Genomic DNA, 56,247 nt, shown 5'->3' with positions numbered 1-56,247 from the left:
GAAGGCCGGGGCGTTGGCGTCGATGCGCACCTCGCCGCTGAAATTCACCGCAATCGGTTGGTAAGGCAGCTCGCGCAGCGAGGCGCAGCAGGAGGGGGCGGCGGCCAGGGCTTGCTCGGCGCTGTCGGCGGAAGTCTGCAAGGGCGCCGGGCTGGCGCTCAGCGCGTCGATGCGGCGCAGCGGTTCGCTGGCGCAGCCGGTCAGCAGCAGGGCGAGCAGCGCGAGGCTGGCGATCTTGAACGGTGGCATGGGTTATTCCTCTTTTTATGTCACGCCTGGTAAAAGGCCCCGGCCTATTGCAGAACCGGGGCAAGGACCACAGGAGCAGCGTTGGTGCGGTTGGCCGTTACCACCAGGCCTCGGCCTGGACGCCGAAGGTGAGGCCGTCGTCGTCGCCGGCGTCGATGGATTCGCTGGCGGCGTTGTACTTGTCGCCGTCCCACATGGCGTAGGTGGCGAACACGCGTATCTGCGGGCGCGCCCAGAAGCTGCGGCCGGCCGACCACTGCTGGGCCAGGGTGATCTTCTTCAGGTCGCGCGACTGCTCGCCGTCGGCCTGCGGGTCGATATGGTCGTAGCCGAACTCCAGCGCGGTGCTCATGGTGTCGGTCCACTTGTACACCGGGCGCACGCCGAACGATGCCCAGGTCTGCCCGGAGTCATTGTCGAAGTCCTTATCCTCGTAGATCTGCACGTACATCATCTCGATGTCGTCGGTCAGACCGACCACGCCCTGGTTGACCAGGCGGAACATCTTGCCGTCGCTGTTGCCGGTGCTGTTGCGCCCGGTGCTGCCGACGATGCCGTCGGTGCCGTACTGCAGGGCGAGCTTGTTGAAGCCGCCGAACCAGTTGCCCTGGATGTGCTGCACGGTGAGCAGATGGCCCTTCTGGTCGGTGTAGCCCGGGTCCTTCTCCTGCAGATCGGTGAGGTTGGCCTTGCCGTAGTCGTAGCCGAACTCCAGCTTGGCGTCGGTGTTGAAGTCGATATCGGTCAGGCGCAGATCGAGGGTGTCGTTGGCCACGTTGGTGCCGGTGCCGGTGCCCTCGTAGACGTAGTCGCCATCGTTGTTGCGCATCCAGGCCACGTGCGCCTTGGCGAAGCCCAGGTCGATGTCCTCGACGCCGGCGCCGGGGCCGGAAACGTCCCAGTAGTAGTAATCGTTGATGTGCACGTCGTTGCGCTTGTAGTAGCGCTTGCCCGCCCACAGGGTTGCGCCAGGCAGGGCGGGCAGGAAGTTCTTGGCCTGCACGTTGAACTGGCGGATCGAGCTGGTGCCGTTGTTGAAGGCGCTGCCGCTGTCGCTGTCGGTGGCCTCCCAGTCGTTCGCCTGGTCCGACTTGTAGGCGATCATGCTGTCGATATAGAAGCTCTGCTCGCCTTCCTTCCACACCTCGTGGCCGAGACCGATCTCGGCGTAGGTCTCGCATTCGTTGCCGAGGCGGTACTTGGCCGGCGCGCCGGCGGCCTGGAAGCAGGCCTGGTCGCCGCCGCCGGCAGTGGCGCCGATGCCGGAACGCATGTAGCCATGGAAGTCCAGGGCCAGGGCCGGGGTGGCCAGCAGCATGGCGGCGAACAGGGCGCTGGGACGCAGCAGCTGGGCGGGTTGCATGGTGTTCATCGTGGGGTCCTTTGTTCTTGTTGGATTCGGAGTCGGACTTACGGGGCGAGACCGGAGCAGGCAGTCGGCCGGCGGCGCTGTGGGCAAGAGTCGGGGAAGGCGACGCCGGCAACATCCTCCCCGGGGCGCTTTTTTCCAGGCGGAGCTGCGGGGCGTAGCGCGGCGCTAGGGGGGGATGGCGCAGGCGTGGCTGTCCTACGCCTGCGCCCTACGCCGGGAGAAAGTGCGCGGGGGAGGTTGGGGGTATGCGCACGGGGCGGCAGGCTGCCCTGATCGGGTCGCCCGCGCGCGGCCCGATCAGTCCATCCGGGGGCTGGCCCCCGTAGTCGGATGCTCACGACAATGACAAGAACGGAGCTTCAAGATGAACCGATACCTGCGACTGGCCGCCCTGACCCTGGCCCTGGTACCGCTGGCCTACCCCTGGGGCAATCTGCTGCGTGCCGCCGACGCGCCGGGCAAGAGCGCCAGCGGCGTGCGCTATCACGGCGGCGACGAAATCATCCTCCAGGGCTTTCACTGGAACACCGTGCGCACCACCTCGAGCGACTGGTACGCGACCCTGGCCAGCCTGGCGCCGACCCTGGCCGCCGACGGTTTCAGCGCGATCTGGATGCCGGTGCCCTGGCGCGACTTCTCCAGCTGGAGCGACCCCGGCAACGGCACCTCGGGCGGCGGCGAAGGCTACTTCTGGCACGACTTCGACAAGAACGGCCGCTACGGCAGCGACAGCCAGCTCAGGCAGGCCGCCACTGCGCTCAACGCCGCCGGGGTCAAACCCATCTACGACGTGGTGCCCAACCACATGAACCGCGGCTATCCGGACAAGCAGATCAACCTGCCGGCCGGCCAGGGCCTGTGGCGCCACGACTGCAATGATCCCGGCAATTACGCCAACGACTGCGACGACGGCGACCGCTTCATGGGCGGCGACGCCGACCTCAACACCGGCCACCCGCAGAACCAGGCGATGTTCCGCGACGAGTTCGCCAACCTGCGTAGCCAGTATGGCGCCGGCGGCTTTCGCTTCGACTTCGTCCGCGGCTACGCCGGCGAGCGGGTCGCCGGCTGGATGAGCGATGCCCACGACAACGGCTTCTGCCTCGGCGAGCTGTGGAAGGCGCCAGGCGAATACCCGAGCTGGGACTGGCGCCACGGTGCCAGCTGGCAGCAGATCCTCAAGGACTGGTCCGATCGCGCCAAGTGCACGGTGTTCGACTTCGCCCTCAAGGAGCGCATGCAGAACGGCGGCATCGCCGACTGGCGCCACGGCCTCAACGGCAACCCCGATGCGCGCTGGCGTGAGGTAGCGGTGACTTTCGTCGACAACCACGACACCGGCTATTCGCCCGGCCCGCACGGTGGCCAGCACCACTGGCCGCTGCCGGACGCGCGCCTCAAGCAGGCCTACGCCTACATCCTCAGCAGCCCGGGCACGCCGGTGGTGTACTGGCCGCACATGTACGACTGGGGCCATGGCGACTTCATCCGCCAGCTGATCCAGATCCGCCGTGCGGCCGGGGTCAAGGCCGCCTCGGCGATCCAGTTCCACTCGGGGTTCTCCGGCCTGGTGGCGACAATCAGCGGCAGCCAGCAGCAACTGCTGATCGCCCTGGACTCCAACCTGTCCTCGCCCGGCCAGGTGGCCAGCGGCGATTTTAGCCAGGCGCTCAACATCGATAACGGCGCGATCCGTATCTGGCGCAGCGGTCAGGGCGGCGGCGAAGAGCAGGGCGAGCTGGTCAGCGTCGACTTCCGCTGCGACAACGGCGTGACCCAGTGGGGCGACAGCGTCTACGCGGTGGGCAATGTCGCCCAGCTGGGCAATTGGAGCCCGGCCGGCGCCGTGCGCCTGAGCGACACCAGCGCCTACCCGAGCTGGAAGGGCAGCATCGCCCTGCCGGCCGGCCAGCAGGTGCAGTGGAAGTGCATCATCCGCAGCGAAAGCAACCCGGCGCAGGTCAAGACCTGGCAGCCGGGCGGCAACAACGCCGTGATGGTGACGGCCGGGGTCAGCACGGCGGGGAGTTTCTAGCCCACTTGTTGGTGCGCGCGGCCGAGGAAGACGCCGATGGCGCGAACCCTAGGGATGCACCCTGTGTTCACTCTACGGGCCAGCCGACGCCGCCGGGACCCCGGCTCAGACCTGGTTGACCAGTTGCCCATCGGCCATGCGCAGGCGTTTCGACATGCCCACGGCAATGGCGCGGATGACCTGGGCGGCGGCTCTCGGCGCTTCCTGCAGCATCTTGTCCAGGGCGTCCTTGCCCAGGGTCAGCAGCACGCTGTCGCTGGCCGCGACGCAGGTGGCCGAGCGCCGTTCGCCGTCGAGCACGGCCATTTCGCCGAAGGCGCGGCCCTTGCGCAGGCAGGTGATCTCCACCTCCTCGCCGCTGACGTTGGTCTTGCGCACCGAGACGGCGCCCTGCTGGAGGATGCACATGAAGGTGCCGGCATCGCCCTCGCGGAAGATCAGCGTGCCTTCGTCGATCTTGCTCAGGCTGAAATAGCCGGCGGCGGTGAGTACGTCGCCGGCCGGCAGTTGGTCGAACAGGCCGCAGTCCAGCAGCATGTCGCGGATGGCGTCGATCAGGTGGGAAGTGTCGGGCATGGTCGGGCGGTATGGCGAGAGCGGGGAGGCGACCTTAGCCGCAACGGCAGGCGTTGCCAATCGCTGTTGGTCGCCTGCCGCGGCGTTTCTCGAGGCCGTTCACGCTCTCGCCTGCACGGGCGCTCAGAAGCTGAAGCGGCGCATTACCCCCTGCAGGCGCTCCGACATGCCCTGCAGCGCGCGGATGGCCTGGACGATGCCGCCCTGCGCCGCGGAGTTCTCCTCGACTATCTGCGCCACCTGTTCGACGTTCTGCGCCACCTGCTCGCTGGCGGCGCGCTGCTGCTGCAGGGCGGTGGCGATGCTGCCGACCGACTGCAGCGATTCGTCCAGCGCCTGGCGGATCTCACCCATCGCCGCGGCGCTGCGTTCGACCAGCTGCAGGCCGTTGTCGACGCCCGCGCAGGTCGCCGCCATGCTGCCGTGCGCCTGACGCACACCGCCGTGGATGGCCTCGACCAGGGCGACGATCTCGGTGGTGGATTGCGCGGTGCGTCCGGCCAGGCTGCGCACCTCATCGGCGACCACGGCGAAACCGCGGCCCTGCTCGCCGGCGCGCGCGGCCTCGATGGCGGCGTTCAGCGCGAGCAGGTTGGTCTGCTCGGCAATACCGCGAATCACCTCGACTATGGCGCCGATATTGCCCGATTGTGCTGCCAATCGTTGGATGTCCGCCGAGCACTGCGCCACTAGGGCGGCGACCCGGCGGATTTCTTCGATGGCCTGGCCGGTCACCGCCAGGCCGCTGTCGGTCAGCTCGCCGGCCTGCTGCGCGCGGTCGTGGGTGTGCTGGGCGTTTTCGGCGATATGGTTGATGCTCACCGCCAGCTGCTCCATGGTCGCGGCCATCGCCGCGGCGGTGTCGCTCTGGATATTGGCGCTGTTGAGCACCTGTTCGGAGGAGGCGGCCAGCTGCAGGGTGGCGCACTCGATCTGCTCGGAGGCCTCGCCGATATTGCCGATCACGTCGTGCAGGCCGTGGCGCATGGCCTGCACCGACTTCATCACCCCGCTGCTGGCGCGGCCGTCCGCCGGCGCGCCATCCAGGCGACCGGCGGCGATGCGCGCGCTGATCGCCTCCAGCTCGCCGGGTTCGGCGCCCAGCTGGCGGCCGAGGCGGCGGCTGAAATACAGCGCATGGGCGCAGCCCAGCAGCAGGGCGAGCAACAGCAGGGCCAGGCTCAGGCGCAGATTGGCGGCGTACTCCGCCTCGCCCAGCTGGAACTGGTGCTTGGCCTCCACCAGTTGCACCTCGATCAGCTCGGCGAACTTGGCCGACAGCGGGTCGATCAGCGGGTACAGCTCGCTGCCGGCGAAGCGCTCCAGTGCCGCCTGGTCGCCGCGGGCGAGCAGGCTCTGCAACTGCTCCAGCGGCGGCCCGGCGCGCTCCATCAGCGGGGCGATCTGCTCGATCAGGCGGCGTTCCTCGGCGATCAGCTCGGTGGCCAGGTAGGCCTGCCAGGTCTGCGCGATGCGCTGCTGGGCCTGTTCGATCAGTTGCTGCGCGGCGTGGCTGGTCAGTTCGCCGCTGCGCGCCTTGTGCGTGGCGTCGACTATGTTCACCGCGTAGAGGTCGGCGATCAGCTTGAGGTCGCGCAGCGGCACCACGCGATCCAGGTAGACGGTCTGCAGCCCGCCGACGGTGGCTTTCAGCCCGTGCAGGCCGAGCAGGCCGACGGCCAGCAGGGCGCTGAGCAGGGCGCCGGCGAGCAGCAACAGGTGGGTGCGAATCTTCCAACTCTTCATGGCGGATCTTCCTTGGCGGCAGGCAGGAAAAGGACGCTTATGGCCTTTCGCCATAAGCGTGCCTTCAGCCTAGATCAGATTCCGCAGTTGGCGAACGAAAGCTGATTGCTCGGTCAGCCTTCGGCGAGGCCCAGCACCTTGAACAGGAACGCGTATTCCAGGGCCACGTCGCGGATGCCCTGGTAGCGCCCGCTCATGCCGCCGTGGCCGGCCTCCAGATCGGTCTTGAGCAGCAGCAGGTTGGCGTCGGTCTTGCGCTCGCGCAGCCGCGCCACCCACTTGGCCGCTTCCCAGTACTGCACGCGGCTGTCGTTGTAGCCGGCCACCGCGAGGATCGCCGGGTAGGCCTGCGCGCGCACGTTCTCGTAGGGTGCGTAGGCCTGGATCCGCGCGAACACCTCGGGCTGGTTGGGGTCGCCCCATTCGTCGTACTCGGTCACCGTCAGCGGCAGCTCCGGGTTGAGCATGGTGTTGAGCACGTCGACGAAGGGCACCTCGGCGATGGCCGCGGCGAACAGCTGCGGGCGCTGGTTGAGCACCGCGCCGATCAGCAGGCCGCCGGCGCTGCCGCCGCTGATGGCGAGCTGCACCGGGGTGGTCAGGCCGGCGTCGATCAGGTGTCCGGCGCAGGCGATGAAGTCGCCGAAGGTGTTGGGCTTGTGCTCCAGCTTGCCGGCGCGGTACCAGGCCTCGCCCATCTCGCCGCCGCCGCGCACGTGGGCGATGGCGAAGACGAAACCGCGATCGAGCAGGCTCAGGCGGGCATGGGAGAACCAGGGATCGAGGCTCTCGCCGTAGGCACCGTAGCCGTAGAGGTAGAGCGGCGCCGGCGTGCCGGCGGCGAGCACCTCGCGGCGTGCTACCAGGCTGATCGGCACCTGCGTGCCGTCGGCCGCGGTGGCCCACAGCCGGCGGCTCTCGTAGGCCTCGGCATCGAAGGGGCCTTCCACTGGGGTCTGCTTGAGCACCTGCTGGGCGCCCGTGGCCAGCTCCAGCTGGCGGATCTGCGCCGGGCGGCCGAGGGCCTCGTAGCGCAGGCGGATCACCGTGCTGTGGAACTCCAGGCCGTCCTGCACGTGCAGGCTGTAGGCGGCGTCCGGCAGTTGCACCCGGTAGGCGGCCGCGCCCTGCGGCTGCACTTCCAGCACCGGCAGGCCGCCCTCGCGCAGGCTCAGCACCAGGGCGTCGCGGTTGAGGGTGACGCCTTCGAGCATCACCGCCGGGTCGTGAGCGCGGATTTCACGCCAGTGCGGGCGCTGCGGCGCGGCTTCGTCGGCGGCGTAGAGGGCGAAGTTGATGCCGCTCTGGTTGCTGCGGATCAGCCAGCTCCAGGCGCCGTCCTGCAGACCGTGGTCGACGTCGTACTCGTGGCCTTCCTCGCGCGGCGCCAGGCAGACGAAGGCGTCCTGCGGCCGTTCGGCATCCAGTACCCAGACTTCGCTGGTGGTCTTGCTGCCGAGCTGGAGGATCAGCTGGCGTTCGGAGCTGGAGCGGTAGCAGTGCAGGAAGAAGCGCCCGTCGCCCTCCTCGAACACCGCTTCGGCGCCATCCGTACCGAGGTGGTGGCGGTACAGCTTGTAGGGGCGGTGGGTGTCGTCCAGTTCGGTGAAGAACAGCGTCTGGCTGTCGTTCGCCCAGGTCATGCTGCCGTCGCAGTCGTCGAAGGGCAGCTCCTGGATCTGGCCGCTGTCCAGCTCCTTGACGAACAGGCGGTAGATCTCGTCGCCGCTGCGATCCAGGCTGTAGGCCAGGCGGCGTTGGTCCGGGCTGATGCTGAAGGCGCCGAGCGCCAGGTAGCCGCCGCCGGCCAGGGCGTTGGGGTCGAGCAACAGCTGCTCGCTGGCGGCGTCGAGGGTCAGCGAGCCGTCCGCCGGTTTGCGGCAGCGATAGTGGCGCGGGTACTCGTCGCCGGCGGTGGTGCGCTGGAAGTAGAGGTAGTCGCCCCAGGGCACCGGCAGCGACAGGTCGGTTTCGCGGATGCGCCCCTTGATCTCTTCGAACAGCCGCTCGCGCAGCGCCTGCTGCGGCGCCAGCTTGGCCTCCAGGTAGGCATTCTCGGCGCGCAGGTGGTCGAGCACCTCGTCGCTATCGCGATTCTCCAGCCAGCGATAGGGGTCGGCGCCGGATTCTTGGCGGGCGATGGGGGCAGCGATCATGCGACGACTCCAGGGCGGCGCAGCCGACGGCAGGGGCGCCGGGCCGGGGAAAAGCCGTTATCATAAGCGCCCCTCCGTCAGCCCCGCCAACTTCGAGGCCAGGATCGCCGCTTTATGATGAACGAGAACGACTATCTGCTCGCCTGGGCCGCCTATGGCGTCGCCGCCCTCGGCTGCCTGCTGGTGTGGCTGCGCATGACCAGCTGGATGTGGCGCTACCTGCGCGAGCCGCTGCGGGTGCTGGTGGCGGTGCTGTTATTCAGCCCGACCATAGTCGACCCGGCGCGCGAGTTGTTCGCCCCGGCCATCGCGGTGACCGCCATGGACCTGCTGCTCAAGGTGGGCAACAACGCCTGGCGGGCGGTGGCCGACCTGGCCCTCTACAGTCTGATCGCCTTCGCCCTGTACCTGGTCTTCGTCGCCGTGCGCTGGCCCATCGAGCGCTGGTGGCAGGGGCGCCGCGAGGAGACTGTGGTGGAAGACGAAGACCCGCGCACCCTGCGCGAGCTGATGGAACAGGACGACGAGCGCCTGGCACAGCGCTACGAGCGCGGCGGCCGGCTGGAACCGCGCCTCTGACCCTTGCACCTGGCCGGTTAGCCGGTCAGCATGATGGCCATCGTGGATGGGAGGCCTCATGGACTGCGTATTCTGCGGCATCGCCGCCGGCCGTTTGCCGGCGCACCAACTGTACCGGGACGAGGATTTCATCGTCCTGCTGGATATCTTTCCCATGCGCCCGGCGCACGTGCTGATCGTCAGCCGCGCCCATGCCCCCTTCCTCGAGGATCTGCCGGCGGCAGTGCGCGACCGTCTGCTGGCCCTGGCTGACAAGATGGCGGCGGCGTTGCGCGCGGCGGGCTACGGCCGCGAGGGGATCAACCTGCTGATCAACGACGGCCCCGATTCCAACCAGCACGTGCCGCACCTGCATCTGCACCTGATCCCGCGGCGCCGCGGCGATCTGCCGGCGCTGCTCTGGCGCCTGCTGGTGCGTTTCCTGCCCCTGGGCCGTCGGCGTTTGCAGGCACGCCTGCAATCCGAGGCCGAGCAACTGCGCCGTGCCCTCGGCGAGGAGAACTGACTCGATGTGCGAATTGCTCGGCATGAGCGCCAACGTCCCCACCGATATCGTCTTCAGCTTCACCGGGCTGATGCAGCGCGGCGGGCGCACCGGGCCGCACCGCGATGGCTGGGGCATCGGCTTCTACGAAGGCCGGGGCCTGCGCCTGTTCCAGGATCCGCGGGCGAGCAGCGAGTCGGAGGTGGCGCAGCTGGTGCAGCGCTACCCGATCAAGAGCGAGGTAGTGATCGGCCATATCCGCCAGGCCAACGTCGGCCAGGTGTGCCTGGCCAATACCCATCCCTTCGTGCGCGAGTTGTGGGGGCGCAACTGGTGTTTCGCCCACAACGGCCAGCTGACCGGCCTGGTCGGTGCCACCAGTTTCTACCGGCCGGTGGGCGACACCGACAGCGAGGCGGCCTTCTGCGACCTGCTCAACCGGGTGCGCCGCGCCTTTCCCGAGCCGGTGTCGGTGGAGATGCTGCTGCCGGTGCTGGTGGCGGCCTGCGCCAGCTACCGCCAGCTCGGCGTGTTCAACTGCCTGCTCAGCGACGGCGACTGGCTGTTCAGCTTCTGTTCGAGCAAGCTGGCGCATATCACCCGGCGCGCGCCCTTCGGCCCGGCGCAGCTCAAGGACGCCGACCTCAAGGTGGATTTCCAGGCCGAAACCACGCCGAACGACGTGGTCACGGTGATCGCTACCGAGCCGCTGACCGACAACGAACAATGGACGCTGTACCAGCCGGGCGAGTGGCGGCTGTGGCGCCGTGGCGAGTGCATCGCCGACGGCAAGGCTTGAGCAGGAGGGGAAGGATGTTGCGAAGCTATCTGCGCTTGGCGCTGTTCGCCTGCGGTCTGCTGCTCGGCGTGCAGGTGCCGGGCTTCGTCGATGACTACGGCAAGCGCGTCGAGGCCCATCGCCTGGAGTCGCAGCAGAGCCTCAAGGGCTTTCAGGACACCGCGCGGCGCTTCTTCAAGGGCGACCTGGATGCGCTGGTCGCGCACTACCGGGTCAGCGACGATGCGGTGATGCGCAGCGACGCGCAGAGCGTGGCCCACCTGGTGCAGCGCGCGGCCTTGCTGGAGCGCGAGTGGCAGGCCATGCAGGGGCCCTGGTACGCCCAGGCCTGGCACCTGGTCACGGCCGCCGACGGCGAACTGTTCGAGGAAACCCTCGACGCCTACCGCTACCAGGTGCTGCTGACTCCCGAGGCGATGCTCTGGGGCCTGAGCTGCGCCTTGCTGCTGGCCTGGCTGGCGGAGTCGCTGGCGCTGCTGCTCGCCTGGATGCTGGGCATGGGGCGGACGCGACGCACCCAGCAGCGTCACTGGCGCTGAACCTCCGTCATTTGGACAGGAACTTCATGCCGTCTTCCAGGCCCTGCAGGGTCAGGGGGTACATGCGGTCCTCGATCAGCTCGCGGACGATATTGGTCGAGGCGGTGTAGTTCCAGGTGTCCTTGGGGTAGGGGTTGATCCAGATGAGCTTCTTGTACTTCTCCATGAAGCGCTTCATCCACACGTAACCGGCTTCCTCGTTCCAGTGCTCGACGCTGCCGCCGGCCTGGGTGATCTCGTAGGGCGCCATGGCCGCGTCGCCGACGAACACCACCTTGTAGTCGGCGCCGTACTTGTGCAGCAGGTCCTGGGTGGCGGTGCGCTCGCTGGTACGGCGCATGTTGTTCTTCCACACGCTTTCGTAGATGAAGTTGTGGAAGTAGAAATACTCCAGGTGCTTGAACTCGGTCTTGCAGGCGGAGAACAGCTCCTCGCAGACCTTGACGTGGGCGTCCATCGAACCGCCGATATCCAGCAGCAGCAGGAGTTTCACCGTGTTGCGCCGCTCCGGGCGCATCTGGATATTGAGCAGGCCGCCGTCCTTGGCGGTGTGGTCGATGGTGCCGTCCAGATCCAGTTCCTCGGCGGCGCCTTCGCGGGCGAACTTGCGCAGGCGGCGCAGCGCCACCTTGATATTGCGCGTGCCCAGCTCGACCTGGTCGTCGAGGTTCTTGTACTCGCGCTGATCCCACACCTTGACCGCTTTGCCCTGGCGCTTGCCGGCGTCGCCGATGCGGATGCCCTCGGGGTTGTAGCCGCCGGAGCCGAACGGGCTGGTACCGCCGGTGCCGATCCACTTGTTGCCGCCGGCGTGCTTTTCCTTCTGCTCTTCGAGGCGCTTCTTGAATTCCTCGATCAGCTTGTCCAGGCCGCCCAGGCTCTGGATCTGCGCGCGTTCCTCGTCGCTCAGCAAGCGCTCGAACTCCTTGCGCAGCCACTCGTCGGGGATCATCGCCTCGATATGCCGGTCGAGGTTCTCCAGGCCCTTGAAGTAGGCGGCGAAGGCGCGGTCGAACTTGTCGAAGTGGCGTTCGTCCTTCACCAGGATGGCGCGCGACAGGTAGTAGAACTCGTCCATGTCGGCGAACACGACGTTGTGCTTGAGCGCGTTGATCAGGTCGAGCAGCTCGCGCACCGACACCGGCACCTTGGCCGCGCGCATTTCATTGAACAAATTAAGCAGCATGGCTGCGCCCTCATGTCAGTTCTGGCCGGGCTGCTGCGCGTCGGCCATGCGGCGTTGAAAGCTCGCTGCCCATGCTCACGTACTGCAGTACGCTGCGCTGTTCAGCTCGTTTTCGCCTTGCCTGGCTCTAGCTCGCGAGCTCTGTATCGAGTGGGTTGCGCGCCAGCCGACGCGCAGCAGCCCGATTTTTACCGAGAAGCGCGGCGTGCCATAAAGGCCAGGCGTTCGAGCAGCATCACGTCCTGCTCGTTCTTCACCAGGGCGCCGGCCAGCGGCGGGATGGCCTTGGTCGGATCGCGCTCGCGCAACACCGCCTCGCCGATATTGTCGGCCATCAAGAGCTTGAGCCAGTCCACCAGTTCGCTGGTCGAGGGCTTCTTCTTCAGCCCCGGCACCTTGCGCACGTCGAAGAACACGTCGAGCGCCTCGGCCACCAGCTCACCGCTGATGTTGGGGTAATGCACGTCGACGATGCGCTTGAGGGTGTCGCGGTCGGGGAAGGCGATGTAGTGGAAGAAGCAGCGGCGCAGGAAGGCGTCCGGCAGCTCCTTCTCGTTGTTCGAGGTGATGATGATGATCGGGCGCTGCTTGGCCTTGATCGTCTCGTTGGTTTCGTAGACGTAGAACTCCATCTTGTCGAGTTCCTGCAACAGGTCGTTGGGGAACTCGATGTCGGCCTTGTCGATCTCGTCGATCAGGAGGATCACCCGCTCGTCGGCCTCGAAGGCCTCCCATAGCTTGCCTTTCTTGATGTAGTTGCGAACGTCGTGGACCTTATCGGAATCGAGCTGCGAATCGCGCAGGCGGCTGACCGCATCGTACTCGTACAGGCCCTGGTGGGCCTTGGTGGTGGACTTGATGTGCCAGGTGATCAGCTTGGCGCCGAAGGCCTCGGCCAACTGCTCGGCGAGCATGGTCTTGCCGGTGCCCGGCTCGCCCTTGACCAGCAGCGGGCGCTGCAGGGTGATGGCGGCGTTGACCGCGAGCTTGAGGTCGTCGGTGGCGACGTAGGACTGGGTGCCTTCGAACTTCATCGGAAAATCCTCGAACGGTAACGCGCGGGGCCGGCCCGCTGCAGAGATTCAGACGGTGACTATAACGCGCAGGCCCGGCGGCTGTGAACGTGGACGCGGTATTCAGTCACTGAATGGCGAGTCACCCGGCTTTCGGTCTGCTGGCTGGACGGCGTCGGGCGGCAGGCATAGGCTTGAGGCTTTTCCCGTCATGCCAAGGACTTCCGACATGAGCCGCATCTTTGCAGACAACGCCCAGGCCATCGGCAACACGCCGCTGGTGATGATCAACCGCCTGGGGCCGAAAGGGGTCACCATCCTGGCCAAGATCGAGGGGCGCAACCCGGCCTACTCGGTCAAGTGCCGCATCGGCGCCAGCATGATCTGGGACGCCGAGGAGCGCGGCGTGCTCAAGCCGGGCATGTGCATAGTCGAGCCGACCTCGGGCAACACCGGCATCGGCCTGGCCTTCGTCGCCGCCGCACGCGGCTACAAGCTGCTGCTGACCATGCCGGCGTCGATGAGCCTGGAGCGGCGTAAAGTGCTCAAGGCCCTCGGCGCCGAGCTGGTGCTGACCGAGCCGGCCAAGGGCATGAAGGGCGCTATCGAGAAGGCTGCCGAGATCGCTGCTTCCGATCCTGCCACCTATTACATGCCGCAGCAGTTCGACAACCCGGCCAATCCGGCGATCCACGAGAAGACCACTGGCCCGGAAATCTGGCGCGACACCGATGGCGCCATCGACGTGCTGGTGGCCGGCGTCGGCACCGGCGGCACCATCACCGGGGTGTCGCGCTATATCAAGCAGACTCAGGGCAAGCCGATCCTCTCGGTGGCGGTGGAGCCGATCGGCTCGCCGGTGATCAGCCAGACCCTGGCCGGCGCCGAGGTCAAGCCGGCGCCGCACAAGATCCAGGGCATCGGTGCCGGCTTCGTGCCGAAGAACCTCGATCTGGCCATGGTCGATCAGGTCGAACAGGTGGCCGACGACGAGGCCAAGACCATGGCCCTGCGCCTGATGCGCGAGGAGGGCATCCTCTGCGGCATCTCCTGCGGTGCGGCGATGGTCGCCGCGGTGCGCCTGGCGGAGAAGCCGGAGATGCAGGGCAAGACCCTGGTGGTGATCCTGCCGGACTCCGGCGAACGCTACCTGTCGTCGATGCTGTTCGACGGGCTGTTTACCGAGCAGGAGCTGCAGCAATAGTCATTATTACCGCCTTATAACAAAGCCGCCCTCGGGCGGCTTTTTCGTAGGGTACGCCGTGCGCTCCGCCGCTCAGGTTCTGGCCATGCTCGGCCTGACCACCAGCCACAGCGCCACGCCGATCAGCGCGCAGCCCGGCAGGTAGGCCCAGCTCAGCGGCTCGCCCAGCAGCAGGGCGCCCCAGAGCACGCCGAACGGCGGGATGAGGAAGGTGGTGGTGCTGGCCTTGATCGGCCCGATATCGGCCAGCAGGCGGAAATACAGCACGTAGGCGAAGGCGGTGCAGAGCAGGCCGAGGCCGGCCAGCGACAGCCATACATTCGCTCCGCCCCAACTGGGCGGCGCCTGCAGCGCCAGGCTGCCGGCGAACAGCGGGGTGAGGAACAGGCTGGCACCGACCAGGCTGGCGAAGGCGGTCAGGCGGTTGTCCAGGCCGCCCTGCTGGCCGATCCAGCGGCGGGTAAGGAAGCCGGCGAAACCGTAGCAGGTGGTGGCCACCAGGCAGGCGGCGGCGCCCAGCAACAGCTCGAGGTCGAAGGCCACCGGCCCGGTACGGGTCAGCACCGCCACGCCGAGCAGGCCGAGGAACACCCCGGCGGCCTTGCTCGTGGTGATGCCCTCGTGGAAGAACAGCGCGCCGATCAGCACGCCCATCAACGGCGTCGTCGCATTGAAGATCGCCGAGTAGCCGGCCGGCAGGATCAGCGCGGCCAGGCAGTACATGGCCGACGGCAGGCCGGCGTTGATCACCCCGAGCAGCAGGCAGGCCCTGAGCTTGCCGCGAAAATCCCAGCCCACCCGCATCAGCAGCAGAAAGGCGAGCAGGCCGAGGGCGCCGAAGCTGGCGCGGAAGAAGGCGGTGGGCATGCTGCCCAGCACCGGCGCGGCGACGCGCATGAACAGGAAACTGGCGCCCCAGATGGCGGCGAGCAGCAGCAGGCGGAGTAGGTCGGCGGTACGCAAGGCGGGGCATCCGGCAGGTGGGGAGCGAGAGTGTTGCCGGCTGCCGCCGTTCTGGCAATCCGCATCGCGCTTTCGAATGGGGCCTGTGCTAGCCCGTCGCCCGGATGAAATCCGGGAGGACTTGGGCGATAGTCCCCGCATTGCATCCGGGCTACGTTTTGCCGGCTTTGCGGCTAAGCTCGCTTCACTCATTTCCTTGCGAGGCACTTCCATGGCGCAGCAATGGCCGGCCGGCGAGATCGCGCAGCTGATCCTCGACGGCTTCGACGACTACCGCGAGCACTTTCGCCAGATCACCGACGGCGCCCGCGCGCGCTTCGAGCTGGCGCAGTGGCAGGAGGCGCAGCGGGCCTCGGCGGCGCGCATCAACCTGTACGAGGACAAGGTCGGCGAGACCCGCGACCACCTGCAGCAGGTCTTCGACGAGGTGCTGCTCGAGGTCGGCCAGTGGCCGCTGGTGAAGAGCGCCTATATCGCCCTGATCGACCTGCGTTTCGACGACGAGCTGGCGGAAACCTGGTTCAACTCGATTTTCTGCAGCCTGTTCAGCCACGACCTGATCAGCGACGGCTGCATGTTCGTCCACACCACTCGGCCGTCGCTGCGCAGCCACCCCGGCGCGGCGCAGACGCGCAGCTACCGTCCGGCCGGCGAGCTGGCGGACATGCTGCGGGCGATCTTCGAGGATCACCGTTTCGACGTGGCCTACGAGGACCTGCCGCGCGATCTGCAGCGGCTGGAGCAGCAGTTGCGCGCCAGCCTGCCGGATTGGGTGTGCAAGGACCCGGAGCTGTGCATCGAGCTGTTTTCCTCGGTGCTCTACCGCAACAAGGGCGCCTACCTGGTGGGGCGCATCTACACCCGAGACGAGCAGTGGCCGCTGGCGATCCCGCTGCTGCACCGCGAAGGTCACGGCATCCAGGTCGACGCGCTGATCACCGACGAGGCCGAGGTGTCGATCATCTTCTCCTTCACCCGCAGCTACTTCATGGTGGATGTGGCGGTACCGGCGGAGTTCGTCGGCTTCCTCAAGCGCATCCTGCCCGGCAAGCACATCGCCGAGCTGTACACCTCGATCGGCTTCTACAAGCACGGCAAGTCGGAGTTCTACCGCGCGCTGATCGGCCACCTGGCGACCAGCGACGACCGCTTCGTCATGGCTCCCGGCGTGCGCGGCATGGTGATGAGCGTGTTCACCCTGCCGGGCTTCAACACCGTGTTCAAGATCATCAAGGACCGCTTCTCGCACGCGAAGAACGTCGATCGCAAGACGGTGATCGAGAAGTACCGCCTGGTGAAGAGCGTCGACCGTGTTGGGCGCCTGGCCGATACCCAGGAGTTCGCCGATTTTCGCTTCCCCAAGGCCAAGTTCGCGCCAGAGTGCCTGGCCGAGTTGCTGGAGGTGGCGCCCTCCACCGTGGTGCTCGAAGGCGATACCGTGCTGGTGCGCCACTGCTGGACCGAGCGGCGCATGACCCCGCTCAACCTCTATCTGGAGAATGCCAACGAGGCGCAGGTGCGCGAGGCGCTGGAGGACTACGGCCTGGCGATCAAGCAGCTGGCGGCGGCGAATATCTTCCCCGGCGACATGCTGCTGAAGAACTTCGGTGTCACCCGCCACGGTCGTGTGGTGTTCTACGACTACGACGAGATCTGCTTTCTCACCGAGGTGAACTTCCGCCACATCCCGCCGCCGCGCTTTCCCGAGGACGAGATGAGCTCCGAGCCCTGGTATTCGGTAGGGCCGATGGACGTGTTTCCCGAGGAGTTCCCGCCTTTTCTGTTCGCCGATATCAAGCAGCGCCGGCTGTTCAGCCAGTTGCACGGCAACCTGTACGACGCCGACTACTGGAAGGGGCTGCAGGAGGCCATTGTTCAGGGCAAGGTGATCGACGTGTTTCCCTACCGGCGCAAGAGCCCGGTCGCTTGATCGGGATCAGTTGAATTCACCGGCGGCGGGGCTAGGCTCAGTACAGGAGCCGTCCGGCTCCATCTCTCATGAACTTGGCAGGAGATCGTACCATGCTCGCCAAGCTGCAACATCATCTGCACGCGCTGCTGCTGGCCTTCGGCTGGGGCGCACCCCGGGCCCAGCCCCTGCGAATCGACCCGGCCGAGCAGGAGCGTCTGCGCCGCGAGGCGCAGCGGCGCTGATCCCTTCGTCCTGGGCGGTGCGTGCGGCCCCGCGGCACCCTACAGGGCGTGGCGGGCGAACCAGGCATCCATGAGTGCGCGCATGCGCTCGCCGGAGAAGCTGGGAAAGTGCCCGCCGTGCACGACACGCACCGGCAGTTCGCGCAGGCGCGCGAGGCTGCGCGCGTAATCCTCCAGGTTGGAATGGTAGGCATCCTCGATCAGCGGGCCGTCGTAGAGGATGTCGCCGGAAAACAGCGTCTGCGTCGCCGCTTCCCACAGGCTGATACCGCCGGGCGAATGGCCGGGCGTGTGCAGCACCTGCAACACCCGATTGCCCAGATCCAGCACGTCGCCATCCTCGATCAGACGGGTGGCCGGCGCCGCCTTGACCCGATACTCGGCGTAGCACAGCGGGTAATCCGGATGGGCCTCGAACATTTCGTCGCCGACGAAGGCCGTGGCCAGGGTATTGGCGCCGGTCGGTGCGGCGAGTATCTCGGCCTCGGCCGGGTGCACCAGGCGCTCGGCGAATTCGTGATGGCCGGCGATATGGTCGAAATGGGTATGGCTGGCCACCGCCAGCAGCGGCTTGTCGGTGAGCCAGGGCAACTGCTCGCGCAGGCTGACCAGGCCCGAGCCGGAGTCGATCAGTGCGTCGCGCTCGCGGCCCTGCACATGCCACATGTTGCAGCGGTAGAAGGGGCGCACATAGGGCTCGTGGATCAGGCGCACGCCGTCATCCAGGCGGCGCACCTCGAACCATTGATCGCGCGTGACGATTCTCATGGCTGTTTCCTCAAGCTGGGTCGCGCACGGCTTTTTCGGGGGCGCGGGGGCGGCTAGGTCGTGCGCACCGATCAACCCCGGATTGCATCCGGGCTACGGACTCGCCGCTGCCGATCAGGTAATTGTAGGAGCCAGCTTGCTGGCGATCGGTGAAGGATGGCAGCCACCGCTCCAGTTGGCTTGCCGCATTTCCTCCATCCGTGGAGGTCACCAGCTGGTTCATACGGGGGCTGCGTCAGGCCTGCTGCGCCCGCGGCAACGGCACCCAGTGGCGAAGCTGTCGGTTAGGACGAACGCTGACAGCCGCAGATGAGGATGCCCGTGACCACCAGGCTGGGGCCCGGCTAGAGGGCGATGGTGCCGTCGTCGGTTCTTGTGCTGATGGCCGTAGCCCGGATTGCATCCGGGCTACGGGGTGGTTCAAGGATGGAAGGGCGCTTGCTCCAGCACTTCGATGATCAGCGGTCGGTCGCTCGGCGCGGTGCTCAGCAGCTCGGCCAGGTGCGCGTGATCGCGCGCGCGTTCGGCGGCGCAGCCGAAGCCGCGGGCGATGGCCAGCAGGTCCGGGGTGTAGATATCCACGCCAAGCGGTTCGATATCGCGGCGCTGCATATAGCGCTTGATCTCGCCGTAGCCCGAGTTGTTCCACAGCAGCACGATGATGCCGACGCCGGCCTCCACCGCGCTGGCCAGCTCGGGCAGGGTGAACTGCAGGCCGCCATCGCCCATCAGGCTGATCACCGGGCGGCCCGGCTCGGCCAGCTTGGCGCCGATGGCCGCCGGCAGGCCGTAGCCCAGGGTGCCGTAGCCGGTGGAGGCGTTGAACCAGCGCCGCGCGCCGTCCAGTTCTACCAGGTGGTTGCCGCTGTACACCGTCTGCGTCGAGTCGCCGACGAAGCGCGCCTCGGGCAGCACCTCCAGCACTGTGTCGAACAGCTGACGGTAATGCCCCCAGCCAGCGAAATCCTCGGCCAGCTGCGCCTGCACGGCGGCCGTGCGGCGGGCACCGGGGCTGTCGGCGCGGGGCTCGCAGGGGTTGAGCTCGGCCAGCAGCATGCGCATGGCCAGGCGCGCGTCGCCCTGGATCGCCAGGTGCGGGGCGAAGTTGCGTTGCAGCTGCTGGGCGTCGATATCCACGCGGATCAGCGCGCCGCCCAGTTTGAAGTTGCCGTCGAACACCACGTCGTAGTCGGTCTCGCCCAGCTCGGTGCCGATGGCCAGCACCACGTCGGCCTCCAGCGCCAGCTGGCGCACCGGCAGCAGCGACTGGTTGCTGCCCAGCAGCAGCGGATGATTCGGCGGCAGCAGGCCCTTGGCGTTGATGGTCAGCGCGGTCGGCGCGTCCAGGCTGGCGGCCAGGGCGCGGGCCTCGGCCTGGGCGGCCACGCAGCCGCCACCGAGCAGCAGCAGCGGGCGCTGGGCGTTCTTCAGCAGGGCGGCGGCGTCGCGGATCAGCGTGCGATTCGGTGCCGGGCGCTCGACCCGCGGCCTGGCCGCCAGGCGCATATGGCTGGCGTCGGCGGTGATGATGTCCAGCGGCAGCTCGATATGCACCGGCCGCGGACGCTCGCCCTCGAACACGGCGAAGGCGCGGGCCAGGACGCCGGGCAGCTCTTCGACGCTCATCAGGGTATGGCTGAAGGCGGTGACCCCGGCGCTCATGGCACGCTGGTTGGGCAGCTCGTGCAGGTAGCCCTTGCCCAGGCCGAGGCGCGCGCGCTCGTTGACGCTGGAGATCACCAGCATGGGGATCGAATCGGCGTAGGCCTGGCCCATGGCGGTGAGGATATTGGTCATCCCCGGGCCGGTGATGATGAAGCACACCCCCGGCTTGCCGGACACCCGCGCATAGCCGTCGGCCATAAAGCCGGCGCCCTGTTCGTGGCGCGGGGTGATATGGCGAATGCCGCTATGCGGCAGGCCGCGGTACAGCTCCACGGTGTGCACGCCGGGGATGCCGAACACAGTGTCGACGCCCCAGGCTTCCAGTTGCTTGACGAGAAATTCGCCGCAGGTGGTCATGTTGAGAATCCTTCAATGGCGCTGATCGCGCTATGCAGGGTGGACAGGGCGCGGCCTGGTCCACCGTCACTCGCCCAGAGGCGGACAAGCCGTTGGCATGTCCGCCATGCGGGACTGTTAACCGACTATCCAGTGCGCCATCAGCGCGATGATCGGCAGGGTGATCAGGGTACGGATGATGAAGATCATGAACAGCTCGAGGATGTTCAGCGGCAGCTTGGCCTTGATGATCAGCACGCCGACTTCGGACATGTAGATCAGCTGGGTCAGCGACACGCAGGCCACCACGAAGCGGGTCAGTTCGCTCTCGATGCCCTTGCCCAGCACCGCCGGCAGGAACATGTCGGCGAAACCCACCAGCATGGCCGGCGCGGCCTTGGCGGCTTCCGGCAGTTGCAGCAGCTCGAGCAGCGGCACGATGGGCGCGGACAGCCAGTTGAAGATCGGGGTGAACTCGGCAATCGCCAGGGATACCGTGCCGATGGCCATCACCAGCGGCAGCAGGCCGAGCCAGATGTCCACCACGTTGTGCACGCCGACTTTGATCATCTGCGCCGGCGAGGGGTTGGCGTTGGCGCGTTTGACCGCCTGAACCAGGCCCCAGCGCAGCAGCGAGGTGCCGGCTGGCACGTCTTCCTTGATCTGCTTGCCGACGCCTGGCATGTACTCGTCCTTCTTCCACGACAGCGGCGGGATGCGCGGGGTGATGATGGCGGCGGCCAGGCCGGCGACCACCACGGTGAGGTAGAAGGGCACGAACAGGTGGTCGAGCTTCATGAAGCTGGTGATCAGCAGGCTGAAGGCGATCGAGGCGATGGAGAAGTTGGTGGCGATCACCGCCGCTTCCCGCGCGCTGTAGAAGCCCTTCTGGTACTGCTGGGCGGTGATCAGCACGCCGACCGTGCCGGAACCGAGCCAGCTGGCGATGGCGTCGATGGCCGAGCGCCCGGGCAGGCCGAAGACCTTGCGGAACACATTGCGCACCAGGGTGCCGCAGAACTCCATCAGGCCGTAGTCGGTGAGCAGCGGCAGGATCAGCCCGGCCACCAGGAAGAAGGTGATCAGTACCGGGGCCAGGTCTTTCAGCACCACGCCGCCGGTGTTGGCGTTCCAGATCCATTCCGGGCCGAACTGCCAGAAGGTCATGGCCGCGAACAGCGCGCCGAGCACGCGCAGGCCGAGCCATAGCGGGCTAAGATTGAACATCTCGTTGAGGGAGTGGCGCTCGGTGAGCCACTTGGGCTTGAGCAGGCTGGCGAACAGGCCGACGGCGGCGGAGAACAGCAGCAGGCCGGTGGCGATGGCCGGCAACCAGTCGCTCAAGCCGGCCTTCAGCGCATCGGCCATCACGCCCAGGCCGATGGTGACCTTTTCCTCGTATACGATGGGCGTGAGGAACAGCAGCACGCCGAGCAGCGAGGGGATCAGGAAGATCAGCAGCTGACGCAGGTTGTAGGAGGTATCGGCCGGTGGCTGGTCGTCCAGCAGTGGCATGGCTTCTTCACGATTCATCTGGGCACCCTAGTTGTTGTTGTAAGGATGTACCGGGCGCCTCGCGGGGCACCCGGACGGAGCAATAAAAGCTGGCGGTCAGCGGCGCTGAACCCCCGGAAGCACACACAGCATTTCGTAGAGCAGGTTGGCGCCGAGCAGCGAGGTGTTGCCGGTGGTGTCGTAGGGTGGGGAGACCTCCACCAGGTCGCCGCCGACCAGGTCCAGACCCTGGCAGCCGCGGATGATCTCCATCGCCTGGATGGTGGTCAGCCCGCCGATTTCCGGGGTGCCGGTGCCGGGCGCCCAGGCCGGGTCGATGCCATCGATGTCGAAACTCAGGTACACCGGGCCGCCGCCGACCTTCTCGCGCACCTCGGCCATCAAGGGCTCCAGCGACTTGTGCCAGCACTCCTCGGCCTGCACCACGCGAAAGCCCTGCTTGCGGCTCCAGTTGAAGTCCTCGGCGGTGTAGCCCTGGGCGCGCAGGCCGATCTGCACCACGCGGTCGCAGTCCAGCAGGCCTTCCTCGACGGCGCGGCGGAAGGTGGTGCCGTGGGCGATCTTCTCGCCGAACATCTCATCGTTCACATCGGCGTGGGCGTCGATATGCACCAGGCCGACCTTGCCGTGCTTCTTGTGGATGGCGCGCAGGATCGGCAGGGTGATGGTGTGGTCGCCGCCCAGGGTCAGCGGCTTGATGCCGTACTCGAGGATCTCGTCGTAGGACTCCTCGATGATGCGCACGGCTTCGGCCATGTTGAAGGTGTTGATCGCCACGTCGCCGATATCGGCCACGTTCAGCGAATCGAAGGGGGCGGCACCGGTGGCCATGTTGTAGGGGCGGATCATCACCGACTGGGCGCGAATCTCGCGCGGGCCGAAGCGGGTGCCGGAGCGCAGCGAGGTGCCGATGTCCAGCGGCACGCCGACAAAGGCGACGTCGAGCTCACGTTTCTCTTCGATCTTCTGGATATGCGGCAGGCGCATCATGGTGGCGATGCCGCCGAAACGGGGCATTTCGTTGCCGCCCAGGGGCTGATGAAAAACCTTGTCCATGGGAAGGCCTCACGGTTGTTGTGGTTGTAGGAATCGTTGGGCGGATTCTTGGTCAGCGCCGCCCCGGGAAAAATCGGCAGGGGCAAAAACTTAGTTCAGAGATTTCTAAACTAAGAGGCGACGGGATACAGTGGTGCGCGCGCACCACTGCTCCACCGCCGACGAGAACACCATGACCAGCCAACTGCCCGATCTCAAGCTGCTGCGCATCTTCGCCTGCGTGGTGCGTCACCAGGGCTTCGCCGCCGCGCAGCAGGAGCTGAACCTGTCCACCTCGGCCATCAGCACCTATATGAGCCAGCTGGAGACGCAACTCGGCCTGGTGCTCTGCCACCGCGGCCGCGGCGGTTTCAGCCTGACCAGCAAGGGCGAGCTGTTCCATCAAGAAACCCTGCGCCTGCTCGGCGAGCTGGAGGGCTTCGAACGCTACTCCGCCGCGCTCAAGGGCGAGTTGCGCGGTACCCTCAATCTCGGCGTGCTGGATTCCACGGTGAGCGATCCGGCGCTGCCGTTGGCCGAGGTGATCGGCGCCTACAGCCAGGAACATCCGGGCGTGCACCTGCACCTGTCGGTGATGAGCCCCTACGAGCTGCAGCTGGCGGTGCTCGACAACCGCCTGGACCTGGCCATCGGCGCCTTCTCCACGCGGATGAACGGCATGGTCTATCAGCCGCTGTACCGCGAGCAGCACTGGCTGTACTGCAGCGAGCGGCATTCGCTGTACGAGCAGCGGCGCATCCCCGCCGAGGTGATCACCCAGCAGCGCATGGTCGGCCGCGGCTACTGGAGCCAGGCGGAGCTGGCGCGGCACGGCTTCAAACACAGCGCGGCGACGGTGGAGTCGATGGAGGCGCAGCTGATCCTGGTGCTGTCCGGCGCCTATATCGGCTACCTGCCGGAGCATTACGCGCAGCCCTGGGTCGAGCAACAGCGGCTCAGGGTGCTGCTGCCCACCACCTTCGGCTACCAGGCGCCGTTCTCGCTGATCCTGCGCCGCGGCCGCTCGCGCGAGCCGCTGATCCAGACCTTCCGCGACCTGCTCAAGACGCAATTGAACCAGACCTGAAACAGGGTCGCCCGATTATCTTTGCCATGCTCAATGGCGGCGCCTGGCGCCGTGATTGCCCTGTGCTAGTACTTAATCACAGTTCTGTTCCACCCCCACGACTCGAACAGGGATGCCTCGATGCGCCAGAATCTGCCGATCACCCAGCGGGAAAGGACCTTTCCCGCCGACGAACGCCTGATCTCCACCACCGACCTCAACAGCAAGATCACCTACTGCAACGATGCCTTCGTCGAGATCAGCGGCTTCACCCGCGAGGAACTGATCGGCCAGCCGCACAACCTGGTGCGTCACCCGGACATGCCACCGGGGGTGTTCGGCCATATGTGGGACACCATCAAGCAGGGCAAGCCCTGGATGGGCATCGTCAAGAACCGTGCGAAAAACGGCGATTTCTACTGGGTCAGCGCCTATGTCACGCCAATCTACGAGAACGGCCGCATGGCCGGCTACGAGTCGGTGCGCTCGCTGCCGAGCGAGGCGCAGAAGCGCCGTGCCGAGGCGCTCTACGCGCGGCTGCGCGCCGGCAAGCCGCCGGTGCCCAAGCTGGAATCCTGGACCTACGACCTGCTGCGCTCCTGGCCGCTGATCCTCGCCGGCCTGCTGATTCTCGGCGCGCACTGGCTGCTCAGCGGGCCTTGGCTGCTGGGCTTTATCCTCGCCGCCCTGTTCGCCCTGGGCTCCTACCAGCTGTACCGCACCCGCCAGCTGATCCGCCGCACCCTGGACGAACACCCCAAGGCCTTCACCAGCGCTCTGGTGGCGCTGACCTACAGCGACAACCGCGGCGCCCAGGCGTTGCTGGACATGGCCATGATCAGCGAGGAGGCGCGCCTGCAGACCGCCTTGACGCGCCTGGAGGATGCCGGGGTCAACGTCAAGAAGCGCGCCGCGCAGTCCGCCGAGCTGTCGCGCTCCGGCGCCGCGCTGCTCGACCAGCAGCGCGCCGAGACGGACCAGTCGGCCACCGCCATCAACCAGATGGCGGCGACCATCCAGGAGGTGACGCACAACGTGCAGAGCACCTCGCACGCCGCCGAGGAGGCCGACCGCCTGGCCAAGGAAGGGCGCCAACTGGCGGTCGGCAGCCTGGACGCCATGCGCCACATGGCCCAGGCGGTGACCGATATCGGCCAGGCGGTCAACGAGCTGGCCAACTCCACCCAGTCCATCGGCAGCGTCGCCGACGTGATCACCTCGATCGCCGAGCAGACCAACCTGCTGGCGCTCAACGCCGCCATCGAGGCGGCGCGCGCCGGCGAGCAGGGCAGGGGCTTCGCCGTGGTGGCCGACGAGGTGCGCTCGCTGGCTTCGCGCACCCGCCAGTCCACCGAGCAGATCCACCAGATCATCGCCGACCTGCGCGCCGGCGCCGAGCGCGCGGTGGTCACCGCCGGCAAGGGCGAGGACATCTCGCGCGGCAGCATGCAGAGCGTGGAGTCGGTACGCGATGCGCTGGAAGGCATCAGCGCGGCGGTGACGCGCATCACCGGCATGAGCCAGCAGATGGCGGCGGCGTCCGAGCAGCAGAGCCATGTCGCCGAGGACATCAGCCGGCAGATCACCCGCATTGCCCAGCTCTCCGACCACAGTGCCGGGCAGGCGCACCAGGGCGCGGAAATCAGCCGCGAGTTGGAACAGATGGCCGACTACCTGCACAGCCTGGCGGAGCGTTTCAACCGCTGAAGCGGGATTGGGCGATGCCCTGGGGTGGAAAACCGCGAAGCGCTGTCCACCCCGGGCCCGCCTGCCGGAGTCGGCGTCTGGTAGCCCGGGTGCAACCCGCCGACTCTTCCCCGAATTGCATCCGGGCTAGGCGCCTGTGCTGCCTGGCGCCGCGCTTCGTGGCACACTGCGCGGCATGCCTCGTCCGACCTGCCCCCGCTGCCTGCGCCCGCTCGGCCATTGCCTGTGTGTGCTGATCCCCGCACTCGATAGCCGCACCCGCCTGCTGATCCTGCAGCACCCCAGCGAAACCGCGCACGCCCTGAATACCGCGCGGCTGGCCGCCCTGGGCCTGCGCAACGCCGAGCTGCGGGTGGGCGAGACCTTCGGAGAATTGCCGCAGCTCCTGGCGCAACCGGGCTACCGCGCCTGCCTGCTGTTCCCTGGCGAGGAGGCCGTCGAACTGACCGCCCAAACGCAGGGCGAGCTGCCGCTGTTGCTGGTGGTGCCCGATGGCACCTGGCGCAAGGCGCGCAAGCTGCTGCACCTGAACCCGGCGCTGGCGAGCTTGCCGCGGGTCGCCCTGCCGGCCGGGGCGCAATCGCGCTACCGCCTGCGCAAGGCGCCGGCCGAGGGGGCGCTGTCGACCATCGAGGCGATTGCCACGGCGCTGGATGTGCTGGAGGCTCCGTGCAGTTTCGCGGCGCTGCTGCGGCCGTTCGAAGCGCTGATCGAGGGGCAGATCGCGGCGATGGGCGAGGAGACCTTTCGCCGCAATCACGGGCAGGGCGGCCGCCAGTCGTAGGCGTTGCGTGGCGGGAACCCAGCAGGCACTCGCTGCCTGCAAGAGCGGGCTTGCCAGCGATACGTCACGATCCCGGAAATCGCAAGGCATCGCCGGCAATGACTGGGCGTCCCCCCGGCTCTTGCGGGGTGTTCGATCAACGTTCGCGCATGGCCTCGGAGCGGGCCTTGAGCACCGGCTTGAGCAGGTAGGCCAGCACGCTCTTCTCGCCGGTGATGATGTCCACCGTGGCAACCATGCCGGGGATGATCAGCAGCGGATTGTCCTCGCTGCCCAGGTGGCTTTTGTCGGTGCGCACCTGGATCAGGTAGAAGCTGTTGCCTTCCTCGTCGGTGATGGTGTCGGCGCTGATCAGCTCAAGGTTGGCCTTGAGCCCGCCGTAGATGGTGTAGTCGTAGGCGCTGAACTTGACCATGGCCTTCTGCCCGGGATGCAGGAAGGCCACGTCCTGCGGGCGCACCTTGGCCTCGATCAGCAGGCTGTCGTCCAGCGGCACGATCTCCAGCATGTCGTTGCCCGGCTGCACCACGCCGCCGATGGTGTTGACCTTGAGCTGCTTGATCACCCCGCGCACCGGCGACACGACGGTAGTGCGAGTGACCTTGTCCTGGATGGCGACGCTGGTGGCGGTGATCTTCTGCAGTTCGGTGCGCAGCTCGTTGAGCTCCTTGAACGCCTCGGCGCGGAAGCTCAGCTCGGACTCCTCCATCTTGCTCCTGATCTCGCTCATCGCCGCCTCGGCGCGGGGAATGGCCAGGTTGGTCGCCTCCAGCGAGCCGCGCACCTCGACTACGCTGCGGCGCAGACGCAGCACCTCGACCTCGGAAATCGCCCCGGAGGCTACCAGCGGCTGCGACATGTTCAGCTCCTGCTGCAGCAGGCCGAGGCTGGAACGGTACTGCTGGGCCTTGGAGCGGAATTCGGCCAGCTCCTGCTCCTTCTGCCGCAGCTGTTCGCCGAGGGTGCGCTGCTCGCTTTTCAGGCGCTGCTGGCGCGAGTGGTACAGCGCCAGCTGGTCTTCGGCCAGCTGCGGCGCGTCGCGGGTGATCTCCTCGGGCAGCTGCGGTTCGCGGCCCTCGGCCTCGGCGCTGAGGCGTTCGAGGCGGGCGATCAGCGCCAGGCGATCGGCTTCGGTCTCGCCGCGGTTGGAGAGGAAGCGGGTGTCGTCCAGGCGCAGCAGCACGTCGCCCTTGTTCACCACCTGGCCCTCGCGCACGAAGATCTCGCTGACGATGCCGCCTTCGAGGTTCTGGATCACCTGCACCTTGCTCGAGGGAATCGCCTTGCCCTCGCCGGTGGTGACCTCCTCGAGCACCGCGAAATGCGCCCAGAGCAGCGCGGCGAGCAGGCAGGCGCTGACCGCCCAGACGGTGGCGCGGGTCAGCCAGGGCGAATCCTCGAGGATGGCGCCTTCCACCTCGGGCATGAACTCGGTGTCCTGGCGCCGCTGGCGCAGGCTGCCGAAATAGTCGCGCAGGCTGTGTTCCATGCTCGCCTCCTAGCTCGGCGAGGGGCCGACGCGGCCCTTGCGCAGTGCTTCGATCACCGCGTCCTTCGGCCCGTCGGCGACCACGTGGCCGTTGTCCAGCACGGCCAGGCGGTCGACCAGGCTGAGCATCGAAGCGCGGTGGGTGATGAGGATCAGGGTCTTGCCCTGCACCCATTTGTGCAGACGCTGGCGCAGCAGGTCCTCGCTGGTGTTGTCCATGGCGCTGGTGGGTTCGTCGAGCACCAGGATCGGCGGGTCGAGCAGCAGCGCGCGGGCCAGCAGCACGGCCTGGCGCTGGCCGCCGGAGAGCAGCTGGCCGCGCTCGCCCACCGGGCGGTCGAAGCCTTGCGGGTGCTGCCGGGCCAGGTCGATCACCCCGGTCAGTTCGGCCACTTCGAGCATGCGCGCGTCACTGACGTAGCGTGCACCGAGGGTCAGGTTGTCGCGCAGGCTGCCGGCCAGCAGCGGCAGGTCGTGGGCGACGTAGCCGATCTGGTGGCGCAGGTCGGCGACGTCGAGCTGGCGCAGGTCGAGGTTGTCCAGCAGGATCTGCCCCTCGTCGGCGCTGTAGAAGGCCATGATCAGGCGCGCCAGGGTGCTCTTGCCCGAGCCGCTGCGGCCGATGATGCCGAGGTGTTCGCCGGCGGCCAGGTGCAGGCTGACGTTGCTCAGCGCCGGGGCGCTCTGCCCCGGGTAGCGGAAGCTGACCTGGCGGATGTCCAGGGCGCCCTTGAGCTGGGTACGCTCCAGCGGCCGCTGCTTGTCCTGGCGCTCCTGCGGCAGGGCCATCAGCGCGTCGGTGCTGGTCATGGTCAGGCGCGCCTGCTGGTAGCGGGTGATCAGCCCGGCGATCTGCCCCAGCGGGGCGAGGATGCGGCTGCCGAGCATGTAGCAGGCGACCAGTGCGCCGACGCTGAGGTTGCCGGCGATGATCGCGTAGACCCCGGCGACTATGGTGGCCATGCCGGCGAACTGCTGGAGGAACAGGGTGCCGTTGGTGGCCAGCGCCGAGAGGAAGCGTGCGTGGCTGTCCAGGCGGGTGAGGGCGCCGTGGGTCTTTTCCCACTGGTGCTGGCGTTCGCTCTCGGCGCCGCAGGCCTTGAGGGTCTCCAGGCCGCCGAGGGTCTCGATCAGCAACGCCTGGCGCTGCGAGGCCAGTTGCAGGCTCTTCTCCACGGTGTCGCGCAGGCGCATCTGGATGATGAAGGCGAACAGCGCGGTGAGCGGGAAGGCTAGCAGCGGGATCAGCACCAGCCAGCCGCCGATCAGCCAGATCACCAGGATCATCAGGAAGGAGAAGGGCAGGTCGATCAGGCTGGTCAGGGTCACCGCGGTGAGGAAGTCGCGCAGGCCCTGGAAGTCGTGGATGCTCTGGGCGAAGCCGCCGATGCTGGCCGGGCGGGCCTTCATCGCCATGCCGGTGATGCGCTCGAACAGGGTGGCCGAGAGCACCACGTCGGTCTTCTTGCCGGCGGTGTCGAGCAGGTGCGCGCGCAGCACCTTGAGCAGCATCTCGAAGCCGGTGCCGATCAGCAGACCGACGGCCAGCACCCAGAGTGTGGCGGTGGCCTGGTTGGGCACCACGCGGTCGTAGGTCTGCATGACGAACAGCGGCACCATCAGGCCCAGCAGGTTGATTAGCAGGCTGGCCAGCAGCGCATCGGCGTAGAGCCAGCGCGACAGCTTGAGGGTATCGCGGAACCAGGCTTCGAGGCGCGGCACCAGCGGCGTGCGTGCCTCCTCCAGTTCATGCCGCGGGCGGGCGAAGAAGGCCTGGCCGCTGTACTCGGCGGCCAGTTGCTCGCGCCCGACCCACTGTTCGCCGCCGTCGGCCTCGCACGGCAGGATCTGCGCCTGGTCGTTCGCTCCCCATTGGCGCAGCACGGCGCTGCGGCCATCCTTGAGCAGCAGCAGCACCGGCAGGTTGAGTGCGGAGATGCTGGCCAGGTCGCGAAACAGCAGGCGACCCTGCAGCCCGGCACGCGCGGCGGCGCGCGGCAGCAGGTCGGCGGTCAGGCGCTGCTCGGGCAGGGGCAGGCCGGCGCTCAGGCTGCCGCGGCTGACTGAGCAGCCGTGCAGCCGGCAGAGGATCAACAGGCCGTCGAGCAGCGGATCGTCGTGGCTGAGCCGCGGATCGCTGGCAGGCCCTGGCCGTTCCATGGTGGTCAAGTTCTACTACTCCCAAGCCGGGACTACTTCATTTCCGGCAAGCGCGCCTCGCTCTTCACCTCGGTGAGGGCTACAGCTTCTGCCGGGACTACGACCTGTTGCTGACGCAGCAGATCACCCATTGCGGCAATCACCCGGTACATCGAGAACTCCTCGGCGAAGCGCACCTCGCTGTAGCGGCGGTTGGCGGTGAACAGTTCGTTCTCGCTGTCGAGCAGGTCGAGCAGGGTGCGTTGGCCCAGGCTGAACTGCTGCTGGTAGGCCTCGCGCACCCGCGCCGTGTAGTCCGCGTAGTCGCGGGCCTTGGGCGTTTGCAGGCGGGCGTTTTCCATGGCGTTCCAGGCCAGCGAGAGGTTCTCGTTGAGCACCCGCAGGGCGTTGTTGCGAATGTCCATGGACTCGTTGATCTGGTGCGCGGCCCCCTGCAGGCGGGCCTTGTCGCGCATGCCGTTGAACAGGTTGTAGTTCATCACCACGGCGGCACGCCAGCCCTTATTGTGGCCCTCGTCGCCCTGGATGTTGTCGCCGGCGTTGGTCGCCAGCTCCAGGTCGAGACGCGGGTAGAAGGGCGCCTTGGCCACTTCGTACTGCTTCTCGGCGGCCTGCACGTCGGCCTGCGCCGACTTCAGGAAGGGGTTGTTGTCCATCACCGTCTGCCGCGCGGCCAGCAGGTCGGCCGGCATGTTGCCGCGGATGGTGGCGGGCGATTCGAGCTGATCGGGTAGGCGGCCGACGGCGCTGAAGAAGTTGGCCTCGGCGTCGGCCAGGTTGACCTGTTCGGTATAGAGGTTGTTCTGCGCCAGTGCCAGGCGGGCCTCCGACTGATCGAGGTCGGCGGTGCTACCGACGCCCTGCTGGCTGCGCAGGCCGATCTGGTCGTGGATGCGCTGGTGGGCCTGCAGGTTGTTGCGGGCCAGCTCGACCATCTCGCGGCGCATCAGCACGTCCAGGTATACCTCGACCGTGCGCAGGGCCAGGCTCTCGGACGTGCCGAGCAGGCGATAGGCGCGGGAGTTGACCACCGACTCGGTGCGAGCCACCTCGTTGGGGGTGTTGAAGCCGTCGAACAGCATCTGCCGCAGACGCAGTTCGGCATCGTTGTAAGTCAGGGTTTCCTTGTTGTGGTCGCCCAGCGCGCGGGTGGTGGGACTGTCGGTCTGCTCGCGACCGTAGCCGACCAGCAGGTCGACGGTTGGCAAGTAGCCGCCCTTGGCGATCTTCACATCCTCATCCGACGAAAGGCGACTGTTGGCGGCGGCATGAATCTCCGGATGGCTATCCAGGGTGCGCTGGATCGCTTCCGTCAGGTTCATGGCTTGCGCTTGGCTGCAGATAGCCGCCAATAGCATGGCACTCCACAGGGGGTTGAAGGTGCGCATGGGCATTTCTCCTTGCTGGTGTTCTTATCCTGTCGCCAGAAAAATGGCTTTTTTGCCTGTAAAACCGTTTCAGGCTTGTAACATCACAGCTAAGAACAACTTTTGGAGAGGATAAGAAGATTTTTTCACAAGGCTTATGAGGAAAAATTCTTATGAATTCCGTGAAAAGCAGCACATTGTTTGGCTCCAGAAGCCGCGTTCTTCGCGCCTTGCTATGGCGTACGCGACTAAAACAGGCAGTCAAGCACCCAAGGGCGGGGATTCATCTGGTGGAGTAGTTCGACGCAGGTTGTAGTGACATTTTTTTGTCGCTAGCGTTTCTGGGATTTTGCGCCGTTCAATTTCAATCAGCTGTTTTTTCTCTCCTCACGTTCGAAAAGGTGGCCTGGCTCTTTTGGCAATACGTGCCGGCGGTGGTCGGCAGCTGTAGTGAGGATGGAATCATGGCCACTCTAATCGGTGTCGTTAGTCAGGTCGTCGGTGAAGTGTTTGCGGTAGCGAGCGATGGTTCGCGCCGGCTGCTAAGCGAGGGCGACCGGGTCTATGCGGGCGAGCAACTGGTGACCGGCGCCACCGGTGCTATCGCGGTAACCCTGAGCAACGGCCAGCAACTGACCCTGGGGCGCGACAGTAGTTTGTCACTCAATGAGCAGATGCTTGCCGCCAGTTCCCCCTCACAGACCCCCGCGGCAGGTACGCCGCCCGTTCCCAGCGACAGTGACCTGACCGACGTCGAGCAACTGCAGGCGGCGATCGAGGCCGGCGTCGACCCGACCCTCGAAGGCGAAGCCACCGCAGCCGGCCCGGGGGCCGGCGGTGGCGGTGCAGGCGGCGTCGGTGGTGGTCACTCCTTCGTGCTGCTCGGCGAAGTCGGCGGCGCGCTCGATCCGGTGATCGGTTTCCCGACGGCCGGATTCTCGGGTGGTCCCGAATTTCCCGATCCTGAGCCTGAGGTGCGTGCGGATCTCGAGCCGACTCCGGAGACGCCCAATTTCATTCCCGGCATCGATGTCGAATACCAGAACTTCGTTGGCGAGGTGACCACCGGCCCGGCGCTGGTCGACGAAGCCGCCCTGGCTGACGGCAGCAATCCATCCAGCCCGGCCGAGCAAGCCTCGGGGCGTCTGGTCATCAACTCGCCGGACGGAATCTCCTCCGTGCAGATTCAGGACGTGAACGGCAACTGGATCGATGTCACCAATGGCGGTGAGGTACAGGGCAAGTACGGCATTTTGACCGTCGACGCGGCGGGCAACTGGGTCTACACCCTGACCGGCAACACCCTGGATCATGACGATCCCAACGGCACCGGTAGCGCCGACCAGGTAGGTGAGAGTTTCCTGGTGCGGATGTTCGACCTCGATGGCGATGTTTCGCCGACCGTGTCGCTGGACGTGTTGGTCAGCGATGACTCTCCCAGCGTCAGCCTGGCTGATCGCGAGTTGAATGCACTGGTGGTCGATGAGAGCGACCTGTCGGTGAACGATCAGGGCAGTTTTGCCTCCGCCTTCGAGTTCAATCTCGGTGCGGACGGTGGGGTGGTGGCCTTCAGCTTGAATGTCCTGAGGCTGGACAGCGGGTTGATCGACACGTTGACCGGGCAGGGAGTTGAGCTTCACCTTAACGGTAATGTCGTGGAAGGCTGGGTGGGTGGCGATGCCGGTATGGTCGCTTTCCGCATCTCGGTTGCCGATGACGGCAACGTGACTTGGGATCAACTGCGGGCTCTGCGTCATGACGATCCGAATGACACGAATGAAGCTGTCACCTTGGCGGGTGGATTGATTCAGCTGGTCGCTACCGCGACAGATGGCGATGGTGATTCAGCCTCTGCCTCCCTTGATCTTGGGGGGCTCCTGATTGCTCGCGACGACGGTCCGTCGATTGGTGTGGTGACTGGTGCGAACACCAGCCTGGTGGTGGATGAAACCAACCTGGCGGTGAATGCCAGCACCGACATTTCCGGTGCCTTCAACGGCGCGTTTGGCGCCGACGGGGCAGGCAGCCTGGTCTACAGCGTCAGCACGGTGAACGGCACCGACAGCGGCCTGGTGGACACCGCCACCGGGCAGGGCATCTTCCTGTTCAACACCGCGACCGGCGTGGAAGGCCGGGTAGGCGGCGTGGGCGGTCCGGTGGCGTTCAGCGTGACGCTGGCCGGTAGCACGGTGACCCTGGATCAGGTGCGGGCGGTGGTGCATCCGACGGCCGATCCGAACGAGCCGATCAGCCCGGCGGCGGGCAGCCTGAGCCTGGGCGCGACCATCAGCGACGCCGATGGCGACAGTGCCAGCGCCAGCCTGGACCTGAGCGGTTCGCTGGTGTTCCGCGACGACGGTCCGCAGTTCTACTCGATCATGGACGCGGTGCTTTCCAGTGCGGTGACGTCCGCCTTCACTGGACAGTACAGTGCCAACTTTGGCGCCGATGGTCTGGACTTCCTGTCGGTGGCGCTGGCTTTGAGTGGTAGCTACGCCGGTCAACAGGTGAGTTTCGTCCAGGCGCCGACCGCTGAGGATGGGGTCACCGAGGTGGAGGTGACTAATGGCGCCAACGAGGTGCTGTTCAGCTTCTACTACACAACGACGACCAATGCCGTTTCAGCGGGAGGGGATGGTAGCGTGGTGTTACGCGCCTTCAGCAGCCTGAGCGATCCGGAGGGGAGTCCTTTCTTTACCCTGACGATCAACCCCGATGGCACCTATAGCTTCGATCTGATCTCCAATACCATCATTTCCTCGACGACGGTAAGCGGGGAGGACTTCTCCGCCTTTGGTCCCACTGGCCAAGTTGCCACGGCTGACCAATCTCTCACTATCCGGGGTTCGGACAAGGTCAATGCCTCGCAGAACGGTATCGGGATCTCCAATCCGCAGATCACCAACGGCGAGTGGATACAGCTCGATTTCCAGAAGAGCCAGAGCTTCGTGAGCTTCACCACGCAGCAGTGGACTGGCGCCGGCAACTCGATTGCCGTCCTGATGGTGGCCCTCGATGGTGTCGCCTTCGATTTCAATACCGCTTTGGCGGGACAGCAGAACCTATCGATAGGCAAGCCGGCGGGCGATGTCCGCATCAGTGTGGTGGTGGATGGGGATCTCGCAGGAACCTGGTCCTTCACACCTGCTTCGGGAGGTGCGCTGGCCACCTACACCATCTATGTCGCCAATGAGTTTGATAGCCTGCGTGTCGATCATGTCGGGGGGGCGGCGGGCTTCAATATCAACCACATCACCTACGATCAGCTGACCACGATCGAGGACCTGACGCTGAACTTCGACCTTGCGGTGACCGATGGTGATGGCGACTCCGCCTCGCTCGACGATCACCTGACGATCAGCATGCTCGATCCTGACGATGTGGTATCTGCCGCCTCCGATGGCATCGATACGGACAATGGCGTGGTGCTGGTCGGCAATGGTGGCCATGACACCCTGCTCGGTGGCGAGGGTGACGACATTCTGATCGGCGGTGTTGGCAACGACATCCTCACCGGCGGCGGTGGCAATGACACATTCGTGTGGAATGCGGGGGATCGCGGCGGCAACTACCACGATATCGTCAAAGACTTCGGGGTTGGCGACAACGTGCTGAACTTGTCGGAGCTGCTGGTTGGGGTGAGCGATCCCAGCGATGCCAACGTACTGGACGATTATCTGAGCTTCAGCTTTACCGCCACCGATACGGTGATCAGTGTCTCCAGCACCGGCAACGTGGCGGACGCTTCGACCATCGATCAGACCATCACGCTGGAGAACACTATCCTGTCCGGCGGCAATGCGGCGGATATCATCCAGGGTATGCTCGACAGCAACCAGTTGGTGGTTTGACCTGTTGGGAGTTTCCCCAGGCCGAGCTCTCAACTAGAGTAAGCCCGCTACCCCTTTCGGGCAGCGGGCTTTTTTATGGGCGTTTGCCGGAGGCACCGATGGTCTATGTACAGCGCGACGCCGCGGGGCGGTTGCTGCGGGTCGAATACGAGCCCTTCGCGGGAATGACGGAAAACCTGGCGGTCGAGAGCGATGAGCTGCAGGCCTGGTTGGCGGCCAAGGAAGAGGTCAGGGCGCGTCTGGATAGCCTCAAGCAGTCCGATCTGGAGTTGGTGCGCGTGCTGGAAGACGTGGTCAGCGTGCTGGTCGAGCGCGGTGTGATCCGCTACACCGACCTGCCCGAAGCGGCGCGGCAGAAGCTCGACCAGCGTGCCATCGCGCGGGCCGAGATCGAAGGCCTGAGCGGCCTGCTCGGCGACGACGAACACAACCTGGTGTGAGCCTGGCCTGGACGCAATCCGGGAATATCGGGGAGTCCCGCTGAGCTTTCCGGACTGCATCCGGGCCGTGAGCCCGTGCCGTCGCCGCCAGGCACTGGCGGATAGCCTGGGCGCCTACTGCCAGGGCGCCGGCGCACCGATCAGGCGACCCATGGCGCCATGCACGCCGAGTTCCTCGAGCACGCGCAATTCCCCCTCGGTTTCCACCATCTCGGCGATCAGCGGCAAATCGATGCTGTTGGTGGCGCGGAAGATCGCCTCGATGAACAGGCGCTTGTCGCTTTCCTGGTCGATGGCGCGGATGTAGGTGCCGTCGATCTTCAGGTAGGCCAGGCCGAGGTGGGTGAGGTTGCCGATCAGGCTGAAGCGGCCGCCGAAATGCTGCAGGCCCAGGCTGAAGCCGGCCTCGCGAACGCTCTGGCTCAGGGCTTCCAGCTCTGCCGGCGGTGGCAGGTGACGCTCGTCCACCTCCAGGGTCATCAGCTGCGCCGCTTCGGGGTGGCTCTTGAGCATGGCCAGCATCTTGGCCTTGCTCGACGCATCGCGCAGGGTCGCGGCGGACAGGCTCAGGGCCAGCGGCTCGGGGTGCTGCGCCAGGTGGGCGAAGCTGTGTTCGAGCATCGCCAGGTCGAAGCGCGCGGCCCAGCCCAGGCGCTCGATCCAGGGCAGGAAGCGTCCGGCGGCGATGGCCTCGCCCTGCGGGTCGAGCAGGCGCGCCAGCACCTTGCGTTGCAGCAGACGCTCGCGCGCGGCGCACTCGGCCACCGGCTGGAAATACAGCTGCAGCTTGCCCCTGTTCAGCGCATCGTCGATCCAGCTGCGCCAGTCGTGCAGGCCCTGGCCGCTCTGCGCGGTGAAGTCGTCGAGGCGTTCCCAGCATTTGTCCGCATTGCTCTGCGCCTGGGCCAGCGCCTGGTCGGCGCGGCCGATCACCGCGCCTGGTTCCTCGCCTGGGCGAAACGCGGCGACGCCGATATGGGCGACCGGATCGCAATCGCTGGCACCGGTCTGGCGCAGGTTGTCCAGGCCCTGGCTGAGTTCGATGGCCAACTGGTCGGCGTCCTCGCCGCTCAGACCCGGGGCGAGCAGGGTGAATTCGCCGCCCCGGCTGCGCGCGGCCAGCCACTCGCTGCGCCCCGGAGCCTCCAGCAGGCGCTTGAGCAGCTCGCCGAGGGCGCCGATCAGGGCGTCGGTGCGCTGGCCGCCGAGACGCTGGTTGAGGCCGCCGAGGTCGTTGACTCGCAGCAGCAGCAGGTAGCCGTCGGCGTGCTGCTCGCTGACCACCAGCTGATTGCTCAGACGGATGTCGAACTGGCGGCGGTTGGCCAGGCCGGTGAGGCTGTCCTGGTAGGCTTCCTCGCGCAGCTTCTCGCTGCGCGCGGCTTCTTCGGCGAACAGCGTCTTGAGTTTGTCGACCATCTGGTTCATCGCCAGCACCACGCGCTTGAGTTCCGGGGTGCGCGGCACGCGGGGCAGGGTGAGGAACTCGCGGCGGGTGATGGCCTGCGCCTGCTGCACCATGTTGTCCAGCGGGCGCAGCTGGGTGCGCAGCAGCCAGCCGCCGAGCACCGCGCTGACCAGGCCGCACAACAGCAGCCAGAGCAGGCTGCCCAGCGCGCTGTCCCACAGCTTGGCCAGGGCGAACTGAGGATGGCTGAGCACCTCGACCCGCGCGGCCTGTTCCCAGCCGCGCATGATCAGAGCGTCGCCGCCCTGCGGGCGCAGGTCGACCAGCTCGACGAACCAGCGCGGCACGTTCTCCGGGGTGACCGTGGTGCGCCGTTCCACCACCAGGCTGCCGTCGGCGATGCGTACCACGCGGATGCTGGCGAAGTAGCCGCTGTCGAAGATCGAGCTGACCATCAGCTCGATCATCGCCGGGTCGTCCACGTGCGGCGTCATCGACAGGCCCAGCGCCGTGGCGGCGTCCTGGGCGTGCGAGCGCAGCTGGCTGATCAGCTGTTCGCGCGAGCTCTCCACCCCGGCGATGAAGCTGCCGGTGAAGGCCACCACCAGGAACAGGCAGATGGCGAGAAACAGCTGCTTGAGTAGGGACATGGATCTTTCCTCCTAGCCATCGCCGATGGCGAAGCCCTCCGCACGCATTTTTTTCAGGATGTCCTGCCAGCGCGAGAGCTTCTTGGTGTCGCTCTTGCGGGTATTGGAACCGGCGAGGTAGAGGCCTTCGGCGTTGAAGGCGTAGACCGGCAGCAGGTCCTTGCGCTGCGAGGCAGGGCGGATGTCGTTGATCAGGTTGTCCAGCACCAGCGGCTCGGCGGTGGGGCTGGCGTAGTAGGTCAGTACCATGTGCGCCTGGTTGTAGTTCAGCGCCTTGACGTAGGTGATGCGCAGCTTCTCGCTGGGAATGCCGAGGCGGCGCAGGGTGAAGTACTTGGCGATGGAGTAGTCCTCGCAATCGCCGGCGCCCTTGACCAGCATCTCGACGGGGGTGGCCCAGTAGTCGTTCTGCTGCCACAGGCGGATGTCGTCGGTGAAGCGGATGGTGCGGTTGAAGAAGCGGTTGACCTCGCCGAGCTTGTCCGCCTCGGACAGCGTGGCGCTGCTCTTGATCAGCGCGTCCCAGTCGAGGATGCGCTGCTTGGCGGCGCCGAGGCTGCCGTAGCGGCTCTCGGCGTTGCGCAGAACCAGGGCGAAGTCCCAATTGGCCAGGGCCAGGCCGGCCAGCAGCCCGCCGCCGACCCAAAGGATCAGCAGACGCCGTTGCCATCCCTGAATGCGCTGCCGTGGCCGCATGGGGCTGCATCTCCGCTTCGATCGGCTGAAGTCTAGGCGACGCGCTGGCGATTTGCCCCGTGAACGGGATGAAATTGTGACTGCCGGGGGCTGCCGGATTGCATCCTGGCTACGCCGGGGCACAGGGGGCGTGAGAACAGCCTTGCGTCAGGGATTGGGCAGGGTCTTCTGCTTGAGGATATACAGGCTGACCAGCACCGCGCTGGTGAGCATGAAGGCGCGTGCCCAGGGCAGGGGCACCAGGTAGCAGGACAGGGCGATGCTCGCCCACATCAGCGCCAGCGCGTAGACCTTGCCCTTGAGCGGAATGCCCTGGCCGTCGAGGTAGTCGCGAATCCAGGGCCCCAGGTGTGGGTGGGTGACCAGCCAGATGTAGAAGCGCCGCGAGCTGCGCACGAAACAGGCGGCGGCCAGCAGCAGGAAGGGGGTGGTCGGCAGCACCGGCAGGAAGATGCCGATCACCCCCAGCGCCACGCACAGCCAGCCCAGTGCCAGCAGCAGGTAGCGAACGCCGCGGTGACGGCTTTCCTGGATTTCACGAGGCATCTTCGGGCCCGGACGGACGCCGGCCGGGGCGCCTGGCCCCGGCCCACGGGATCAGTGCTGGCGGGGCTTGAGCAGCGCGGGTTTTTCCTCCGGCGCCTGGCACAGCAGGAAGAGTGCGGTGAGCAGCTCGGGAATCTGGTCGATCATGCTGTCCACCAGGTCGCGGTCGCGGGCGATCTCGGCGAACTCCGCTTGCTCGTCGAACAGACCGGAACCGACCATGATCGGCAGCAGCAGCTCGCTGACCTCGTCTTCGGCGTCCTCGAACCACACCGCCTCGCGCAGGAACACGCCTTCCATGAAGCCGATGCACCAGCCGCGCAGGTCGGAGTCGTCCGGGTCCTCGCCCAGGTCCAGCTCGCAGGGCAGCTCCGGCTCTTCCTCGCCGGCCAGCTGGCGGGCGATATGCGCCTTGAGGTGGATCAGGGTGTTCTCGATCTCCTCGCGCTCGGCCTCGCTGCGGTAGTGCGGCGGTTCGGCGAACAGGGCGTCGATCCACTCGCGCTCGGGCACCTGGTCCGGGCAGATCGCCAGGGCGGTCAGGTAGCCATGGGCGGCCACGTAGTCCAACGCCTCTTCGTGCAGCTCATCGGCATCGAGAAAGGCTTGCAGGCGGGACAGTTGCTCGGCGAAGGACATCGTGGGGCTACCTTGAAGGAGTAAACGAGGCTGGATTCTAGTCCACCGCCGCCCCAGCGGCCATAGCGGCGGGGCCTGGCGAGGGCAAAAGCCCGGCTTCGGACAGGCTGGCGCCCTGTTGCCGGCAATCCTGCGGCATAATGCGCGGCTCGATTCGGAGGCCTTCATGCTCGACCACGCCCAGCGCATCCTCAAAGACGTATTCGGTTACGACGCCTTCCGCGGCAATCAGGCCGCGATCATCGAGCGCGTGGCCGGCGGCGGCGATGCCCTGGTGCTGATGCCCACCGGCGGTGGCAAGTCGCTGTGCTACCAGGTGCCGGGGCTGTTGCGCGACGGCCTGGCGGTGATCGTCTCGCCGCTGATCGCGCTGATGGACGATCAGGTCGCCACCCTCGACGAGCTGGGCGTGGCCGCGGTGGCGCTGAACTCCACGCTGAGCAATGACGAGCAGCGCGAGATCGCCGAGCGCATCCGCCGTGGCGAGATCAAGATGCTCTACCTGGCGCCCGAGCGCCTGGTGCAGCCGCGCATGCTGAGCTTCCTGCAGGGCCTGGAGATCGCCCTGTTCGCTATCGACGAGGCGCACTGCGTGTCGCAATGGGGCCACGATTTCCGCCCCGAGTACCTGCAGCTCGGCCAGCTCGCCGAGCTGTTCCCGCAGGTGCCGCGCATCGCCCTGACCGCCACCGCGGACAAGCGCACCCGCGAGGAAATCGTCCAGCGCCTGCACCTGCAGAACGCCGAGCGCTTTCTGTCGAGCTTCGACCGGCCGAACATCTTCTACCGCATCCTGCCCAAGGATCAGCCGCGCAAGCAGCTGCTCGGCTTTCTCGCCGCGCGCAAGGGCGATGCCGGCATCGTCTACTGCCTGTCGCGCAAGAAGGTCGAGGAGGTCGCCGATTTTCTCAGCAGCCAGGGCTTTCCGGCGCTGCCCTATCACGCCGGCCTGCCCAACGAGTTGCGCGCCTATCACCAGAAGCGCTTTCTCAACGAGGAAGGCTTGATCATGGTGGCGACCATCGCCTTCGGCATGGGCATCGACAAGCCCAACGTGCGCTTCGTCTGCCACCTCGACCTGCCCAAGTCGCTGGAGGCCTACTACCAGGAAACCGGCCGCGCCGGCCGCGACGGTCTGCCCGCCGATGCCTGGATGGCCTACGGCCTGCAGGACGTGATCTTCCTCAAGCAGATGCTCAACAACTCCGAGGGCGACGATCGCCACAAGCGCATCGAGCAGCACAAGCTCGACGCCATGCTCGCCCTGTGCGAGGAAACCCGCTGCCGCCGCCAGGTGCTGCTGGGCTATTTCGACGAGGAACTGGCGCAGCCCTGCGGCCATTGCGACAACTGCATCGACGGCGTCGAGACCTGGGACGCCACCGAGCCGGCGCGCCAGGCGCTGTCGGCCATCTACCGCAGCGGTCAGCGTTACGGCGTCGGTCATCTGGTGGACATCCTGCTCGGCCGCGACAACGACAAGATCCGCGCCGTCGGCCACCAGCACCTGACGGTATTCGGCGTCGGCAAGGCGCTCTCCGAGGTCGAGTGGCGCACCCTGTTCCGCCAGCTGGTCGCCCGCGGCCTGGCCGACGTCGACCTGGAGGGCTTCGGTGGCCTGCGTCTGAGCGAGGCCTGCAGGCCGCTGTTGCGCGGCGAGGTCGGTTTGCAGCTGCGCCGCGAACCCAAGCCGGCGCAGACCGCCAAGGCCTCCAGCAGCGCCGCTAGCCAGTTGGTGCGCAGTCACGAACGGGAGATGTGGGAGGCGCTGCGCAGCTTGCGGCGCAAACTGGCCGAGGAGCACAGCGTGCCGCCTTATGTGATCTTCCCCGACGCCACCTTGCTGGAGATGCTGCGCAGCCAGCCCGGCTCGCTGAGCGAGATGGCCCAGGTCAGCGGCGTCGGCGCACGCAAGCTGGAACGCTATGGCCAGGCCTTCCTCGAAGTGCTGGGCGGCGCCGCGCAGGAGGCGCCGGCGCCGGTGGCCGACCTGCGTCATGAGTTGGTCAGCCTGGCCCGCGCCGGCATGACCCCGACGCAGATCGCCGGCCAACTCGGCTGCAGCGAGAAGAACGTCTACAGCCTGCTGGCCGAGGCCATCGGCCAGCAGCAGCTGTCGCTGGAGCAGGCGCTGGATCTGCCGGAAGAGCTGCTCGGCGAGATCCAGGAGGCCTTCCTCGACGGCGAGGGCGAGCTGCCGGCGGTGAGCGAGATCGCCCCGCTGTTCGCCGGGCGGGTCGAGGAGGCGGTGCTCTACTGCGTACGCGCCGCGCTGCAGGCCGAGTTCGAGGTCTGACGCACGATTGTCGTGATTCTGGCGGCAACTCGATGACACGGCTAAGGTGTGGGGCAAGCCGCCAACAGACGAGGTAACGGTGCCCAGCTATCACGCCTGGCTCGACGACGTCCGCCCCAGCCCCTATGCCGACCAGCTCAGCCTGGGGTTCCGCTGGCTGCGTTTTTCCCGCGTACTGGAGCGCGAATACCGCAGCCATTTGCTGGACGAGAGCTTCGAGCTCAAGCGCATCGCGCTGAGCACGGCGATGGTCATCTGGCTGGCGCTCAGCGTGCTGGACCTGATGCTGGTGCAGCCGCCCCATTTGGGTTGGATTCTGGCCGTGCGCGTGCTGGTGCTGGTCATTCTGGTGGCCTGCGCCGCCCTGATCCTTCAGCGCCGCCACATCCGTCTGCTATTACCGCTGAGCATGACCTGCATCCTCGCCCTGGGCATTGGTGCTGCGGTGATCGTTGGCATCGCCCACCACGCCGACCCCAGCTACCCGTACGAGGGGCTGCTGCTGGTGAGCATGGCGGCGTATTTTCTGGTCGGCCTGCGTCTGAGCGAGGCGCTCGGTTGTGCCTTGGCGGTACTGCTGGTCTACATCGGCGCCGAGTGGCTGGCCGGCCTGCCGCTACCGCGGTTGATCAACAACGTGCTGTTCCTGCTGTTCGGCAACCTGATCGGGGCGGTGGGCTGCTATCTGCTCGAATACAAATCGCGCGAGTACTTTCTCATCAGCCGGCTGATGCGCCTGCTGGCCGACCGCGACAGTCTCACCGGTCTGCACAACCGGCGCAGCTTCAACCGCCAGTTCGAGCGCCTGTGGCGTCAGGCGCAGCGCGATGGACAGTCACTGGCACTGCTGCTGTGCGATATCGACCACTTCAAGGCCTACAACGACCACTACGGCCATCAGGCCGGCGACACCGCGCTGCAGCGCGTCGGCGCCCTGATCGAGCAGGCCGCGCGGCGTCCGCTGGACATGGGCGTGCGCCTGGGCGGCGAGGAATTCGCCCTGCTGTTGTTCGACATCGGCGCCGAGGAGGCCAAGCGCCGTGCCGAGGCGCTGCGCCTGGCGCTGGTGGAGCTGAATATCGCCCATCAGGGTTCGGACAGCGCCAGTATGCTGAGCATGTCCATCGGCATCGCCTGCCTCAGTCCCAGCGTCGGCGGCGAGCTGAACCAGCTCTATGAGCATGCCGACCGCGCGCTCTACGAGGCCAAGGCCTTCGGCCGCAATCAGGTGGTGGCCTGATCCGCGGCCGAGACTCGTGGCCGCATTTCAGTCGCATTCTGAAACGCTCGGCCACAATCCGGGCTTGCCCTGCGCTCGCGGTTATGGCTAGCTAGCTAATAATTAGTTTTTGACCTTTGTACGAGCCCGCTCCCCCATGTCTTACCCCGATCAACACCGCTTCGCCATGCAAGTCGCTCAATTATCCCGCGCCTGGCGCTCCGAACTCGACCGTCGTCTGGTCGGCCTCGGCCTGTCCCAGGCGCGCTGGCTGGTGCTGTTGCACCTGGCCCGTTTCACCGAGATGCCGACCCAGCGCGAGCTGGCGCAGAGCGTCGGCGTGGAAGGGCCGACCCTGGCGCGCCTGCTCGACAGCCTGGAGGCCCAGGGGCTGGTGACCCGCGTCGCGGTGCCCGAGGATCGCCGGGCCAAGAAGATCGCCCTGCAGCCCAAGGCGCAGCCGCTGATCGAGAAGATCGAGGCGATTTCCACCCAGCTGCGCCAGGAGGTCTTCGCTGGCATCGACGAAGAGGACCTGCGCCGCTGCCAGCAGGTGCATGCCCGGGTGCTGGGCAACCTGCTTAAGTAGTGCTCCGTTAGTGTCAATTTTTCGGCTGTGTTGCGGTCGATAGTCGTTTTTGCCTGATTTTTGACTTCTAGCCCTTGATGGCAATGTGCTTCGTCGGCAAACTGGCGCCCAAGCCGCTACTTTGTGAATTAGTAGCCATACTGCAACACGAGCCGGGTTCGACAGGGACAGTGTCGCCCCGACCTCGGTCTACTGTTCAGGGCGCCAGCCTCCCGGCCATCGGGACGCTCATACAGGAAGTGGAGGAGGCGGCGTTCGAGCCTGCATAACCCTGGAGGTCACATGGCTCGGGTGCGTCAGTTGATGTTGGGTTTGGCGTCGGGTTCTGCCCTCTATTCGGGCATGGCGCCGGCGCTGGGACTGGGCGAGATCACCCTGCACTCGGCGCTCAATCAGCCGCTGGAGGCGGAGATCGAGCTGCTGGCGGTCGGCGATCTCGGCGCCGAGGATCTGCGCGTCGCCCTGGCGCCGGCCGAGGTGTTCAGCCGCTCGGGCGTCGAGCGTTTCTACTTTCTCAACGACCTGCGTTTCACCCCGCTATTGCGCGGCTCGCGCAGCGTGATCCGGGTGGTGTCGAGCCGGCCGGTGCGCGAACCCTATCTGAATTTCATCGTCGAGGTGGCCCGTCCGGATGGGCAGCTGCTGCGCGAGTACACCGTGCTGCTTGATCCGCCGGGTTCTGCCGCCTACACCGTACAGGCTGCCCCCAGCCCAGCAGCCGCCGCGCCAGCACCTAGTGCGGCGCAGCCGGCGGCCGCTCCCGCGCGGCGCAGCGAGCCGCCCAGCGCCGCCCAGGGCTATCGCCAGCCGGTGGTGCGCGGCGACAGCCTGTGGTCGATCGCCGCGCGTCTGCGCGAGCAGGGCAGCCCGCTGTCGCAGCAGGCGCTGATGGACGGCATCCACGCGCTCAACCCCAGCGCCTTCGTCGGCGGCGATGCCAACCGGCTGCTGGCCGGCGTCGAACTGCTGCTGCCCGATGCCGCGCGCCCGAGCACGACTGCCGCAGCGCCGGTCGAGTCCCCGGCAATGGCCCTCGAGGCTGCCGCCGCTGCGCCGTTGGTCGCCGCGCCGCCGGCTGCCGAGCAGGCCGAGAGCCTGCAGCAAGTGCTGGAAAAGCAGCGTCAGGTCGACCAGGAACTGGCCAGCCAGGCCGCGGAGAACCTGCAGTTGCAGCAGGGCCTGGCGCAACTGCAGCTGCAGTTGCAGCAGCTGCAGGAGCAGTTGGCGCTCAAGGATGCGCAACTGGCCGAGCTGATCGAGCAGGGCGCTGCCGCCGCGCCCGCTGCAGAGCCGGCCGCCGTGCTCGCCAGCGCACCGCCGCAGGCGGCGCAGGAGCCGCCGCTGGCCGCCGAGCGTGGCTGGTTCGCCACCCTGCTGGCTGGCGGCGTGGTGCTGCTGTTGCTGCTCGGTGCCCTGGTCTGGGCCGCACGGCGGCGCGATAAGGCTGCGTCGGTGGTTCAAGTCGAGCCGCCGGCACAGCGCCCTGTGGCGCCGCTGCGGCCGGCGCCGGTCGCAGTCGCCAAGCCGGCCGTGGTGCCTACTCCGGCGCCGACTCCGCAGCAGCGCCCGGCGGCACCGGTCGACCCGCTGGAGGCAGCCAACGTCTATATCGCCTACGGCAGTTTTAGCGAGGCCCGTGGCGAGCTGAGCAAGGCCCTGGCGCAGGCGCCGCAGCGCAGCGACCTGCGTTTGCGCCTGCTGGAGGTGCTGGCCGAGCTGGGCGATGGCGCCGCCTTCGAACGCGAGGAAGCGGTGCTGCGTGCCGAAGGCTTCGATGCGGCGCGGCTGGATGCGCTCAAGGCTCGCCACCCGGCCCTGCAGCAGGCGCCGCAGCCCGCCCCTAGCCAGCCCCCGCTGGCGCCGCCGGCCGCCGAGCCCTTGGCCGAGCCCGACTTCCAGCTCAATCTCGACGACCTGCCGCTGGATGCCGACTGGGACATGGTCAGCCCCTTCGAGGCCGCCCGCGGCAAGACCAAGGCGGCCGCCGCGGCGGAGTTCGATGCGGGGTTCTCCAGCAACCTGCAGGAACTGCCGGAGGTGTTCGAGCTGGACGAGGAGGTGCAGACCGTCAGCGCCTTCGGCGAGATGGAGATGGTGGTGGGCGGCGAGGACGAGTTGCTCGACGAGCATTTCCTCGATGCCTTCGCCGGCGAGGCCGATGCCACTGCGGCGCTGCAGGGCGATATCGAGCAGCTGGCCGGCAACCCCGAACACATGGCCAAGCTCAACCAGGCGCTGGCCTATATCGAGCAGGGCAACCTGAGCAGCGCCTGCGACATTCTCAACGAGGTGATCGACCAGGGCGACGACCGGCAGAAACAGGCCGCGCGCCAGTTGCTGGCGGAAATCGCCTGATCCGCCCGACTCGCTGCGCCGACAGGGCCGCGCTTGCTGCGCGGCCCTGTCTTTTATGGGGCTGGTCGTCGAGGCCCGGATGCAATCCGGGACAGCCTAGCTCGGGTGCCTGGTTACCCCGGGCGAGGAGAACGCCCCGTGGGAGCCGACTGGCTCCTGCTGTCAGAAGCTCTTGCCCAGGTTCAGGTACAGCGCCTTTTCCCGCTCGTCGTTGAAGCCGTAACTGAAGTTCACCGGGCCCAGTGGCGTATCCAGGCCGAGGAAGATGCTGGCGGCGTTGATATAGCCGCTGTCGAAGGCGTTGTCGTTGTTCCAGGCGCGGCCGCGCTCCAGCGACATGCCCAGGTACAGGGGCAGGTCCAGCGGCAGCAGCGAGCGCTGGGTCAGGCGGCGGTAGTAGATCAGCCGCGCCAGCGCCACGTTCTGCCCGCTCAGGGCGTCCTGGCGGAAGCCGGACAGCTCCTGGGCGCCGCCGAGGATAAAGCCGGAGGTGACCACGTCGGCCTCCTCCAGGGTGCGCCCGTAGCGCCCGCCGAGTACCCAGGTATTGGCCTCGACGCTGAATACCTTGTTCAGCTCCAGCTGCCACTGACGGTACTCCTCGTCCGAGCCCAGGCTGCTGTCGTACTGGCGCAGCAGCAGGCCGATGTCTTCGCCGGTGGTCGGGAAGTCGACGTTGTCCAGGGTGTCGAAGGAGTACATCAGTTCGTAGTAGCCCTCGCTGAAGCTGAAGCTGGGCAGGTCGCGCTCGCCGACGCGTACGTCCGCCTCGCCCCAGGCCTGGCCGAGGCCGAAGCGGATCTCGCCGTTGTTGGCGATCTGCCGGCCGAGGTTGAGGCCGTAGCCGTAGCGCTCCAGGCGGTATTCGGCGATGGGGTCGTTGTCCAGGATCGCCTCGATATTGCGCGCCTCGCCGAACAGGTAGGGGGCGACGAAGTAGCGCGAGCCGGCGTCCAGCGGCTGGTAGAACTCGCTGTACAGTTCCTGGCGGTCGCCCAGTTGCACGCGGGTCAGCCACTCGGCGCCCAGCTGGTTGATGCCGTTGACGCGGTAGCTGGCGCCGATGTTGAAGGCGCTGTCGCCGCGCATGTCGTCGGACAGGTTCAGGCCCAGGCGCAGGTAGTCGGTGCCGGTGCGCTTGCCGCGCGCGTCGATCACCAGCGCGCTGCCGCGTTCGTCCAGCGGCGTCACGCGGTACTGCACGCGCTCGAAGTAGTCCAGGCCGTACAGGGTGCCCATGTCCTTCTGCAGGCGGTCCATGTCCAGCGGCTCGCCCTGCGGCTGGCGGATGTGCCGGCGGATCACCGCGTCGCCGACCTTGGAATCGTTCTCCACGCGGATCTCGCGGATCACCGGGGTGCGCTGCTCGCGCGAGCGCGCCATGGCCAGCGCCGGGTTGCCGCCGCCGCTCTGCTGCAGGCGGGCCAGGCGCTCGGCCTGGATCTGCGTGGCGCGGTAGCCGGCGTCGATCATCTGCTCGGCGCGGGCGAAGTCGGTGACGCCGAAGCCGGCCAGCGGCGGCTGGATCAGCACGTCGTCGGCCGCCAGGGTGGCCAGCTGCGCCTCGGAGTTCTTGCGCGTCATCAGGGTGATCGACTGGTTCATCACGTCGACCACGGTGGTCAGCTGCTCCACGGGTTTGAGCGGGGTGCCGAGGTCGACCACTATCACCCGCTCGACGCCCATCTGCCGCGCCACGTCCACCGGGATGTTGTTGACCATGCCGCCGTCCACCAGCAGGCGGCCGTCCAGCTCCACCGGGGCGAATACCGCCGGGATCGACATGCTGGCGCGCATCGCCTGGGGCAGGTGGCCGCGGCGCAGGATCACCTGCTCGCCGTTGGCGATATCGGTGGCCACGGCATGGAAGGGGATCGGCAGGCGGTCGAAGTCGCGGGTGTCGCTGCGGTGCACCAGCAGGCTCTCCAGCAGCAGCGCCAGGTTCTGCCCCTGGATCACCCCCAGCGGCAGGCCCAGGCTGCCGTCGTCGCGGAAACTGAGTTTCTGCTTGATCAGGAAATCGCGGTCGTCCTGCTTGCGGCGAAAGGGCACGTCCTCGCGCGGCGGCGAGTCGGACAGCGCCTGCTGCCAGTCCAGCTCCAGCGCCAGGCGCTGCAGTTCCTCCACCGAGTAGCCGGCGGCGTACAGCCCGCCGACTATGGCGCCCATGCTGGTGCCGGCGATGGCGTCGACGCGGATGTTCTGCTCCTCCAGCGCCTTGAGCACGCCGATATGCGCCAGGCCGCGGGCGGCGCCGCCGGACAGCACCAGGCCGACGCGTTCGGCGGCGAGGGCGGGCAGGCTGGACAGGGCGAGCAGGCAGAGCAGCGAACGGAGCAGGCGGCGCATGGCGGTTTCCGACGAGGGCAGGGCGAAAGGCCGCTATTATAGGCGCCAAGCCCTATCCCAGAGCCGCTGCCATGTCCGATTGCAAGCCCGAAATCGTCATCACTTATTGCACCCAGTGCCAATGGTTGCTGCGCGCCGCCTGGCTGGCCCAGGAGCTGCTCAGCACCTTCGCCGACGAGCTGGGCAAGGTCAGCCTGGAGCCAGGCAGCGGCGGGGTGTTTCGCATCCTCTGCGATGGCGTGCAGATCTGGGAGCGCAAGGCCGACGGCGGCTTTCCCGAGGCCAAGGTGCTCAAGCAGCGGGTGCGCGACCAGATCGACCCGGGCCGCGACCTGGGGCATAACGACCGGTAACCCTAGGGTGCGCCGTGCGCACCATGACTCCTGGGGCGCGTAGGTCGGGGGCGCCCGTCACCCTCAACGCGCCATACGCGCCGAAACGAAAATGGCGCTGACGATCAGCGCGCCGCCGGCCAGCATGCGCAGGGTCGGCTGCTCGCTGAACAGCCACCAGGCGAAGAGGATGCCGTAGACCGGCTCCAGGGCGAAGATCACCGCCGTGGTGCGTGCCTTGAGTACGCGCAGGCTGGCGACGAACAGGCTGTGCGCCAGGCCGGTGCAGAAGATGCCGAGCATCGCCAGCCACAGCCAGTCCATCGGCCGCACGCTGGGCAGCAGCGGCCAGGCCAGCGGCATGAAGCAGACGAACACCGTGATGTTCTGGTACAGCGCCGCCTGCACCGGGTCGAGGCCGCGCGTGCTGGCGCGGTTGAGCAGCGACAGCAAAGCGAACAGGAAGCCGGACAGCACCGCCCACAGCAGACCGCCGGTGGCGCTGCTGGCGAGGCTGAATTCCGGGGTCACCAGGATCAGCCCGAGGCAGACCACGGCGACCATGGCGAACTCGATGGGGCGGGTGCGCTCGCGAAACAGCAGTCCCTCCAGCAGCACGGTGAAGGCCGGGAAACTGGCGAAGCCGAGCGTGGCGATGGCCACCCCGGAGACCTTCACCGCCTCGAAGAAGGTCACCCAGTGCCCGCCCAGCAGCAGGCCGCCGAGGCCCAGCAGGGCGAACTGGCGCAGGCTCGGGCGTACCGCGCTGCGGCTGCGCCAGAGCAGGGCGGCCAGGCCCAGGGCGAGGATGGCGAAGATCGCCCGGCCGCCGGCGATCATGTTCGGCGTGGTCGCCGCCAGTTTGCCGAAGATGCCCGACAGGCCGAACAGCAGGGCGCCGAGGTGAATCGCCAGCAGGGCGTTACGTTCCTTCATGCCAGGCGCGCGCCGTTGGGCAGCGGCTTGTCGAAGCCGGCCAGGACCACGCGGTTGTCGCTGTCATAGACCCCGGTCACCAGCACCTCGGAGCGCACCCCGGCGATGCGCTTGGGGGCGAAATTGCACACGCACAGAACCTGGCGGCCGAGCAGTTCGGCGCAACTGTAATGCGCGGTGAGTTGGGCGCTGGACGTCTTGATGCCCAGTTCGCCGAGGTCCACCTCCAGCACGTAGGCGGGTTTCACGGCTTTGTCGTTGGGGCGCGCCGAACGGATGGTGCCGACGCGCAGCTCCACCTTCTCGAAATCCTGCCAGTCGATATGTTGCATGGGGCACTCCTGATTACTGACGCGCAGTCTAGGCGCCTCGCGCAGGGCTGTCTGTCGCAGGAATTGCGGGTTTTGTCGTCGGACTCTCGCAGGTTGGCGCTGAGCGCAGCGAAGCCCAACAGGGAGCGCCTGGCGCTGCGCCCGGTGATCGCATGGCGTTCTGCGTGGCGATCGCCGTTGGGCTTCGGCGCTGCGCGGCTCAACCCAACCTACGCGCTGCGCGCCTCAACCCAACCTACGCGTTGCGGCGCAATTGCCGCGGGGTCATGCCCAGGTGGCGGGAGAGGGCGGCGGTAAAGGCGCTCTGCGAGCTGTAGCCGACCCGCGCGGCCACCTCGCCGACGGCCAGGTCGCTGCCGCGCAGCAGGCGTTCGGCCAGTTGCAGGCGCTTGTCACGGATATGTTCCATCGGCGTGCGCCCGGTTTCGGCCAGGAAGCGGGCGTGGAAACGCGCCACCGACAGCCCGGCCAGGCGCGCCAGGTCGGCCACCTGCAGCGGGTGCGCGGCGTGCTGCTCGATATGCCGGTCCAGCGCCGCCAGCGGCAGGCCGCCCGGGCGCGCCTCCTGGCTGGCGCAGGCCAGGCTGCTGAGCAGCAGGGCGGCGCCCTGATTGGCGATCACCGAATCGTTGATCGGGCTGCTGGCGAGCCAGCCGAGCAACTGGCCCTGAACCGGATCGAGCTGCAGCGCTCGCGGACTATCCAGCAGGCGCTGGATGTCGCTCGCATGGTGGCCGAGCTGGCGTTCGAGCCAGTCGTTGGCCGGCAGGTCCAGCACCAGGCACTGGCTGCCCTGCGGGCTGCCGCAGGCGTGGCGGGCGCCGGCCGGCACCACCGCCAGTTGGTGGCGCCGTACCCGGCTGCCCTGGCCGTCCACTTCGAACTGCAGCTCGCCGGCCAGGCCGAACACCAGCTGGGCATGGTCGTGGCTGTGGCACAGCAGTTCATGGCTGTAGTGACGCAGGGACAGGATCGGGGGCATGGCGGCTTCCTCGGCAACGCCGGCAGTGTACCGCCTGTCCGGGGCTGGTGCCTCGTCATCGAACGGTCTTTTGCCTGTCACAAGCCTTTCACCGCCAGCGCTCAAGCTCGTCGAAACCCAGCCGGAGCCCGCCCATGACCAGCGCCCAGCTCGCCAAGCCCAGCCGCAAGCAACGTGTCCGCACTCTGTGGATCTCCGACGTGCACCTCGGCACCCGCGACTGCCAGGCCGAGCACCTGGCGGCCTTCCTCAAGCGTTATTCGGCCGACCGCATCTACCTGGTCGGCGACATCATCGACGGCTGGAAGCTGCGCGGCGGCATCTACTGGCCGCAGGCGCACACCAACGTGATCCGCCGCCTGCTGACCATGAGCAAGCGCGGCACCGAGGTGATCTACGTCACCGGCAACCACGACGAATTCCTGCGCCGCTACTCCAGCCTGATGCTGGGCAATATCCAGCTGGTCGACGAGGCCGAGCACGTCACCGTCGACGGTCGTCGTCTGCTGGTGATCCACGGTGACCAGTTCGACGTGATCACCCGCTACCACCGCTGGCTGGCCTTTCTCGGCGACTCGGCCTACGAGTTCACCCTGACCCTCAACCGCTGGCTCAACCATTGGCGCAGCCGCTGGGGCTACGGCTACTGGTCGCTGTCGGCCTACCTCAAGCACAAGGTCAAGACCGCGGTGAACTTCATCAGCGACTTCGAGGAGGCCATCGCCCACGAATGCGTCAAGCGCGGCCTGCAGGGCGTGGTCTGCGGCCATATCCACCACGCCGAGATTCGCCAGGTCGGTGGCGTGGAGTACATGAACTGCGGCGACTGGGTGGAGTCCTGCACCGCGCTGATCGAGCACTGGGACGGGCAGATCGAGCTGTACCGCCTGGCCGAGGCGCAGGCGCGTCTGGCCGGCGAGGAGCAGGCCGCCGCCGTGCTCGAGAGCGGCGCATGAGGATACTGATCGTCTCCGACGCCTGGACGCCGCAGGTCAACGGCGTGGTCACCAGCCTGCAGGCACTGGTGCGCGAGCTGCGCGGCCTGGGCCACCAGGTCAAGCTGCTGTCGTCGGCGGACTTTCGCGCCGTGCCCTGTCCGACCTACCCGGAGATTCCGCTGGTGTGGAACCTGTGGCGGGTCGGCGCGGCGATCCGCGACTTTCGTCCCGACTGCGTCCACCTGGCCACCGAGGGGCCGCTTGGCTGGACGGCGCGGCGCTGGCTGGTCAGGCGTGGCCTGGCCTTTTCCACGGCCATCCACACCCGCTTTCCCGAATACGTCAGCACCCGCTGGCCGTGGATCGCGCCGCGCTGGGGCTATGCCTTCCTGCGCGCCTTCCATCGCCCCAGCCAGGCGGTGCTGGTGACCACCGAGCGGCTGCGCGAGGAGTTCGCCGGCTGGCGCTTGCAGCGTCTGCAGCTGTGGCGCAAGGGCGTCGATAGCGAACTGTTTCGCGTCGACGGCGAGCGCCCGCGGCCGCCGCGGCCGATCTTTCTTTACGTCGGGCGCATCGCCCCGGAGAAGAACCTCGAGGCCTTTCTCGATCTGGACCTACCCGGCGAGAAGCGCGTGGTCGGCGACGGCCCGCAGCGCGAGGCGTTGCAGGCGCGCTATCCGCAGGTGCGCTTTCTCGGCTATCGCCATGGCCGGCAACTGGCCGAGGCCTACCAGGATGCGGCGGTGCTGGTGTTCCCGTCGCGCACCGATACCTACGGTCTGGTGATGCTGGAGGCGCTGGCCTGCGGCACGCCGGTGGCCGCCTATCCGGTGGCCGGGCCGCTGGACGTGCTGCTGCAAGGACAGAGCGGGGTGATGGACGAGGATTTGCGCAGCGCCTGCCTGGCGGCGCTGGAGCTGCATCGAGGGCGTTGCGCGGAGCTCGCTGCGGCGCAGTCCTGGCGCGCCTCGGCGCTGGAGTTTCTGGCGTTGCAGCCGCTGATCGACGGTGAGCTGGTGCTGGGCAAGGTGCTGGCGGACGGCCGTTAGCTGGCTCGCTCGGTGCGCACGGCGCCCCTGCACGAGCGTGCGCCAAGCTACAGAATGACCTTGTCGCGCAGCTTCTCGGCGGCCTGGTTGAGCGCCTGGATCACCCGCTCCTTGTCGAAGTTCTGGATGCCGTTGGTGTCCAGGTACATGGAGAAGCCCGGCAGTTCGTGCTCGACGTAGCTGGAGGTGGCGCCCAGGTCGCGGCGGAAGTCCACCACCTGGTAGATCTGCACCGGGCGGGTGAAGCCCTTGACCGCGATCTGGCCCTTGTCGCGGCACATGATCACGTCCTTGACCAGCGAATAGGTCTCGTGGGAGATGAGGATCTCGCCGGATTCGGCGGCACTTTCCAGGCGGCTGGCGAGGTTCACGTCGCGGCCGATGATGGTGTAGTCCATGCGCGTGTCGGCGCCGAAGTTGCCCACCGTGCAGTAGCCGGTATTGAGCCCCATGCGGATTTCCAGCGGCTTGGTGATGCCCTGGGCGCGCCATTGCTGACGCAGCACCTTCATGTGCTTGCGCATGGCGATGGCCATGGACACCGCCGCCACCGCGTCCTTCTTGGCGCCCTGGCTGCTGGGGTCGCCGAAGAAGATCATCACCGCATCGCCGATGAACTTGTCGATGGTGCCGCCGTACTTCAGGCAGATCTTCGACATCTCGTTGAGGTAGGTGTTGAGCAGGTCGGTCAGCGCCTCGGCTTCCAGCTCCTCGGACAGCTCGGTGAAGCCCTTGATATCGGAGAAGAACACCGTGAGCTTCTTGCGCTGGGTCTCCAGGCGCACGCTCTTCTTGCCGGTGAAGATCGACTCCCACACCTGCGGCGACAGGTATTTGGCCAGGTTGCGCGCCAGCCGCGCGGCCTTTTCCTGCTCGCGCTTGATCTCGCTGCGCACCTGGGCCAGGCGCAGGCCCTGCTGGTTGACGAAGTAGGCGGTGATGCAGATGTACAGGGTGGCGAAGAGGATACTGACCAGCGCCACCAGGGTCGGGGTATCGGTATTGAGATGAACTTCCACCAGCGCGGCGCACAGCGCCAGGCTGCTGCCGGCCACCAGCAGGGCCAGGCCCAGGTAGCGCAGGCCGCCGATGACCAGGGCGCTGAAGCTCAGGGTGAGCAGGAACATCAGGCTGGGCACGCTGGAAAAACCCAGCAGCACCGCGGCCGCGCCGGCATGCAGGGCGTCGATGAACAGCAGGGCGAGGTCGGTCTGCCCGGGGTGGTCGCGTTTGAAGCGGCGGCTGAGGTTGTGCGCCAGGTGCGGGTAGAGCAGGGCGTAGGGCACCATCCACAGGATGTCGTAGGCGAAGTGGCCGACGACGGTGCCGGCGGCGATGCTGGCGGCCGTGGCGATATAGGCCAGTACGCGCGAATAGTATTCGCGCAACGGCGGCGTCGGCAGCCCGTTGACACGGCTGGGGGTGGCTGACTTCATCTGCTGAAACTATCCCTGCTGGATTTCTGGCGTCTCTTGCTGGACGCCTGGAGTGGTCTGCAAGACCTGAGCCAGGAGCTCGATGGGCGGGGATCATAACCAAGGGGGTGGCGGTCAGCCAAGCGCGACCGCCGAGTGGCGCCAAAGTAACGGCAGGCGGTCGGTGGGAGGCTCCGTAGGGGGCGCGGTGCGCACCGCTGACAGGAAGGCTAGTGCGTGCGGCGCACCCCAAGAGGTGGCTGAAACCGTGCGGCTAGAAGCGGATGCGGCCGGTAAAGGCATCCTTGAGCATCACCCAGTCGCCCATCAGGCTGTACAGCGGGTACTGGAAGGTGGCCGGGCGGTTCTTCTCGAAGACGAAGTGGCCGACCCAGGCGAAGCCGTAGCCGGCCAGCGGCATGGCCAGCAGCCACAGCCACTGCTGGGTGGCCAGGGCATAGGCAAGGATCGCCAGCACCAGCAGGCTGCCGACGTAGTGCAGGCGGCGGCAGGTGGGGTTGCTGTGCTCCTGCAGGTAGTAGGGGTAGAACTCGGCGAAGCTCTGGTAGCGTTGGGTGGTCTGAGCGGTCATGGCGCACCTCCTGTTATTGTCGGCGTCAGTCTCTCGGGCATGCCAGGCAGGCACCCCCACATCATGAAGAACCACACAGCATGCCCACCGCCCTCATCCGGCGCTTCGCGCCACCTTCTCCCGCAGGCAGAAGGGTATTAAGGAAGGTGCCGCTGTGCACTATCACATTAATTCGGCTGTCTCCCAGGGCCACTGACATAAGGTGCCAGTTTAGTATCCTTGCGCCGCCAAGCCGGGCGTTGACGGCCTGATCGAACCTACAAGAACAAGAGCATGAGCGAGAGAACCACATCCTCCAACTGGGCCCTGGCCATAGTGCAGGCGCTGGAGCTGGGCGGCGTCGACTGCGCCAGGCTGTTTGCCGAGCTGGGCCTGGATTACGCGGCGTTGAGCGACCCCGACGCACGCTTTCCGCAGGATGCCATGACCCGCCTGTGGCAGCGCGCGGTGGCGTTGTCCGGCAACCCGGCGATCGGCCTGAACATGGCGCAGGTGGTGCGTCCGGCCTCCTTCCACGTGGTCGGCTACGCGCTGATGTCCAGCCGCAACCTGCGCGACGGCTTCACCCGCCTGGTGCGCTACCAGCGCATCATCGGCGAGGGCGCCGACCTGAGCTTCCTGCCTCAGCCCGACGGCTATGCGCTGACCCTGGCGATCCACGGCGACCGCCTGCCGCCGGCGCGGCAGAGCGCCGAGGCGTCGCTGGCCTACTGCCTGGCGTTCTGCCGCTGGATGACCGGCAAGCCGATCCGTCCGCGCGAGATCCGCCTGCAGGGGCCGCCGCCCGCCGATCTGGCGCCCTACCAGCAGGTGTTCCAGGCGCCGCTACGGTTCAATGCCGAGCACTACGGGCTGATCTTCGAGCGCGGCGATCTGGAGGCGCCGCTGCCCAGCGCCAACGAGGCGCTGGCGCAGTTGCACGACCGGTTCGCCGGCGACTACCTGGCGCGTTTCTGCGGCAGCCGCGTCACCCACCAGGCGCGCCAGGTGCTGTGCCGCCTGCTGCCGCAGGGCGAGCCGCGCCGCGAGGTGGTGGCGCAGGCCCTGCACCTGTCGCAGCGCACCCTGCAGCGGCGCCTGCAGGAGGAGGGCACCAGCTACCAGCAACTGCTCGACGACACCCGCCGCGAGCTGGCCGAGCAGTACCTGGCGCAGCCCAACCTGACCTTGCTGGAGGTCGCCTACCTGCTCGGTTTCGCCGACCCGAGCAATTTCTTCCGCGCCTTCCGCCGCTGGTTCGAGGAAACCCCGGGCGAGTACCGCGCGCGGCTGTAAAGGGGCCGTAGCCCGGATGCCATCCGGGTTGCGCCCCTTGCGAATAGAGGTTTAGGGGATTTCAGCTCGGCCAGGCAATCCGTTGCCTGCGCGCCTCGGCCCTGGGCGGGAGCCGCGGAACCGAACGGCTTGTTTTCAGTGGCGCCAGAAGGCGGGCAGCAGCAGCACCAGCACGGTGAGGATCTCCAGGCGGCCCAGCAGCATGCCCAGGGTCAGCAGCCACTTGGCCAGATCCGGCAGGCTGGCGTAGTTGCCGGCCGGGCCGACCACTTCGCCCATCCCCGGGCCGACCCCGGAGACCATGGCCGCGGCGCCGGTCAGGGCGGTGATCCAGTCCACCCCGCACATGGCCACCGCCAGGGCCAGGCCGGCGATGGTGATGGTGTAGAAGAAGGCGAAGGCGAGGATCGA

General features: G+C 67.0%; 46 protein-coding genes and 3 pseudogenes (2 of these 49 only partly in view). 22 read left to right on the top strand and 27 right to left on the bottom strand.

The annotated features are described in order from the left end of the window. Both EA796_RS10425 and EA796_RS10420 read right to left on the bottom strand, forming a co-directional pair. Positions 1 to 249: the beginning of a MalM family protein gene (locus EA796_RS10425; RefSeq protein WP_122108563.1), read on the bottom strand. It extends 675 nt beyond the left edge of the window; only the first 249 of its 924 coding nucleotides appear in the window; it begins with the start codon at positions 247 to 249; its stop codon lies off the left edge, out of view. 97 nt (positions 250 to 346) lie between these two features. Then, the gene (locus EA796_RS10420; RefSeq protein ID WP_021444887.1) at positions 347 to 1,621 is read right to left on the bottom strand and encodes a maltoporin; all 1,275 of its coding nucleotides are present in this window, start codon (positions 1,619 to 1,621) and stop codon (positions 347 to 349) included. Between the two features lie 364 nt (positions 1,622 to 1,985). On the opposite strand from EA796_RS10420, the gene EA796_RS10415 reads away from it, so the two are divergent. Next, positions 1,986 to 3,656 (top strand): glucan 1,4-alpha-maltotetraohydrolase domain-containing protein, encoded by a 1,671-nt coding sequence (locus EA796_RS10415; protein WP_122108562.1) that lies wholly within the window; start codon positions 1,986 to 1,988, stop codon positions 3,654 to 3,656. Between the two features lie 105 nt (positions 3,657 to 3,761). On the opposite strand, the gene EA796_RS10410 is transcribed toward EA796_RS10415, so the two are convergent. The 4 genes and pseudogenes from EA796_RS10410 to EA796_RS10400 all read right to left on the bottom strand — a co-directional run bounded on the left by EA796_RS10410 (position 3,762) and on the right by EA796_RS10400 (position 8,134). Beyond that, a complete protein-coding gene (locus EA796_RS10410) occupies positions 3,762 to 4,232 on the bottom strand; it encodes a cyclic nucleotide-binding domain-containing protein (RefSeq protein ID WP_122108561.1) in 471 nt (156 codons plus the stop codon). Between the two features lie 123 nt (positions 4,233 to 4,355). Next, positions 4,356 to 5,069: a methyl-accepting chemotaxis protein gene (locus EA796_RS23705; RefSeq protein WP_371921466.1), complete on the bottom strand. Its 714-nt coding sequence runs from the start codon at positions 5,067 to 5,069 to the stop codon at positions 4,356 to 4,358. Between the two features lie 402 nt (positions 5,070 to 5,471). After that, a pseudogene (locus EA796_RS23700) lies at positions 5,472 to 5,978 on the bottom strand (Tar ligand binding domain-containing protein); the annotation flags it as partial. A 113-nt stretch (positions 5,979 to 6,091) separates the two neighbouring features. Further along, positions 6,092 to 8,134 (bottom strand): S9 family peptidase, encoded by a 2,043-nt coding sequence (locus EA796_RS10400; protein WP_122108559.1) that lies wholly within the window; start codon positions 8,132 to 8,134, stop codon positions 6,092 to 6,094. A 114-nt stretch (positions 8,135 to 8,248) separates the two neighbouring features. On the opposite strand from EA796_RS10400, the gene EA796_RS10395 reads away from it, so the two are divergent. The 4 genes from EA796_RS10395 to EA796_RS10380 are packed head-to-tail and all read left to right on the top strand — an operon-like array spanning position 8,249 to position 10,535. Continuing rightward, positions 8,249 to 8,713 carry an MFS transporter gene (locus tag EA796_RS10395; protein WP_122108558.1) on the top strand — a complete coding sequence of 155 codons (465 nt, stop codon included), beginning with the start codon at positions 8,249 to 8,251 and terminating at the stop codon, positions 8,711 to 8,713. Positions 8,714 to 8,771: 58 nt separating this feature from the next. Beyond that, entirely contained in the window at positions 8,772 to 9,218 is a 447-nt protein-coding gene (locus EA796_RS10390; RefSeq protein WP_122108557.1) for an HIT family protein, read from the top strand. A 4-nt stretch (positions 9,219 to 9,222) separates the two neighbouring features. Further along, a complete protein-coding gene (locus EA796_RS10385; protein ID WP_021444880.1) occupies positions 9,223 to 9,996 on the top strand; it encodes a class II glutamine amidotransferase in 774 nt (257 codons plus the stop codon). Positions 9,997 to 10,010: 14 nt separating this feature from the next. Next, positions 10,011 to 10,535 (top strand): DUF2937 family protein, encoded by a 525-nt coding sequence (locus EA796_RS10380; protein WP_122108556.1) that lies wholly within the window; start codon positions 10,011 to 10,013, stop codon positions 10,533 to 10,535. Positions 10,536 to 10,542: 7 nt separating this feature from the next. Here EA796_RS10380 and EA796_RS10375 read toward each other — a convergent pair whose 3' ends face one another. Both EA796_RS10375 and EA796_RS10370 read right to left on the bottom strand, forming a co-directional pair. Beyond that, positions 10,543 to 11,721, bottom strand: a complete 1,179-nt coding sequence (locus EA796_RS10375) for a VWA domain-containing protein (RefSeq protein WP_122108555.1) — start codon at positions 11,719 to 11,721, stop codon at positions 10,543 to 10,545. Between the two features lie 188 nt (positions 11,722 to 11,909). Continuing rightward, positions 11,910 to 12,755, bottom strand: a complete 846-nt coding sequence (locus EA796_RS10370) for a MoxR family ATPase (RefSeq protein WP_122108554.1) — start codon at positions 12,753 to 12,755, stop codon at positions 11,910 to 11,912. Positions 12,756 to 12,963: 208 nt separating this feature from the next. On the opposite strand from EA796_RS10370, the gene cysK reads away from it, so the two are divergent. Further along, complete coding sequence (gene cysK, locus EA796_RS10365; protein ID WP_021444876.1) at positions 12,964 to 13,938, top strand: cysteine synthase A; 975 nt, start codon at positions 12,964 to 12,966, stop codon at positions 13,936 to 13,938. Between the two features lie 72 nt (positions 13,939 to 14,010). On the opposite strand, the gene EA796_RS10360 is transcribed toward cysK, so the two are convergent. Continuing rightward, positions 14,011 to 14,901, bottom strand: coding sequence for a DMT family transporter (locus EA796_RS10360; RefSeq protein ID WP_122108553.1), 891 nt, complete (start codon positions 14,899 to 14,901; stop codon positions 14,011 to 14,013). A gap of 211 nt (positions 14,902 to 15,112) precedes the next feature. On the opposite strand from EA796_RS10360, the gene aceK reads away from it, so the two are divergent. Together aceK and EA796_RS23425 are read left to right on the top strand one after the other, a co-directional pair. Continuing rightward, on the top strand, positions 15,113 to 16,831 hold the full coding sequence (aceK, locus tag EA796_RS10355) for a bifunctional isocitrate dehydrogenase kinase/phosphatase (RefSeq protein WP_122108552.1): 1,719 nt from the start codon (positions 15,113 to 15,115) through the stop codon (positions 16,829 to 16,831). 92 nt (positions 16,832 to 16,923) lie between these two features. Then, positions 16,924 to 17,055 carry a hypothetical protein gene (locus tag EA796_RS23425; RefSeq protein ID WP_256679201.1) on the top strand — a complete coding sequence of 44 codons (132 nt, stop codon included), beginning with the start codon at positions 16,924 to 16,926 and terminating at the stop codon, positions 17,053 to 17,055. A 39-nt stretch (positions 17,056 to 17,094) separates the two neighbouring features. Here the strand turns inward: EA796_RS23425 and EA796_RS10350 are convergent, their stop codons facing one another. From EA796_RS10350 to speB, 4 genes are all read right to left on the bottom strand, one after another. Beyond that, positions 17,095 to 17,823 carry an MBL fold metallo-hydrolase gene (locus tag EA796_RS10350; protein WP_122108551.1) on the bottom strand — a complete coding sequence of 243 codons (729 nt, stop codon included), beginning with the start codon at positions 17,821 to 17,823 and terminating at the stop codon, positions 17,095 to 17,097. 420 nt (positions 17,824 to 18,243) lie between these two features. After that, complete coding sequence (locus EA796_RS10345) at positions 18,244 to 19,845, bottom strand: 5-guanidino-2-oxopentanoate decarboxylase (protein ID WP_122108550.1); 1,602 nt, start codon at positions 19,843 to 19,845, stop codon at positions 18,244 to 18,246. Between the two features lie 117 nt (positions 19,846 to 19,962). Next, on the bottom strand, positions 19,963 to 21,357 hold the full coding sequence (locus EA796_RS10340; RefSeq protein ID WP_122108549.1) for a YjiH family protein: 1,395 nt from the start codon (positions 21,355 to 21,357) through the stop codon (positions 19,963 to 19,965). A gap of 78 nt (positions 21,358 to 21,435) precedes the next feature. Beyond that, a complete protein-coding gene (gene speB / locus EA796_RS10335; protein ID WP_021442114.1) occupies positions 21,436 to 22,395 on the bottom strand; it encodes an agmatinase in 960 nt (319 codons plus the stop codon). Positions 22,396 to 22,567: 172 nt separating this feature from the next. On the opposite strand from speB, the gene EA796_RS10330 reads away from it, so the two are divergent. The 4 genes and pseudogenes from EA796_RS10330 (at position 22,568) to EA796_RS10320 (ending at position 25,931) form a co-directional block, all read left to right on the top strand. Continuing rightward, on the top strand, positions 22,568 to 23,461 hold the full coding sequence (locus tag EA796_RS10330; protein ID WP_122108656.1) for a LysR family transcriptional regulator: 894 nt from the start codon (positions 22,568 to 22,570) through the stop codon (positions 23,459 to 23,461). A 120-nt stretch (positions 23,462 to 23,581) separates the two neighbouring features. Then, positions 23,582 to 23,860: pseudogene (locus tag EA796_RS23695) on the top strand (PAS domain-containing protein); the annotation flags it as partial. A gap of 303 nt (positions 23,861 to 24,163) precedes the next feature. Continuing rightward, positions 24,164 to 25,147: pseudogene (locus tag EA796_RS23690) on the top strand (methyl-accepting chemotaxis protein); the annotation flags it as partial. 175 nt (positions 25,148 to 25,322) lie between these two features. Further along, positions 25,323 to 25,931 (top strand): tRNA-uridine aminocarboxypropyltransferase, encoded by a 609-nt coding sequence (locus EA796_RS10320; RefSeq protein WP_122108547.1) that lies wholly within the window; start codon positions 25,323 to 25,325, stop codon positions 25,929 to 25,931. A gap of 136 nt (positions 25,932 to 26,067) precedes the next feature. Here EA796_RS10320 and EA796_RS10315 read toward each other — a convergent pair whose 3' ends face one another. The 3 genes from EA796_RS10315 to EA796_RS10305 are packed head-to-tail and all read right to left on the bottom strand — an operon-like array spanning position 26,068 to position 30,968. Continuing rightward, positions 26,068 to 27,420 carry an HlyD family type I secretion periplasmic adaptor subunit gene (locus EA796_RS10315; protein ID WP_021442109.1) on the bottom strand — a complete coding sequence of 451 codons (1,353 nt, stop codon included), beginning with the start codon at positions 27,418 to 27,420 and terminating at the stop codon, positions 26,068 to 26,070. Positions 27,421 to 27,429: 9 nt separating this feature from the next. Further along, positions 27,430 to 29,580: a type I secretion system permease/ATPase gene (locus EA796_RS10310; protein WP_122108546.1), complete on the bottom strand. Its 2,151-nt coding sequence runs from the start codon at positions 29,578 to 29,580 to the stop codon at positions 27,430 to 27,432. A 32-nt stretch (positions 29,581 to 29,612) separates the two neighbouring features. After that, entirely contained in the window at positions 29,613 to 30,968 is a 1,356-nt protein-coding gene (locus EA796_RS10305) for a TolC family outer membrane protein (protein WP_122108545.1), read from the bottom strand. Between the two features lie 443 nt (positions 30,969 to 31,411). Here EA796_RS10305 and EA796_RS10300 point away from each other — a divergent pair, with 443 nt between their 5' ends. Both EA796_RS10300 and EA796_RS10295 read left to right on the top strand, forming a co-directional pair. Continuing rightward, positions 31,412 to 34,798: a retention module-containing protein gene (locus tag EA796_RS10300; RefSeq protein ID WP_122108544.1), complete on the top strand. Its 3,387-nt coding sequence runs from the start codon at positions 31,412 to 31,414 to the stop codon at positions 34,796 to 34,798. A gap of 98 nt (positions 34,799 to 34,896) precedes the next feature. Next, complete coding sequence (locus EA796_RS10295; protein ID WP_021442241.1) at positions 34,897 to 35,238, top strand: hypothetical protein; 342 nt, start codon at positions 34,897 to 34,899, stop codon at positions 35,236 to 35,238. A 114-nt stretch (positions 35,239 to 35,352) separates the two neighbouring features. Here the strand turns inward: EA796_RS10295 and lapD are convergent, their stop codons facing one another. The 4 genes from lapD to EA796_RS10275 all read right to left on the bottom strand — a co-directional run bounded on the left by lapD (position 35,353) and on the right by EA796_RS10275 (position 39,177). After that, positions 35,353 to 37,296 carry a cyclic di-GMP receptor LapD gene (lapD, locus tag EA796_RS10290; RefSeq protein WP_122108543.1) on the bottom strand — a complete coding sequence of 648 codons (1,944 nt, stop codon included), beginning with the start codon at positions 37,294 to 37,296 and terminating at the stop codon, positions 35,353 to 35,355. 12 nt (positions 37,297 to 37,308) lie between these two features. After that, positions 37,309 to 37,992: a cysteine protease LapG gene (gene lapG, locus EA796_RS10285; RefSeq protein ID WP_021442243.1), complete on the bottom strand. Its 684-nt coding sequence runs from the start codon at positions 37,990 to 37,992 to the stop codon at positions 37,309 to 37,311. A gap of 147 nt (positions 37,993 to 38,139) precedes the next feature. Continuing rightward, the gene (locus tag EA796_RS10280; protein ID WP_021442244.1) at positions 38,140 to 38,538 is read right to left on the bottom strand and encodes a YbaN family protein; all 399 of its coding nucleotides are present in this window, start codon (positions 38,536 to 38,538) and stop codon (positions 38,140 to 38,142) included. Between the two features lie 51 nt (positions 38,539 to 38,589). After that, the gene (locus EA796_RS10275; protein ID WP_021442245.1) at positions 38,590 to 39,177 is read right to left on the bottom strand and encodes a YecA family protein; all 588 of its coding nucleotides are present in this window, start codon (positions 39,175 to 39,177) and stop codon (positions 38,590 to 38,592) included. 166 nt (positions 39,178 to 39,343) lie between these two features. Here EA796_RS10275 and recQ point away from each other — a divergent pair, with 166 nt between their 5' ends. The 4 genes from recQ to EA796_RS10255 all read left to right on the top strand — a co-directional run bounded on the left by recQ (position 39,344) and on the right by EA796_RS10255 (position 45,636). Continuing rightward, positions 39,344 to 41,473, top strand: a complete 2,130-nt coding sequence (gene recQ / locus EA796_RS10270) for a DNA helicase RecQ (protein WP_122108542.1) — start codon at positions 39,344 to 39,346, stop codon at positions 41,471 to 41,473. A 79-nt stretch (positions 41,474 to 41,552) separates the two neighbouring features. Then, the gene (locus EA796_RS10265; protein ID WP_021442247.1) at positions 41,553 to 42,713 is read left to right on the top strand and encodes a diguanylate cyclase; all 1,161 of its coding nucleotides are present in this window, start codon (positions 41,553 to 41,555) and stop codon (positions 42,711 to 42,713) included. A gap of 136 nt (positions 42,714 to 42,849) precedes the next feature. Continuing rightward, on the top strand, positions 42,850 to 43,281 hold the full coding sequence (locus EA796_RS10260; protein WP_021442248.1) for a MarR family transcriptional regulator: 432 nt from the start codon (positions 42,850 to 42,852) through the stop codon (positions 43,279 to 43,281). A 282-nt stretch (positions 43,282 to 43,563) separates the two neighbouring features. Next, entirely contained in the window at positions 43,564 to 45,636 is a 2,073-nt protein-coding gene (locus EA796_RS10255) for a FimV/HubP family polar landmark protein (RefSeq protein WP_256679200.1), read from the top strand. A gap of 162 nt (positions 45,637 to 45,798) precedes the next feature. Here the strand turns inward: EA796_RS10255 and EA796_RS10250 are convergent, their stop codons facing one another. Further along, positions 45,799 to 47,985 carry a patatin-like phospholipase family protein gene (locus EA796_RS10250; RefSeq protein WP_122108541.1) on the bottom strand — a complete coding sequence of 729 codons (2,187 nt, stop codon included), beginning with the start codon at positions 47,983 to 47,985 and terminating at the stop codon, positions 45,799 to 45,801. Positions 47,986 to 48,056: 71 nt separating this feature from the next. On the opposite strand from EA796_RS10250, the gene EA796_RS10245 reads away from it, so the two are divergent. Beyond that, complete coding sequence (locus tag EA796_RS10245; protein WP_122108540.1) at positions 48,057 to 48,338, top strand: SelT/SelW/SelH family protein; 282 nt, start codon at positions 48,057 to 48,059, stop codon at positions 48,336 to 48,338. A gap of 63 nt (positions 48,339 to 48,401) precedes the next feature. Here the strand turns inward: EA796_RS10245 and EA796_RS10240 are convergent, their stop codons facing one another. From EA796_RS10240 to EA796_RS10230, 3 genes are all read right to left on the bottom strand, one after another. After that, positions 48,402 to 49,253: a DMT family transporter gene (locus tag EA796_RS10240; RefSeq protein ID WP_122108539.1), complete on the bottom strand. Its 852-nt coding sequence runs from the start codon at positions 49,251 to 49,253 to the stop codon at positions 48,402 to 48,404. After that, positions 49,250 to 49,585 carry a tRNA-binding protein gene (locus EA796_RS10235; RefSeq protein WP_122108538.1) on the bottom strand — a complete coding sequence of 112 codons (336 nt, stop codon included), beginning with the start codon at positions 49,583 to 49,585 and terminating at the stop codon, positions 49,250 to 49,252. The genes EA796_RS10240 and EA796_RS10235 overlap by 4 nt, the downstream gene beginning before the upstream one ends. Positions 49,586 to 49,820: 235 nt before the next feature. Further along, entirely contained in the window at positions 49,821 to 50,567 is a 747-nt protein-coding gene (locus EA796_RS10230; RefSeq protein ID WP_122108537.1) for an AraC family transcriptional regulator, read from the bottom strand. Between the two features lie 134 nt (positions 50,568 to 50,701). Between EA796_RS10230 and EA796_RS10225 the strand changes: the two genes are divergently transcribed. Together EA796_RS10225 and EA796_RS10220 are read left to right on the top strand one after the other, a co-directional pair. Further along, a complete protein-coding gene (locus tag EA796_RS10225) occupies positions 50,702 to 51,523 on the top strand; it encodes a UDP-2,3-diacylglucosamine diphosphatase (RefSeq protein WP_021442696.1) in 822 nt (273 codons plus the stop codon). Next, positions 51,520 to 52,554 (top strand): glycosyltransferase family 1 protein, encoded by a 1,035-nt coding sequence (locus EA796_RS10220; protein ID WP_122108536.1) that lies wholly within the window; start codon positions 51,520 to 51,522, stop codon positions 52,552 to 52,554. Before EA796_RS10225 ends, EA796_RS10220 begins: the two co-directional genes overlap by 4 nt. Before the next feature lie 47 nt (positions 52,555 to 52,601). Here EA796_RS10220 and EA796_RS10215 read toward each other — a convergent pair whose 3' ends face one another. Both EA796_RS10215 and EA796_RS10210 read right to left on the bottom strand, forming a co-directional pair. Beyond that, positions 52,602 to 53,990 carry an adenylate/guanylate cyclase domain-containing protein gene (locus EA796_RS10215; protein ID WP_021442694.1) on the bottom strand — a complete coding sequence of 463 codons (1,389 nt, stop codon included), beginning with the start codon at positions 53,988 to 53,990 and terminating at the stop codon, positions 52,602 to 52,604. Positions 53,991 to 54,243: 253 nt separating this feature from the next. Further along, entirely contained in the window at positions 54,244 to 54,561 is a 318-nt protein-coding gene (locus EA796_RS10210; protein WP_122108535.1) for an Mpo1-like protein, read from the bottom strand. A 273-nt stretch (positions 54,562 to 54,834) separates the two neighbouring features. Between EA796_RS10210 and EA796_RS10205 the strand changes: the two genes are divergently transcribed. Further along, positions 54,835 to 55,836 (top strand): AraC family transcriptional regulator, encoded by a 1,002-nt coding sequence (locus EA796_RS10205; RefSeq protein WP_122108534.1) that lies wholly within the window; start codon positions 54,835 to 54,837, stop codon positions 55,834 to 55,836. 135 nt (positions 55,837 to 55,971) lie between these two features. On the opposite strand, the gene EA796_RS10200 is transcribed toward EA796_RS10205, so the two are convergent. Further along, positions 55,972 to 56,247, bottom strand: the 3' portion of a protein-coding gene (locus EA796_RS10200; protein WP_122108533.1) for a TrkH family potassium uptake protein. The gene runs 1,179 nt beyond the window's last position; only the last 276 of its 1,455 coding nucleotides appear in the window; the start codon falls outside the window, past its right edge; its stop codon occupies positions 55,972 to 55,974.

It is taken from the genome of Pseudomonas sp. AOB-7 (assembly GCF_003696305.1).
In the GTDB taxonomy this organism is placed as follows: Bacteria; Pseudomonadota; Gammaproteobacteria; order Pseudomonadales; family Pseudomonadaceae; genus Aquipseudomonas.
This window is presented reverse-complemented; position numbering and strand designations above follow the sequence as displayed.

Excerpts from the sequence above, each read along its gene's own strand:
- EA796_RS10420 (WP_021444887.1), bottom strand. The coding sequence starts at position 1,621 with ATGAACACCATGCAACCCGCCCAGCTGCTGCGTCCCAGCGCCCTGTTC.
- EA796_RS10415 (WP_122108562.1), top strand. The coding sequence starts at position 1,986 with ATGAACCGATACCTGCGACTGGCCGCCCTGACCCTGGCCCTGGTACCG.
- EA796_RS10410 (WP_122108561.1), bottom strand. The coding sequence starts at position 4,232 with ATGCCCGACACTTCCCACCTGATCGACGCCATCCGCGACATGCTGCTG.
- EA796_RS23705 (WP_371921466.1), bottom strand. The coding sequence starts at position 5,069 with ATGGAGCAGCTGGCGGTGAGCATCAACCATATCGCCGAAAACGCCCAG.
- EA796_RS10400 (WP_122108559.1), bottom strand. The coding sequence starts at position 8,134 with ATGATCGCTGCCCCCATCGCCCGCCAAGAATCCGGCGCCGACCCCTAT.
- EA796_RS10395 (WP_122108558.1), top strand. The coding sequence starts at position 8,249 with ATGATGAACGAGAACGACTATCTGCTCGCCTGGGCCGCCTATGGCGTC.
- EA796_RS10390 (WP_122108557.1), top strand. The coding sequence starts at position 8,772 with ATGGACTGCGTATTCTGCGGCATCGCCGCCGGCCGTTTGCCGGCGCAC.
- EA796_RS10385 (WP_021444880.1), top strand. The coding sequence starts at position 9,223 with ATGTGCGAATTGCTCGGCATGAGCGCCAACGTCCCCACCGATATCGTC.
- EA796_RS10380 (WP_122108556.1), top strand. The coding sequence starts at position 10,011 with ATGTTGCGAAGCTATCTGCGCTTGGCGCTGTTCGCCTGCGGTCTGCTG.
- EA796_RS10375 (WP_122108555.1), bottom strand. The coding sequence starts at position 11,721 with ATGCTGCTTAATTTGTTCAATGAAATGCGCGCGGCCAAGGTGCCGGTG.
- EA796_RS10370 (WP_122108554.1), bottom strand. The coding sequence starts at position 12,755 with ATGAAGTTCGAAGGCACCCAGTCCTACGTCGCCACCGACGACCTCAAG.
- cysK (WP_021444876.1), top strand. The coding sequence starts at position 12,964 with ATGAGCCGCATCTTTGCAGACAACGCCCAGGCCATCGGCAACACGCCG.
- aceK (WP_122108552.1), top strand. The coding sequence starts at position 15,113 with ATGGCGCAGCAATGGCCGGCCGGCGAGATCGCGCAGCTGATCCTCGAC.
- EA796_RS23425 (WP_256679201.1), top strand. The coding sequence starts at position 16,924 with ATGCTCGCCAAGCTGCAACATCATCTGCACGCGCTGCTGCTGGCCTTC.
- EA796_RS10350 (WP_122108551.1), bottom strand. The coding sequence starts at position 17,823 with ATGAGAATCGTCACGCGCGATCAATGGTTCGAGGTGCGCCGCCTGGAT.
- EA796_RS10345 (WP_122108550.1), bottom strand. The coding sequence starts at position 19,845 with ATGACCACCTGCGGCGAATTTCTCGTCAAGCAACTGGAAGCCTGGGGC.
- EA796_RS10340 (WP_122108549.1), bottom strand. The coding sequence starts at position 21,357 with ATGAATCGTGAAGAAGCCATGCCACTGCTGGACGACCAGCCACCGGCC.
- speB (WP_021442114.1), bottom strand. The coding sequence starts at position 22,395 with ATGGACAAGGTTTTTCATCAGCCCCTGGGCGGCAACGAAATGCCCCGT.
- EA796_RS10330 (WP_122108656.1), top strand. The coding sequence starts at position 22,568 with ATGACCAGCCAACTGCCCGATCTCAAGCTGCTGCGCATCTTCGCCTGC.
- EA796_RS10320 (WP_122108547.1), top strand. The coding sequence starts at position 25,323 with ATGCCTCGTCCGACCTGCCCCCGCTGCCTGCGCCCGCTCGGCCATTGC.
- EA796_RS10315 (WP_021442109.1), bottom strand. The coding sequence starts at position 27,420 with ATGGAACACAGCCTGCGCGACTATTTCGGCAGCCTGCGCCAGCGGCGC.
- EA796_RS10310 (WP_122108546.1), bottom strand. The coding sequence starts at position 29,580 with ATGGAACGGCCAGGGCCTGCCAGCGATCCGCGGCTCAGCCACGACGAT.
- EA796_RS10305 (WP_122108545.1), bottom strand. The coding sequence starts at position 30,968 with ATGCGCACCTTCAACCCCCTGTGGAGTGCCATGCTATTGGCGGCTATC.
- EA796_RS10300 (WP_122108544.1), top strand. The coding sequence starts at position 31,412 with ATGGCCACTCTAATCGGTGTCGTTAGTCAGGTCGTCGGTGAAGTGTTT.
- EA796_RS10295 (WP_021442241.1), top strand. The coding sequence starts at position 34,897 with ATGGTCTATGTACAGCGCGACGCCGCGGGGCGGTTGCTGCGGGTCGAA.
- lapD (WP_122108543.1), bottom strand. The coding sequence starts at position 37,296 with ATGTCCCTACTCAAGCAGCTGTTTCTCGCCATCTGCCTGTTCCTGGTG.
- lapG (WP_021442243.1), bottom strand. The coding sequence starts at position 37,992 with ATGCGGCCACGGCAGCGCATTCAGGGATGGCAACGGCGTCTGCTGATC.
- EA796_RS10280 (WP_021442244.1), bottom strand. The coding sequence starts at position 38,538 with ATGCCTCGTGAAATCCAGGAAAGCCGTCACCGCGGCGTTCGCTACCTG.
- EA796_RS10275 (WP_021442245.1), bottom strand. The coding sequence starts at position 39,177 with ATGTCCTTCGCCGAGCAACTGTCCCGCCTGCAAGCCTTTCTCGATGCC.
- recQ (WP_122108542.1), top strand. The coding sequence starts at position 39,344 with ATGCTCGACCACGCCCAGCGCATCCTCAAAGACGTATTCGGTTACGAC.
- EA796_RS10260 (WP_021442248.1), top strand. The coding sequence starts at position 42,850 with ATGTCTTACCCCGATCAACACCGCTTCGCCATGCAAGTCGCTCAATTA.
- EA796_RS10255 (WP_256679200.1), top strand. The coding sequence starts at position 43,564 with ATGGCTCGGGTGCGTCAGTTGATGTTGGGTTTGGCGTCGGGTTCTGCC.
- EA796_RS10250 (WP_122108541.1), bottom strand. The coding sequence starts at position 47,985 with ATGCGCCGCCTGCTCCGTTCGCTGCTCTGCCTGCTCGCCCTGTCCAGC.
- EA796_RS10245 (WP_122108540.1), top strand. The coding sequence starts at position 48,057 with ATGTCCGATTGCAAGCCCGAAATCGTCATCACTTATTGCACCCAGTGC.
- EA796_RS10240 (WP_122108539.1), bottom strand. The coding sequence starts at position 49,253 with ATGAAGGAACGTAACGCCCTGCTGGCGATTCACCTCGGCGCCCTGCTG.
- EA796_RS10235 (WP_122108538.1), bottom strand. The coding sequence starts at position 49,585 with ATGCAACATATCGACTGGCAGGATTTCGAGAAGGTGGAGCTGCGCGTC.
- EA796_RS10230 (WP_122108537.1), bottom strand. The coding sequence starts at position 50,567 with ATGCCCCCGATCCTGTCCCTGCGTCACTACAGCCATGAACTGCTGTGC.
- EA796_RS10225 (WP_021442696.1), top strand. The coding sequence starts at position 50,702 with ATGACCAGCGCCCAGCTCGCCAAGCCCAGCCGCAAGCAACGTGTCCGC.
- EA796_RS10220 (WP_122108536.1), top strand. The coding sequence starts at position 51,520 with ATGAGGATACTGATCGTCTCCGACGCCTGGACGCCGCAGGTCAACGGC.
- EA796_RS10215 (WP_021442694.1), bottom strand. The coding sequence starts at position 53,990 with ATGAAGTCAGCCACCCCCAGCCGTGTCAACGGGCTGCCGACGCCGCCG.
- EA796_RS10210 (WP_122108535.1), bottom strand. The coding sequence starts at position 54,561 with ATGACCGCTCAGACCACCCAACGCTACCAGAGCTTCGCCGAGTTCTAC.
- EA796_RS10205 (WP_122108534.1), top strand. The coding sequence starts at position 54,835 with ATGAGCGAGAGAACCACATCCTCCAACTGGGCCCTGGCCATAGTGCAG.